The 57,671-nt window shown below is 68.1% G+C and carries 46 protein-coding genes and 7 pseudogenes (1 of these 53 running past the window's edge); 26 read left to right on the plus strand and 27 right to left on the minus strand.

Annotated features, from left to right (window positions below; all coding sequences use genetic code 11):
- Positions 1–510: 510 nt before the first annotated feature.
- On the minus strand, positions 511–1,194 hold the full coding sequence (locus CCZ36_RS00005) for a hypothetical protein (RefSeq protein ID WP_237302532.1): 684 nt from the start codon (positions 1,192–1,194) through the stop codon (positions 511–513).
- A 224-nt stretch (positions 1,195–1,418) separates the two neighbouring features.
- Here CCZ36_RS00005 and CCZ36_RS00010 point away from each other — a divergent pair, with 224 nt between their 5' ends.
- The 7 genes from CCZ36_RS00010 (at position 1,419) to CCZ36_RS00025 (ending at position 5,947) form a co-directional block, all read left to right on the plus strand.
- Positions 1,419–1,622 carry a hypothetical protein gene (locus CCZ36_RS00010; RefSeq protein ID WP_128816802.1) on the plus strand — a complete coding sequence of 68 codons (204 nt, stop codon included), beginning with the start codon at positions 1,419–1,421 and terminating at the stop codon, positions 1,620–1,622.
- 206 nt (positions 1,623–1,828) lie between these two features.
- The gene (locus CCZ36_RS35185) at positions 1,829–2,020 is read left to right on the plus strand and encodes a hypothetical protein (RefSeq protein WP_237302533.1); all 192 of its coding nucleotides are present in this window, start codon (positions 1,829–1,831) and stop codon (positions 2,018–2,020) included.
- The gene (locus tag CCZ36_RS35190) at positions 2,011–3,156 is read left to right on the plus strand and encodes a GNAT family N-acetyltransferase (RefSeq protein WP_237302534.1); all 1,146 of its coding nucleotides are present in this window, start codon (positions 2,011–2,013) and stop codon (positions 3,154–3,156) included. Before CCZ36_RS35185 ends, CCZ36_RS35190 begins: the two co-directional genes overlap by 10 nt.
- 396 nt (positions 3,157–3,552) lie before the next feature.
- A complete protein-coding gene (locus CCZ36_RS35195) occupies positions 3,553–3,858 on the plus strand; it encodes a hypothetical protein (RefSeq protein WP_237302535.1) in 306 nt (101 codons plus the stop codon).
- On the plus strand, positions 3,855–4,112 hold the full coding sequence (locus CCZ36_RS35200) for an ASCH domain-containing protein (protein WP_237302536.1): 258 nt from the start codon (positions 3,855–3,857) through the stop codon (positions 4,110–4,112). Before CCZ36_RS35195 ends, CCZ36_RS35200 begins: the two co-directional genes overlap by 4 nt.
- Positions 4,109–4,453, plus strand: a complete 345-nt coding sequence (locus tag CCZ36_RS35205; protein ID WP_237302537.1) for a hypothetical protein — start codon at positions 4,109–4,111, stop codon at positions 4,451–4,453. The genes CCZ36_RS35200 and CCZ36_RS35205 overlap by 4 nt, the downstream gene beginning before the upstream one ends.
- Positions 4,454–5,290: 837 nt before the next feature.
- Entirely contained in the window at positions 5,291–5,947 is a 657-nt protein-coding gene (locus tag CCZ36_RS00025; RefSeq protein WP_128816803.1) for a hypothetical protein, read from the plus strand.
- An 86-nt stretch (positions 5,948–6,033) separates the two neighbouring features.
- Here the strand turns inward: CCZ36_RS00025 and CCZ36_RS00030 are convergent, their stop codons facing one another.
- The 3 genes from CCZ36_RS00030 to CCZ36_RS00040 form a co-directional block, all read right to left on the minus strand.
- Positions 6,034–6,876 carry a hypothetical protein gene (locus tag CCZ36_RS00030; protein ID WP_128816804.1) on the minus strand — a complete coding sequence of 281 codons (843 nt, stop codon included), beginning with the start codon at positions 6,874–6,876 and terminating at the stop codon, positions 6,034–6,036.
- A gap of 1,081 nt (positions 6,877–7,957) precedes the next feature.
- Positions 7,958–10,585, minus strand: a complete 2,628-nt coding sequence (locus tag CCZ36_RS00035; protein WP_128816805.1) for a PIN domain-containing protein — start codon at positions 10,583–10,585, stop codon at positions 7,958–7,960.
- Complete coding sequence (locus CCZ36_RS00040) at positions 10,582–11,472, minus strand: DUF4365 domain-containing protein (RefSeq protein ID WP_237302812.1); 891 nt, start codon at positions 11,470–11,472, stop codon at positions 10,582–10,584. The genes CCZ36_RS00035 and CCZ36_RS00040 overlap by 4 nt, the downstream gene beginning before the upstream one ends.
- A gap of 490 nt (positions 11,473–11,962) precedes the next feature.
- On the opposite strand from CCZ36_RS00040, the gene CCZ36_RS34610 reads away from it, so the two are divergent.
- From CCZ36_RS34610 to CCZ36_RS34615, 3 genes are all read left to right on the plus strand, one after another.
- Positions 11,963–12,139: a hypothetical protein gene (locus tag CCZ36_RS34610; RefSeq protein WP_164873459.1), complete on the plus strand. Its 177-nt coding sequence runs from the start codon at positions 11,963–11,965 to the stop codon at positions 12,137–12,139.
- A 443-nt stretch (positions 12,140–12,582) separates the two neighbouring features.
- On the plus strand, positions 12,583–13,134 hold the full coding sequence (locus tag CCZ36_RS00045; RefSeq protein ID WP_128816807.1) for a hypothetical protein: 552 nt from the start codon (positions 12,583–12,585) through the stop codon (positions 13,132–13,134).
- Between the two features lie 357 nt (positions 13,135–13,491).
- Complete coding sequence (locus CCZ36_RS34615) at positions 13,492–13,638, plus strand: hypothetical protein (protein ID WP_164873460.1); 147 nt, start codon at positions 13,492–13,494, stop codon at positions 13,636–13,638.
- A gap of 145 nt (positions 13,639–13,783) precedes the next feature.
- On the opposite strand, the gene CCZ36_RS00050 is transcribed toward CCZ36_RS34615, so the two are convergent.
- The 5 genes from CCZ36_RS00050 to CCZ36_RS00070 all read right to left on the minus strand — a co-directional run bounded on the left by CCZ36_RS00050 (position 13,784) and on the right by CCZ36_RS00070 (position 20,929).
- Positions 13,784–14,293 carry a DUF6420 family protein gene (locus tag CCZ36_RS00050; protein ID WP_128816808.1) on the minus strand — a complete coding sequence of 170 codons (510 nt, stop codon included), beginning with the start codon at positions 14,291–14,293 and terminating at the stop codon, positions 13,784–13,786.
- Positions 14,290–15,276, minus strand: a complete 987-nt coding sequence (locus CCZ36_RS00055; RefSeq protein WP_128816809.1) for a hypothetical protein — start codon at positions 15,274–15,276, stop codon at positions 14,290–14,292. The genes CCZ36_RS00050 and CCZ36_RS00055 overlap by 4 nt, the downstream gene beginning before the upstream one ends.
- A 333-nt stretch (positions 15,277–15,609) precedes the next feature.
- Entirely contained in the window at positions 15,610–16,836 is a 1,227-nt protein-coding gene (locus tag CCZ36_RS00060; RefSeq protein WP_164873461.1) for a zinc-ribbon domain-containing protein, read from the minus strand.
- 249 nt (positions 16,837–17,085) lie between these two features.
- The gene (locus tag CCZ36_RS00065; RefSeq protein WP_128816811.1) at positions 17,086–18,954 is read right to left on the minus strand and encodes an ATP-dependent helicase; all 1,869 of its coding nucleotides are present in this window, start codon (positions 18,952–18,954) and stop codon (positions 17,086–17,088) included.
- Positions 18,941–20,929: an ATP-dependent nuclease gene (locus CCZ36_RS00070; RefSeq protein ID WP_164873462.1), complete on the minus strand. Its 1,989-nt coding sequence runs from the start codon at positions 20,927–20,929 to the stop codon at positions 18,941–18,943. Before CCZ36_RS00070 ends, CCZ36_RS00065 begins: the two co-directional genes overlap by 14 nt.
- Positions 20,930–21,419: 490 nt before the next feature.
- On the opposite strand from CCZ36_RS00070, the gene CCZ36_RS00075 reads away from it, so the two are divergent.
- Both CCZ36_RS00075 and CCZ36_RS00080 read left to right on the plus strand, forming a co-directional pair.
- Entirely contained in the window at positions 21,420–23,519 is a 2,100-nt protein-coding gene (locus CCZ36_RS00075; RefSeq protein WP_237302538.1) for a HEAT repeat domain-containing protein, read from the plus strand.
- A gap of 107 nt (positions 23,520–23,626) precedes the next feature.
- Positions 23,627–23,884, plus strand: a complete 258-nt coding sequence (locus tag CCZ36_RS00080; protein ID WP_237302539.1) for a DUF6207 family protein — start codon at positions 23,627–23,629, stop codon at positions 23,882–23,884.
- Positions 23,885–23,923: 39 nt separating this feature from the next.
- On the opposite strand, the gene CCZ36_RS00085 is transcribed toward CCZ36_RS00080, so the two are convergent.
- The 8 genes and pseudogenes from CCZ36_RS00085 to CCZ36_RS00120 form a co-directional block, all read right to left on the minus strand.
- Positions 23,924–24,484, minus strand: a complete 561-nt coding sequence (locus tag CCZ36_RS00085) for a S1 RNA-binding domain-containing protein (protein WP_128816814.1) — start codon at positions 24,482–24,484, stop codon at positions 23,924–23,926.
- Between the two features lie 62 nt (positions 24,485–24,546).
- Positions 24,547–24,672, minus strand: a complete 126-nt coding sequence (locus CCZ36_RS36355; protein WP_256094530.1) for a hypothetical protein — start codon at positions 24,670–24,672, stop codon at positions 24,547–24,549.
- Positions 24,673–25,202: 530 nt separating this feature from the next.
- Positions 25,203–25,706: a lamin tail domain-containing protein gene (locus tag CCZ36_RS00090; RefSeq protein ID WP_128816815.1), complete on the minus strand. Its 504-nt coding sequence runs from the start codon at positions 25,704–25,706 to the stop codon at positions 25,203–25,205.
- 315 nt (positions 25,707–26,021) lie between these two features.
- Positions 26,022–26,546: a hypothetical protein gene (locus CCZ36_RS00095; RefSeq protein WP_237302540.1), complete on the minus strand. Its 525-nt coding sequence runs from the start codon at positions 26,544–26,546 to the stop codon at positions 26,022–26,024.
- A gap of 138 nt (positions 26,547–26,684) precedes the next feature.
- Positions 26,685–26,894, minus strand: a pseudogene (locus tag CCZ36_RS36760) (NF041680 family putative transposase); the annotation flags it as partial.
- Between the two features lie 225 nt (positions 26,895–27,119).
- The gene (locus CCZ36_RS00105) at positions 27,120–27,602 is read right to left on the minus strand and encodes a DUF4231 domain-containing protein (RefSeq protein WP_128816816.1); all 483 of its coding nucleotides are present in this window, start codon (positions 27,600–27,602) and stop codon (positions 27,120–27,122) included.
- A 168-nt stretch (positions 27,603–27,770) separates the two neighbouring features.
- Positions 27,771–28,199 carry a hypothetical protein gene (locus tag CCZ36_RS00110; RefSeq protein WP_128816817.1) on the minus strand — a complete coding sequence of 143 codons (429 nt, stop codon included), beginning with the start codon at positions 28,197–28,199 and terminating at the stop codon, positions 27,771–27,773.
- A 648-nt stretch (positions 28,200–28,847) separates the two neighbouring features.
- The gene (locus CCZ36_RS00120) at positions 28,848–30,074 is read right to left on the minus strand and encodes a hypothetical protein (protein ID WP_128816818.1); all 1,227 of its coding nucleotides are present in this window, start codon (positions 30,072–30,074) and stop codon (positions 28,848–28,850) included.
- Between the two features lie 255 nt (positions 30,075–30,329).
- Between CCZ36_RS00120 and CCZ36_RS35210 the strand changes: the two are divergent.
- Both CCZ36_RS35210 and CCZ36_RS00130 read left to right on the plus strand, forming a co-directional pair.
- Positions 30,330–31,435: pseudogene (locus tag CCZ36_RS35210) on the plus strand (hypothetical protein).
- 417 nt (positions 31,436–31,852) lie between these two features.
- On the plus strand, positions 31,853–32,161 hold the full coding sequence (locus CCZ36_RS00130; RefSeq protein ID WP_206515700.1) for a hypothetical protein: 309 nt from the start codon (positions 31,853–31,855) through the stop codon (positions 32,159–32,161).
- 249 nt (positions 32,162–32,410) lie between these two features.
- On the opposite strand, the gene CCZ36_RS00135 is transcribed toward CCZ36_RS00130, so the two are convergent.
- The gene (locus CCZ36_RS00135; RefSeq protein WP_237302541.1) at positions 32,411–33,088 is read right to left on the minus strand and encodes an MBL fold metallo-hydrolase; all 678 of its coding nucleotides are present in this window, start codon (positions 33,086–33,088) and stop codon (positions 32,411–32,413) included.
- A 531-nt stretch (positions 33,089–33,619) separates the two neighbouring features.
- Positions 33,620–34,265, minus strand: a pseudogene (locus CCZ36_RS36765) (response regulator).
- Positions 34,266–34,572: 307 nt separating this feature from the next.
- On the opposite strand from CCZ36_RS36765, the pseudogene CCZ36_RS00150 reads away from it, so the two are divergent.
- The 4 genes and pseudogenes from CCZ36_RS00150 to CCZ36_RS36770 all read left to right on the plus strand — a co-directional run bounded on the left by CCZ36_RS00150 (position 34,573) and on the right by CCZ36_RS36770 (position 38,842).
- A pseudogene (locus CCZ36_RS00150) lies at positions 34,573–35,535 on the plus strand (ATP-binding cassette domain-containing protein).
- Positions 35,532–36,260: an ABC transporter permease gene (locus CCZ36_RS00155; protein ID WP_237302542.1), complete on the plus strand. Its 729-nt coding sequence runs from the start codon at positions 35,532–35,534 to the stop codon at positions 36,258–36,260. The pseudogene CCZ36_RS00150 and the gene CCZ36_RS00155 overlap by 4 nt, the downstream one beginning before the upstream one ends.
- A gap of 213 nt (positions 36,261–36,473) precedes the next feature.
- Positions 36,474–38,105, plus strand: a complete 1,632-nt coding sequence (locus CCZ36_RS00160) for a sensor histidine kinase (RefSeq protein WP_237302543.1) — start codon at positions 36,474–36,476, stop codon at positions 38,103–38,105.
- Positions 38,106–38,203: 98 nt separating this feature from the next.
- A complete protein-coding gene (locus CCZ36_RS36770) occupies positions 38,204–38,842 on the plus strand; it encodes a GNAT family N-acetyltransferase (RefSeq protein ID WP_443069774.1) in 639 nt (212 codons plus the stop codon).
- Here the strand turns inward: CCZ36_RS36770 and CCZ36_RS00165 are convergent.
- A pseudogene (locus CCZ36_RS00165) lies at positions 38,760–41,863 on the minus strand (Tn3 family transposase). The gene CCZ36_RS36770 and the pseudogene CCZ36_RS00165 overlap by 83 nt on opposite strands.
- Positions 41,864–42,720: 857 nt before the next feature.
- Here CCZ36_RS00165 and CCZ36_RS36775 point away from each other — a divergent pair.
- Both CCZ36_RS36775 and CCZ36_RS00175 read left to right on the plus strand, forming a co-directional pair.
- On the plus strand, positions 42,721–43,104 hold the full coding sequence (locus CCZ36_RS36775; RefSeq protein WP_370738483.1) for an endonuclease domain-containing protein: 384 nt from the start codon (positions 42,721–42,723) through the stop codon (positions 43,102–43,104).
- A pseudogene (locus CCZ36_RS00175) lies at positions 43,080–44,043 on the plus strand (IS481 family transposase). Before CCZ36_RS36775 ends, CCZ36_RS00175 begins: the two are co-directional and overlap by 25 nt.
- A 122-nt stretch (positions 44,044–44,165) precedes the next feature.
- Here the strand turns inward: CCZ36_RS00175 and CCZ36_RS36565 are convergent.
- The 3 genes from CCZ36_RS36565 to CCZ36_RS36575 form a co-directional block, all read right to left on the minus strand.
- The gene (locus CCZ36_RS36565; RefSeq protein ID WP_272482459.1) at positions 44,166–44,471 is read right to left on the minus strand and encodes a hypothetical protein; all 306 of its coding nucleotides are present in this window, start codon (positions 44,469–44,471) and stop codon (positions 44,166–44,168) included.
- A 179-nt stretch (positions 44,472–44,650) separates the two neighbouring features.
- The gene (locus tag CCZ36_RS36570) at positions 44,651–44,827 is read right to left on the minus strand and encodes a hypothetical protein (RefSeq protein ID WP_272482460.1); all 177 of its coding nucleotides are present in this window, start codon (positions 44,825–44,827) and stop codon (positions 44,651–44,653) included.
- Positions 44,827–45,477, minus strand: coding sequence for a hypothetical protein (locus CCZ36_RS36575; RefSeq protein WP_272482462.1), 651 nt, complete (start codon positions 45,475–45,477; stop codon positions 44,827–44,829). Before CCZ36_RS36575 ends, CCZ36_RS36570 begins: the two co-directional genes overlap by 1 nt.
- Before the next feature lie 39 nt (positions 45,478–45,516).
- Here CCZ36_RS36575 and CCZ36_RS00190 point away from each other — a divergent pair, with 39 nt between their 5' ends.
- Positions 45,517–45,864 (plus strand): hypothetical protein, encoded by a 348-nt coding sequence (locus CCZ36_RS00190; protein ID WP_370738484.1) that lies wholly within the window; start codon positions 45,517–45,519, stop codon positions 45,862–45,864.
- Positions 45,865–46,404: 540 nt separating this feature from the next.
- Here the strand turns inward: CCZ36_RS00190 and CCZ36_RS00195 are convergent.
- Complete coding sequence (locus CCZ36_RS00195; RefSeq protein WP_128819373.1) at positions 46,405–47,103, minus strand: GAF and ANTAR domain-containing protein; 699 nt, start codon at positions 47,101–47,103, stop codon at positions 46,405–46,407.
- Between the two features lie 470 nt (positions 47,104–47,573).
- Here CCZ36_RS00195 and CCZ36_RS00200 point away from each other — a divergent pair, with 470 nt between their 5' ends.
- Complete coding sequence (locus tag CCZ36_RS00200; protein ID WP_128816820.1) at positions 47,574–48,023, plus strand: SRPBCC family protein; 450 nt, start codon at positions 47,574–47,576, stop codon at positions 48,021–48,023.
- Positions 48,024–48,253: 230 nt separating this feature from the next.
- Here the strand turns inward: CCZ36_RS00200 and CCZ36_RS00205 are convergent, their stop codons facing one another.
- Positions 48,254–48,613 (minus strand): hypothetical protein, encoded by a 360-nt coding sequence (locus tag CCZ36_RS00205; RefSeq protein ID WP_128816821.1) that lies wholly within the window; start codon positions 48,611–48,613, stop codon positions 48,254–48,256.
- A gap of 566 nt (positions 48,614–49,179) precedes the next feature.
- Here CCZ36_RS00205 and CCZ36_RS00210 point away from each other — a divergent pair.
- From CCZ36_RS00210 to CCZ36_RS35225, 3 genes and pseudogenes are all read left to right on the plus strand, one after another.
- On the plus strand, positions 49,180–49,674 hold the full coding sequence (locus CCZ36_RS00210; protein WP_069735005.1) for an ATP-binding protein: 495 nt from the start codon (positions 49,180–49,182) through the stop codon (positions 49,672–49,674).
- Between the two features lie 283 nt (positions 49,675–49,957).
- Entirely contained in the window at positions 49,958–50,275 is a 318-nt protein-coding gene (locus CCZ36_RS00215) for an STAS domain-containing protein (protein ID WP_128816822.1), read from the plus strand.
- A 137-nt stretch (positions 50,276–50,412) separates the two neighbouring features.
- Positions 50,413–50,654, plus strand: a pseudogene (locus tag CCZ36_RS35225) (ATP-dependent DNA ligase); the annotation flags it as partial.
- A 425-nt stretch (positions 50,655–51,079) separates the two neighbouring features.
- On the opposite strand, the gene CCZ36_RS35230 reads toward CCZ36_RS35225, so the two are convergent.
- Both CCZ36_RS35230 and CCZ36_RS35235 read right to left on the minus strand, forming a co-directional pair.
- On the minus strand, positions 51,080–52,288 hold the full coding sequence (locus tag CCZ36_RS35230) for an aminotransferase class I/II-fold pyridoxal phosphate-dependent enzyme (protein ID WP_237302544.1): 1,209 nt from the start codon (positions 52,286–52,288) through the stop codon (positions 51,080–51,082).
- The gene (locus CCZ36_RS35235) at positions 52,243–54,669 is read right to left on the minus strand and encodes an amino acid adenylation domain-containing protein (RefSeq protein WP_237302545.1); all 2,427 of its coding nucleotides are present in this window, start codon (positions 54,667–54,669) and stop codon (positions 52,243–52,245) included. The genes CCZ36_RS35230 and CCZ36_RS35235 overlap by 46 nt, the downstream gene beginning before the upstream one ends.
- Positions 54,670–55,380: 711 nt before the next feature.
- On the opposite strand from CCZ36_RS35235, the gene CCZ36_RS00230 reads away from it, so the two are divergent.
- A protein-coding gene (locus CCZ36_RS00230; protein WP_128816823.1) for a family 16 glycoside hydrolase crosses the window boundary here: on the plus strand, positions 55,381–57,671 show its 5' portion. The gene runs 712 nt beyond the window's last position; the window shows 2,291 of its 3,003 coding nt (coding positions 1–2,291); the start codon lies at positions 55,381–55,383; its stop codon lies off the right edge, out of view.

Genomic DNA, 57,671 nt, shown 5'->3' on the forward strand with positions numbered 1-57,671 from the left:
CCACCGATAGGCGAAGAGGGCAGCCAAGATCGCGCTCTTGCCGTTGCTTGCTGCCCCGAGCAGGGCCCCACGGGGAATCGGCTGGACTTCTTGCACTGCCCGTTCCGCATCCGTGGGCGGGCAGCGGCGGCTGTCGGCTTCGTCGTTCTGCTGTGGGTATGAGGTGTTGTCGGGCATGCCGGGCCACCTCTGCGGCTGGCTGGCAGCGTGGGCCATACAGCGCCGAGCGGTGGGGGAATGTCGCCGGAGGCGGAGACGACGTGCGGGGCTCCCAGACTGGAGGCGTCGAGCAGCGCGTCGAATTCTTCATCAGTCGCAGCGAGGTGGTCCATAGGTTCGCCTTCCGGACGGTCATCGTGCTCCCCCTTCCCCGAGGTCAACTTCTCGGCCAGGTCGGTGAGGATGCGGGCGCGGAGCCGGCCGATGCGGCCCTCCAGCGCCTTCTCGGTCAGCCGACCTCGGCGGCAGCCTGCTGCTGGGGTGTGGCCCAACGCGCGTAGGGCGAGGCCTCTACGGACCTTGGTGTCGGTGATGTAGGGGAGGATGCGCTTGATTTCGTCGTGGGTGGCTGCGGCGTAGAAGGGTCAGTCGCGCGCTGATCGGGGATGTCCCGGTCTCTGGACGCTCCGTCCGGGTCACTTGGGGGCAGGTCCAGCTCAGCCTGCCCATCTGTACACCGCGGAAACCAGCGGGTATAGACGGTGCGAAAGGAGCGGATGGAGGCACCGACGAAGTAGGTGGCCAGGCTGGCGCCGCGTACGGGTTCCACTTTCCGCGGATGAGGCCGTGCTCAAGGAACAGGTCCAGGCCGGCGACGACGGTCTCGGTGGCGACCTCGGAGCGCGCGTCGGCGTCCCAGTCAGGTGCGGTCATGCGGAGCGGGACGGGCCGGCCGGCTCGCCGGGACTGGGCGAAGATCTCACCGGTCCCCGTCCACTTGTTGATGGTCAGCCACCCGTACTCCATCAGCCGGGTGGTGGTCTTCTCGTAGCGCGGGCCCTGGAAGTTGTCGGCGCGCAGGATGTTGACGATGTGGGCATCGGCGGTACGGCGCGCAACAGAACCGGATTCGTCCGAATGGGTCCCGACGAGCGCGTGCTCCAGGCTCGACAGGCTTGCGGTGCTGAGCTCCTCGAGCTCTTGGTCCTCCGCAAGAGGCCCTGAGGGGCGCCCCAGGCACATCTCATCCGGCACGCTCGCTCCCTTGCACTCTGCCGCCCCTACGGGCCCCGTTTTGGGAGCCTGTCGCAGAGGTCATAGGCACCAGCTGCGCACCTCCCCTCGTCCAAACCACAGAAAAAACAATGTGACTCACATCACAGTCCCGTGAGCGAGGGAAAGGCGCGGCCAGCGGCTAGAGCATTCACGGCTACACGTCCAACAGGGGCGTAACGCCGCGAAGAGAAACGGACTTCACCATGACCCACGACACCCAGCAGCCCGCTGGCCAGCCGCTGCTCGGCCTGCGCAGCGCCATCGTGCTCCTGCTCGGCGTCCTCACCGGCACCGGTGCCGGCGTGCTGGCCTACCTCGCCCAGCGCTCGCTGCCCGGCGCCGCCCTCGCGCGGGCGGGCGCCGGCTTCGGAGCCGGCGTGATGTTCTTCCACGCCATCATCGGCTGACCCCGCACCGCACCGGGGGGTCTTGGGGGTGGCAGCCGCCTGCGCAGGCGGCTGCCACCCTCAAGACCCCCCGTTTTCCGGCCTGTTTGAGCTTCTAGTGAGGGAAGTGCGGCACTTTCGGCTGACAAAGATGACAAAGACGACCACACTCTGTGCCTAACGGATCATCAGACGGGGGCCGGGGATGCTGGTGCAGATCAAGGGCAGTGGGTCCCAACGAAGGGGAGCTACTGGCGGCTGTCATCGACCTGGGCAACCGCAACCGTAGGACCCTGGGGTTCCTGCCGCATGCGGCGTTCCACCAGGCCGCCGAGGGGGGCACTCTTCTGGCCGCCGTCGAGGACACGCGACTCGTCGGCTACGCCCTGTACGGCCTCCAGGTGACCGTGTGCGCCTGACGCATCTGTGCGTCGACGACACCCACCGAGGCCAGGGCATCAACAAACGTCTGGTCGAGGCCATCTCCGAACGGCATGCCGACCGGCTTGGCATCCTGCTCAAGTGCCGCAAGGACTACGGTCTCGAGAAGATGTGGACGCGGCTGGGCTTCCAGGCGCGCACCGAGGTCGATGGCCGCGGCGGAGCGCGCGAACCGCTCGTGGTGTGGTGGCGCAGCCACGGCCACCCCGATCTGTTCACCCATCTGGAATCCCCCGCGCTGGCGACTGCGGCGATGGACTGCAATGTCTTTGCCGACCTGCACAGCAGCTATGAGCGCAACGGGGCGGAGGAGACCAAGGCTCTGTCCGCGCAGTGGCTGGTGGACCTGCTCGAACTGGTTGTCCTGCCCCAGCTTGTCCAGGAGATCCACGCCGTCCGGGACGCCGCTGAGCGCAGAGTTCAGATCAAACGCGCTCTCCCACTACCGCCAGCCCCCGCTCGAGCGTCTCGATCAGGACCGGATGCTCCGGACCCTGACCGAGACGGCCTGGGAAGATCTCGGTCTGGAGCTGCCCCGCACCGTCAACGACGTGGAGACCTTGCCTACGTCATCCAGGCCCACGCGGCGGGCCTACAGCTGCTGATCACGCGTGATGCCGGCTTGTTGGAGCTCAGCCCGGTGGCGGAGAAGGTGTGCGGTGTGCGGATCCTGCGGCCAGCCGACAGTGTGGTGGCCATCGACGAGCTGAAGCGCACACAGGCCTACCAGCCCGGCAGTCTTCTCGGCACCGCACTGACAACCACAGCCGTGCCCTCCGGGCAGGAGCAACAGCAGTTGGTCTTCCTCAACAAGCCCGGTGGGGAGAGGCAAAAGGCGTTCAAGGCCCGGCTGCGTGACTTCGCAGCCCGGCCCGACCAGTGGATCCGGCAGCAGATCGCCGGCAAGGATGGCCAGTTGCTGGCCACCTACTGTCACGAAACTCGCGACGGCGAACTGCGCGTGCCGCTGCTGCGTGTGAACGAGCAGCATCCCCTCGGCGCCACTCGCCCGGCAGCTGCTGTTCCTGCTGCGCCAGCGGTGCCGTGCCGAAAGCCTCGAGGTTCTTCGGCTGACCGACCCCCACCCGCAGCGCGCCGTTCGGGCAGCCGCTGAGGAGGACGCCTTCCGGCCGACCGGCACCGGGCTCGTTGCCCTGGTCCTCGACCAGATCAGCGACAGTGCTGCGCTCGATGACCGGGTGGCTTCGATCAGCGGGCGGCTCGGTATCGAGCTGCCGGCACTGACCGCCTCCCTGCCCGCAGCGGCGGCATCAGCGGTCGAACATGCCTGGTGGCCCGTGAAGATCACCGACGCGCAACTGCCCGTCTTCCTCGTGCCCGTCCGCCCGGCTTGGGCCTACGAGCTGTTCGGCTATCCCGAAGGGCTGCTGTCACGCGACGACAGCTGGGGCTCAGCCGCGAGCATGTGTACTACCGTTCCCCGCGCCCCGGGGGCGAGACCGCCCCCGCCCGCATCCTCTGGTACGCCAGCACCGACAAGAGCGCCAGCGTGTCCGCAGTGATCGGCTGCTCCCGCCTGGACCGGTGCGTAACTGATGACGGAGAACGTCTGTACCGGCAGTTCAAGCACCTCGGGGTCTACAAACGCGAGCACGTCCGCTCCGCCTGCGACGAGCGCGGTCGGGCGATGGCCCTGCGCTTCTCCGACACTGGGCTCTTTCCATCTCCCGTCAGCTACAGGCGACTTGTGGAGCTCGGCGCTCGGAACGGACAGAACATCAACGTACAGTCGGTCCTCAAGATCTCTCCCGACCTGTTCCGTGACCTGTACAAGGAAGGCCACCAACTGCGGTGAACACGCCAGAACGAGCCCTGCTGCTCTCGCTCCACCCGCGGTTCGCCACAGCCATTCTCAACGGCGAAAAGACCGTCGAACTACGGCGCCAGCGCGTCGCCGTCCCACCCGGCACCCCCGTCATCATCTACGCCACGTCACCCACCATGGCGCTGACCGCACCGCCCGCCTCACCGGCGTGGACGCCGCCGCTCCCGCCCAGATCTGGCGCCGCCACCGCAGTAACTGCGGCATCAGTAAAGCCGAATACATGACTTATATGGAGGGCGCCACCCAAGCTTCCGCGCTCCTCCTGGACTCCCCCCAGCCGCTCGCCGACACTGTGCCGCTCGCCCACCTGCGCCACACCGGCGGCTTCCACCCCCCGCAGAGCTACCGTTACCTCACCCTGCACACGCTGCGTACCCTCCTCGACGGGCACAGCGCGGCCACGGAGCTCCTCAGCCACCTGGGCTTGGCGCACACGCCGACCACAGTCCGACCCGCCGCCTTCTCGCCCTCACCGCAGACCGCCAGCCCCCACCACGCCCCCCACAGCGTCCGCCCGCCGCCCTCCTCGCAGCCCCAGCCTCCTGACACCGGCGGTACCCCGTGACCAGGGACGGAGCCGCTGCATTAAGCGGGTCTGCTCTCCACAGCCGTCCCTCGTGGATCCCCGGTTTGCTTCATCCGCTGGGCATCCGTTCCGAAAGTGCCCGCCAGGGACGGCGAACACAACACCTCGGTGGAGTGACCCATCATCCCAGCCTCCTACGTACCACTCCTCTGAACAGAGAGACGGCCTCGTCGCTGATCTGCCGAAGGCACCGCCCGAGACTCAGAGCCGCTGCTGCTGTCCCGAGCCCGCGCCGGGCCGCGGTGCCGCACGCGAGCGCGCGCGGCCACAGGGGCCGGCCCTCGAACCGGTGGTTGTTGGCGGCGGCACGCCCGTCGCTGCCAGCTGCTTGTGCGGCGCGGTCCGCAGGGTGGCTGTGGGGGTTCGAGTAGCGGCCGGTGTCTGCAGCAGCACGCAGCAGCTGGCCGTGCTGCACCCGCCGGGCCCGGCCTGCTACCCGTGCAGCACCCTTGTCCCGACCGGCCCATGCAAATGCTGCGCTGCACCCCGAACACGGCCGTGCTGCTGTCGATCGTTTAGCGGTCGGTGTCGTCGAGGAGGAGGTAGCCGTAGACACCCTCCGAGCTACCACGAGGCCTGCTTCCATGCCCGGCACCGACCGCGATCACCCGCCCTCGCGGACACGAAATTGCAGGGCACCGCCGAGCTGCCCAGGGCTAGGTTGGCGCGGTGCATCCGATCCGGTTTGAGGCTTCTACAACAGACGGCGTCCATCTCTTCCACTACCTCCCGGGCGATGACCTGGCGGTGACTCGGCACTGGCCTGGCCTTTGGCAGGAATGGCCTGAGGAGGGGACGCCGTACACCGAGTGGGCGGTGAACAACAACAACATGGAGGAAGTCGCCGTCTATGTGGGCCTGGTGTGGCAGCTGACGGCGGGCCTGGACCGCTATGCGATCCCGACCTACTACTGCGACGACGCCGAGCGTTTCCTGGAGCAAAATCCGATGCTGGTGAGCTGGGAGTACGAGGTAGACGCCGAAGCGCCGACCGTCACCACACGGGACAAGGGGTTCGTACCTGGCTGTACGGCAAAGCCCCTTCGGGCGGAGCTGGACAACACTGGTCGTGCGGGCTTGTTCCGGTTGTCCACGCCTCGCGACCTGGTATCCGCGCTTCACGCGGTGATCTTCGACGCCTCGTCGGAGATCACGGTCTTCGCGGTCGCCCCCGGGCCAGAGCGTCTCCAGCGTCTGGTGAGCGCGTTGAGCGGCCCAACTGCCCCGACTCTGGCCGATGTCCTTGAGGAAGAAGGGGTGTTCGTGGACCTGACGATCGGTTCGGATTTCGGCTATTACGACTCGATCACGGTGGCGTCGCGCGCCGATCTGCGGCACCGAGTCGATGACCTGGTTGCCGACTCTGCGCGCAGGATCTCGGCATATGAACTGCGCTTGGACGATCTCGCGACTGTTCCGGACTTCCTCCGGGCGATGCCGGAGCTTGCCGGTGTGGTCTTGGACGTTCCCTGAGCTCTCGAGCACTCGATCGAGAACCTCGTTCGATCGGCAAGCCGCTTGATCGGTACGACAACAGCTTCTAACCGACTTGCTCCCTCTCAGGTCACTGTGCACCCCGTCGTGTCCTCAGGGCCGGCGTCGCTCAGCGGGCCGGGGTGGGGGCAGTCCCAGCGCCTGTGGTGATCGAGCGGCGTGCAGCAGCTGTCCCCGAGATCGGTACGGAAGCGCGAAAGGTCTGTTGCCTTTCCCAGTCGAGCCCAGTCCTGGGGTGGCGGAGTGCTCGCAGTGGTGGGAGCTTCCGTTCCGACAGGAGAGTAGAACAGCTCGCCGCTGTGTTCCCATGTGGTCGACTCCAGCGCGACTGGCTCGTCAAGTACCTCTTGCCGCAGCTGCAGGACACCGTCCTTGTGTAGTGCCCGAATGTAGTTGAGGAGCTCGATCGTTCCGACCATGGCCCAAGCAACGAGTGGAACTGCGCCCCGGAACCTCTCGAACAGCCCGAAGGCGTCGCCTTCCTGCCGCCGCTTCATATCGTGGTGCACCACGTCGCCGTAGATCCAGGCCGTAGCCAGCTTGTGGCGATCAAGACTTTGGTCCTCGCCGGTGACCGTGTCGCTGATCATGACCCAGTACCCAGCCTCCTGCGGCGTGGAGGGGTCCACACGCACCTGCCACTCAGTACGCGTGGTCTTCACCCATTGCGTATCGAGTGGCAACTCCCGGCAGAAGTAGCCCACTGCTCCCAACGCCTTCTGGTAGAAGCACGCGTCGCCGTTCAACAGGATCGGCCTGATTCGTGCGGCGGCAGATTCGACTACCTCTTCGGCCGGAAACTCCTGCCGGATCCGCGTCTCGCCATTCTCGAGCTGGATCACGCTGATTTGCATCGTGGTCAGGGCAACCAGCGCATCCCAGTCCGTCGCGAGCGAGTGCTTCTCCACTCGGCGAGCACGTAGGACAAACGCCTCAAGGCACTCCTGGTGCTTCGCCTCAACGGTTCCCCGCTCGCTGCTTCCCACTGGTGCTCCCCCTCACAGCCCGCCGCCATATATCGGCTGGGACCAGCATGACGTGAGCTTCCCGGACCATCCACCCGATTGATCTCGTGGACAGGGATCCGTCGCCGCTGGCTGGTCTACGGGATGCCCGGTTGGGCTCGGCGTGAGAATCAGCGGCGGACCCTCTGCTACGGCCTGGCCTGCTTCTGTTGGCGGTGAGTGCCGTGCCTCCCCGGCCGGTTCGTCCCACCCGGGCGCCGGGTGGTGTCTTGGCGGTCCCCCCGGGGCCCGTAGTGTGCCGGTCGTTCGGTCAGGCGGAGGGATCGTCCGGGTCGGTGAGCCAGGCGACTACGTCGGCGTCAGTCATCCTGATCGCCTGCGTCTCCTCGACCTCGCCGTGCTGGATGACGTGGTAGCGGCCCTGCTGGGGGTGGCGCTGCTTGGGAGCGGGGCCGGCGGTCGGGGCGAGGACCTGCCAGGTGTCGGCCGTGAACCGCGCCAGGATCAGCGTGGCGAACAGTTCACGGGCCGCGCCCTTGGGGACGGTGGCCTGGGGGCCCGTCGAAGATGATGACGTCGCCGAAGCATCTCAGCAGAACCCGTAGCGCAGCCCCGGGAAAGCCAACAACGGGCTCCCCAAGTCCGGCGGAGGAACCTACCCCGCCTGTGCTGCGGGACACGGCCACCGTCCTGGCGGCCGGGGCCTTCTGCGGTCATGTCTCCAGCGGTACGGCTTCATCGACGATAGCGGTCGCCAGAGCAGCCGAGAAGCGGCGTACGGTCAACGCCCGTCGTAGTCCCGCGCGCAGGAGTCCTCGGAATTCCTGGTCGGTGAGGTTGGGAATAGCGGGTACCAGCTGCTCCGTCACCTCGTGCAACCGTTGCAGAGCTCGAACGGCTGTGCCCAGAGCGTCGAACGCGGCGCGTTCCACCTCGCGCGCCGCCTCAGGACCGATGCCGACAGCGAGAAGGGTTTCGATGCTCAGGAGGAGTACAGCGTGGAGTAGGTGGGTTGGTTGAGCCCCTACTGTCGCGCCATCGGCCGCAACGCGGACCCAGCCGCCAAATTCGGCGGGGGCGTGGGTCCACACCTGCTCGGCTGTCGCGGTCCAGAGGGAACGGCCTTCGGCGGTCTCCCACAGGTGGGGACGGCTGAAGAGTGCGGCTGCGGGGCCGCCTTCCAGCCGTCGTCGGCGGCGGTCTCGGCAAGGAGCGCCGAGGTGACGGGCAGATCAACCACCTGAGACGTCAGCAGGGCGCAAAGGTCTTCGTCCAGGCGGTCGGTAGTGAACTCGGGGTAGTCATCGTGCTCGGTGAGGACGTGTAGCAGAGCGAGCGAACCAAACGTGGGGATACCCTCCGCGATCAGCAGGGTCCGTAGGAACGCGTCATCGCACCACAGCGGTGCGCCTGTGTCCATGGCGAGCTGAGCAGCGGAGAGCCACGCGTCATTCAAGTCATCGATCCGGCCGCCTGAGATGTTCAACCTGCGGCGCACCTCAGTGAGGTCGGGTACTTCAACCGGCTGGAGGCCTGGGACGGCAGGAGAAAGAGCGGCGGCGAGGCGCCGGATCTCCTGTCGGTCCTGGTCGGTGTATTCGGCGAGAAAGGGGCGGCCGTCCCGTACGCCGAGCACGCCGGTCGACCGTTCCGTCTCGCGCAGGCTGTAGCAGGTGCTGAAGACGTCGCTACACACGGTAGTGGGGGACGGAGTGGAGGCGAAAGCCGCACTTATCTCGCCAAGGCGTCCGGGCAGGAAGGCGGTCAATGCCAGAGCCGTCACATCGACTACAGCCGTCCGGCCGAGCGCTTCGTACGCGGCCTTCTTCTCGGCGGCGGTGTGCACGGGGTCGGCACTCCCGGCGGGGAAGACGCCGGCTGCGCGCTGGAGAAGGGTCAGGGTGACGGGCTGTTGCGCCATCACGGCGAGCATACCGACGGGCAGCTGGCCAGCACGTACTCCGCGGGCCGTCGCCTCAAGGAGCACTTCGCGACGCCCCAGGGTCTGCTCAAGGTACCGTGCGAGTCCGTGCGCGCCGCCTGTGACAGTCATCAGCGCCGCACTCGGAGGCAGCTCAGCCAGAAGGCTTGCCAGGCGTCCGCTCAGCGGCTCAGGCAGCTCGAGGGCGTGCCGTGTCTCCCCCTCCGGGACGGAGACGGATCCATCGGCTTCGGCTGCGGGCTGCGACGGCTGGCCGGTCGCGGCGAGGACAGCCGCAGTGAGGAGCCCGGAGAGTTCGGGGTCCGTCGGCTGGAAGCGCTCGGCCAGGCCGAGCGCTGTTTCGGCGAGCGCCGGGGTCCAACCCGACCATCGGGTCATCGTGAGCCAGGCCCGCGCGTCCTGTTCGTTGCGGACTTGGGGCGCGAACCGGGTCAGGGTGTCGCACGCGGTCTCGAGGCTGCTGTTCCTCACTTGGGCGCGGATGCTTGCCCATGCGAAGTCCATAGCCGAGGGCGGCAGCACGCGGCCTGCCCCTTCGGTGGCCGTCATGTGGTCAACGCCTACCTCCTCTGCCAGCCCGGCCAGCGCATGCTCCTCCATGTCGCCCCAGTCCCCGCGCTCTCCCGCCCACTGGACGAGGGCGCGCCGCAGGCGGCCACGCGTTCGGTCGGGCAGGAGGGGGCGGGTCAGCAGCGTCAGCGCGGCGATCCGGGCCCGTTCCCGGTCATCGGCTCGTTCCCACAGGTCGACGGCAAAGGCCCGGAGCGAGGTGTCGCCGAAGCGCCGGCCCGCCCGCTCGGCAGCCTCGGCTGCCAGGGAGTATTCGCCCTGCTTCTCGTATTGAAGGACCAGGCCCGCCGCGGCCACGACGCTTCGGGACTCCCAGTGGCGAAGGCGTCGGACGGCAGCTGCGCCGTCGCCGCGCGCAGCGTCGGCCTTCGCCCAGCGGGTCTGATAGAGCGCTTCGGCGAGGGCGCCTTCAGCGTGCAGGCGCTCTAGGTGGGGAACGGGCCACACCCCGAGACCGGCCAGCGCGTACGCGGCCATGGCACGCTGGTCCTCGCTGCTCGCGCCAGCGGCTGCGGCTTCCCAGGCGGCGATGCGCGCCTGACGGCTGCTGGTCGGCGCGGCGTCGCACCTATGAGCCAGTAGCTGCAGCCGGTCGCCCTCACCGGTCACGCTTTCGGCGAGGGTGGCAGCTCGTTCCTCCTGGCCTGTCTGGCTGGCCACCCGGACCGCTTCAACCAGAAGTTCCTGGCTGGAGGTCTCCGGATCCTGCGCGTCCCCTTCAGGCTCAGCCAATGCTGTCCCGATGGCGGCGGTGATGTCGCCAGCCATGACACGGGCATCAAGCAGGACGCGTGCCGCCCGAATACTCGGGCCCCGCCAACGCCGGTACTCGGCACGCGCGGCCGAAGCCAGACGCGTGGCCCGGCCGATGTCGAGGAAGGCCTGCCGGGGAGCCCCGACCGTGTTGCGGTACAGGAGGCACCGTGCGAGTTCGGCCTGAATGTCAGGATCCCCTGGCGTGAGGCGCAGCGCTCTTTCGAGCACGGCCTCGCCTTCGTCGTGACGGCCCGCGGTGACATGGCAGGAGGCCATGAAGCGCAGGACATTGGTGTCAGCGGTGGCGGCCGGGTCTCCGGCGGCCAGGGCCTGCTGCACGACGTCGGGTACATGCTCGGGCATCTGCTGCGGAGAGTCGATCACCGCTCGGACGACAGCCAGGAGGAGGGCGCCGCCTTCTTCCCCAGCCTGGTCGGCCAGCGACTCCGCCCGAGGACTTCCCAGGTAAGCGGCCGCCAGTGCAGCCAGGGTGAGGAGGCTGCCCGGCTGTCGGCGGATACGGCGGCAGCCCGCTCCAACGCGGTCACCAACGACATACCCAGCTCGTGGCTGGCCGCGTAGGACGCGGTGGTCCTCCAGACGTCCTCCAAGCCCAGGGGGTCGGCTTCCGTCAGCCAAGGAGGGGGTGAGGTGAGCAGTACTCGGACGGCGTAGGCGGGATCGGAATCGGCAAGGAGCACGGCCAGCGGCGCCGCGTGGGCTCGCCCGGCGCGGTGGGCCTTGAGGAGCCGGAGACGAGTCTCCGCCGGCAGACGATCGACGGCTTCGGTGACAGGATCGGCGTCCTGTTCAGAGCGTGCCGGAGCGGCCAGCGCGTCGGCGTTGGCCTCATCAAGCTGCTGGGCCGCGGGGATGAAGATCTTGAAGTGCTTGCCCGTGGACATCAAAGTCGTGGGGTTGACGTGCTGCCAGTAGACGCTGTGGGTTCCCGTGTCGACCAGCATGACGACGACCGGCAGCGAGTGGCTCTTCCAGTACTCGACGTGCGCGGCGTCGCAGGGATACCACCAGCCTCCGTCGGCCGCGCCGGCGAACTGGCTGGGCCCAGACTTGATCTGCACGGCCAGCAGGCGGCCCGTCGACTTCCCGGAGGTACCCGGGTTAATGCTCGCGCCGAGCACGACCTCCAACTGCGCGTCGATTCCGACATCGCTGGTCTCCTGCTCGCGAAAGAGCCATCCCAACTCGGACACAACCTGAAGGCTGACCAAGCTGACGCCAACCCGTTCCGTGAGATGCGTGGAGCGCACCGTCGTCAAGTCCCTGCCCCTCCCCCTAGCTGCCCATGGCCGCAGCACTGGATGGGAGCCTACGGGCCCCCACCGACACCACATTCCCCCTAGCCTGGAATTGCCGATTCCGGCTGGTAGGCAGGCAAGGGCTCGCGGGCAGTCCCAGCTGGTACCTGACGGAGCAGGTCGGCCAGCACCTCTTCCCCGCCTTGTAGGCCGTGGAGGCAGTGGGTTTCTGCGAGGACGAGCTGGGGCGGCCGCTGTCGGATGGGGAGCGGATGGAGGTGTTCTGGACGACCGTAAGCACAGCCCCTGGCCCTTCGGCGGTCTCTGACCCGCGCTCGGCGCTCCGCGCCATGATCCGCTCCTTCGAGCGCACCCGCGACGTCCTCGCCGCCCCGGGCCGTCGACTGCTGGTACTGCGCTCGGCGGAGCCGATGCTGGTCCTGGGCGACAACAGCGTGGCCCTGCGCCGCAAGGACGGCGCCTTCGGCCTCACTCCCCGCTGTTGCCCGAGGCGGTCGAGGTCTTCGCTCCGCTGTCACCGACATGCCTGCTCATCTCCACAACCCGCGCGCACTACCCGCCGCAGCAGGGCCTCACCCGCAGGATCGCCGCCAAGGCCAACGCCGGTGCGGCAGCCTGGTGCCAGGACGCCGCCTACCGGCCCCCATCCACGCCCTGACCCTCCCGGCTGCAGCTTCCCGGCGCCCCGCTGGCGATCCGGCAGCCGCGGCTGACAGCGGCACCCACCCCAGCAGCGGCCCAGCCCCGCACCAGCCCATCCCGAAATGCGCCGCAGCGAGCTGCGCAACCTCCTGGACCAGTTCACACACACGCCCGCCGGTCAGCCGCCGGTCCCGGAACAGCGCCGCGTGTAGAAGGCGACCTTCGGGGCTTGAAGAACTCCATGTCCGATCGTGCGCCAAGCCCCCCAGGAGGGGAAACAGGACTCGTCCGGATGGCCAAGATCCACTCTGCGGCTGGTAGAGCCGGGACTCCGAGGCCATGCAGGTGAGCGGCGGTTGCCGAGGCCGGGTCGGGGCGGGACTGGCGGCAGGTGGGCAGGCACCATGCACGGGTGGACTCGGTGACGCTGGTGGCCCTGGTCGGTGTCGGGGGACGGCGGTGACGGCGCTGGGCGGCGTGGCCGGTGGTGTGTGGGTGGCCCGGATCGATGAGCGGGGCGGGCGGGTGCTGGAGCAGGAGAGGGTGCGGCGGTCTGTCTACGGTGCGTGCGCCGAGGCGCTGCTGGTACGGCGTCATGCGGTGACGCGGCTGATGGATGCGCTGAACAAGCCCCGGCTAGATGTGGACTGGGCGCGCGAGCGGCTGGAGCACGCGCAGGCCGCACAGGATGAGCTGGGCGCGGTGGTCGGCGCAGTCGCCGTCGAGGGTCCGGAGAAGGTGGCCGACTGTGCGGTGGCGGCGGCGGACCGGCTCGGGGCCTGGGTGGAGGAGATGAACTGGTGGTTCGAACTGGGCCGACCGCACGATCAGCTGCGTATCGTCGAGGAGCAGCAGGGTCGCGCCCTGGAGAAGGTGGACGAGTTCCTGGAGCAGTGCCGGATGGCGCTGTATCCGGAGCCAAGGTGGCAACCGCCGCATCCCGTCAAGCGGCTGCGGCGGCAGCTTGGGCTGCGTCGTACTCGCAAGCGCATGAGGCTTCCACGGCGTTAGCACGAATGTTCCCCAGGCCTCGATTCACGGGCACGGGGCGGGTGTTCTCGGCTGCCTCGCACGACGAAGGCAGCCGAGAACACCCGGTTCCTCCCTACGGTGGGGCGGAGTGCCCCTACAGTGACGCCATGGGCATGAGCTGGGTCAAGAACGGCATGCGCTACTCCCTGAAGGTGGTCGAGCACCCGGACTGGACGTCGCTGTCCAATTCGAGCACGCCCCGGCGTTACGCGGGCCCTGCTGCACGGACCCGGCAGCAAGATCGTCGGTCACGCTGGTCTGCGCTCCCCGGCCCTGGTTGTCGCAAGCATCGCCGTCGCGTCGGCGACGGTGGGCAGCGGGCTGACGCTCGCGTGCATGAAGCTCAAGGGCCACCTGGAGGACCGCAAGGCCCGGCACGACGAGGCGGCCCCGGATGGCATCGAAGAGACGGCTGCATCCACTGACGCGGTCACGGCCGAGGAGGCGGAAGCCCCCGAGTCCCCGTGGCTGCGCACTGTGTGATCGTCAGGCGAAGCGCCTGGACAGGCTGTTGCAGACCTGCATGACGCTCAGAGCGTCGCCCTCTCCCGCGCTTACGCAGCAGGCGGCCCGCGCACAGCACGCACTGCCTGCTGCCTCTTCGGCCGCCGGTCAGACCCCGTTGGGTCTAATGGGCCTCTTCCTGCCCTTCCGCGTCCGAGCCCTCCGGACGGCGAACGGGCCCGAACCGCCCTTCGGAGTCCTTGACGATACGACCGGCAGGAATGAGATCTCCCAACTCGATCGCGAGCACAGCACGCACGAACGCGACGAGCGAGACGGTGCCGTCACGCAGTTCGAAGTGGCGGAACACCCCGTCCGAGAAGGCGGGACGGTGACGGCAACCGGCCTGGACGCAGTAGCCCTCGACGGCCAGCGCGAGCCGCCGGAACGCGGCGTCCTTCTCCTCGACGCACTGTGCGGGACAACCGAGGTGATCCAGCGTGATCCGCAGATGGGCGGCAGTCTCCTCCGCCTTCCCGATAGTCATCCGCCCACCGCCCGGCGCGAGGTACCGCCCGGCCTTCACCGGGGCGTACGGGTGGATCAGCGGCAGCTTCACCTCCGACCTGTGCAGGACGGGCATCCCGTCGTACTCGACGTACGGGCCGGCGGCGCCGCGGTCCTCGGTGGTCATACGGTCCTCGTCTCCCCCGCCTCGTCGGCGGGCTCGTGGTCCTGGTCCTCGTCGTTCTTGTGGTCGTCGGCGAGCGGGACGCCGCCCAGCCCAAGCCGGGCGGGTCCGGTGGCACCGAGATGGGCGGCGCCACGCTTTAGCCGGTGGTGAGCGGGGATCACGGGCGTGAGGTCGGGCACGTTCCGCAGCAGTGCGGCAGTCATCGCCAGGAGCGTCTCCGCTTCGGCACGGTCGTAGAGGAAGTCCTTGGTGACCGGGTCGTTGTGCATGGCGCCGGACGTCTGGCTGTAGAGGGCGTCCTGGATGCGCCACCAGCGCTCGCTCTGGTTGCACTGGCTTGCGAGCTTCTTCGACCCGGGCCTGTCCCAGTCCACGTTGTGCTGGATCCACTCCAGAGCCCGTCGGATCTCCAGGATCGACGCCCGGACCTCCCCCGTGGTCAGCAGCCGCTGCGCTTCCCGCAGCAGCCGGCCGACCTCGGCGCGCTGCGGGTCGCCGAGCGGAAAGGGCACGGCCATCTCGAAGGCCGCGGACGGCCCGAGCTGTGCGATCTGCTGCTCCCAGGTGCTCTTGGCGAGGGTGATGTATTCCGTTGTCTGGGCGCACCCCGGGTATCCGGCCGCCTGCGGCAGGGTGGCGTTGAGGTCGATCTCGAACCGGACGTCACCAGTGCGGGCTTCCTCGATCGCGTGGACCTGCAGCGACGTCAGCGGGAACACCAGGTTCACCTGGTGACGCGTCACGACGGGGGTGTACGCGAGGTTCGCCGTGACCCGGCCGAGCCGGGACCGCTGCGCCGGTGTGCTGCCGAAACCGAAGAGCTCCGCCTCCAGGGCGAGGATTTTTCCTGCCTCGGCGAACGGCGACACCCCGACGGCAAGCTGAACGCTCAGTTCATGGCCGCCCAACGCGCGGCGCAGCCACGTCTGATCGCTGCCGATCGCCGTGGTGAACCGGATGTCGTCGAAGCGGAGTTCCTGCATGGCTCCCCCTGAAGTTGAACGAACCCCTGATTCTGCCGTTCCGACCGCCGCCACACCGTCGGTTCCGCTCGTTCGCCAGGGCGGTCGTGCTGCTGGTGGTGAGCGAGGCCGACAAGGCCCCGGCGCGGCCGGCCAGTGCCTCATACCGGGCCCGCTATGACGAGGAACGGATCCTGCGGGCCGTGGCTCGCATCGAGACCGACGGATGGAGCGTGTGTCCCTGCGGTGAGGAACACGGACAGTCCCCGGCCGCCGCCAAGGTCCCGGGAGTCATGCGTGGTGACGCCGAGCTCATGAGGAAGGTCAGCGCCAAAGGCGCCGGGTAGCAGCGGCTCAATCGGGCTGCCCCGGTGGGTGAGCGGTGCCCGTGTCTGGTGGGATCGGGCCGAGGGTTCGGCGTGCTGCGTGGCTCAGGGCGAGTAGTCCGCCCATGTCCTGTCTCAGTACGGTCTCCACGTCGCGTACTGAACGGCCGCACAGCAGGTGTTCGCCCAGGGTCCTATCGAAGTTGACGGACACGGTATGGATCTGAAGGAGCGCCTCCATCATCAGCGCTTTCAGGGCGATGCGCTGAGCTTGGCTGCGTACGTGGCTGTCTCCAACCCCGAAGGTAGGGGTGTCATCGGGGAAGAGCTGCAGTTGGGTCGCCTCTGCGGGCTCGGGATCGCCTGAGGGTGTCAGGACTGACTCAGGTGTCACTTCCATGATCTTGCGGTGCACCAACTCGGCGATCACATCGGCCTGCTGATCCGGTGTGCAGATGATGTCGTGGGGGGTGATGGCGGGCAGCGGCTGTTCCCTGATGCGGATCACGATGTGCCCCGAGGCCATGAGGTCGGTCGTCTTCTCCTGGTCCTTCCCGATGCGGTCTTTGTGCCAGTAAGCACCGTCGTACTCCACCGCGACCGGTTGAGCGGCCGGCAGCAGCATGTCGACCCGCCACGACCTCAGTCGGCGGCAGCCCTGCGGCGGCTCGTGCCGTGACACGGAGCCTGGGCTGACCAGGGCAGGCAGGCGCTCGCGCAGGGCGGTGAAGATCTCCTGTTCACGGCGGGAGACTCCCTTCTTTCCGCACCGGGGGCAGCCTGTCCCCGCGACATGCCGGTTGTTGAACGAGGTTCTCCACTGATGGCTTTCGTCCCGCAGACAGCGCCACCACACGCTCTGTGCATCAGTCACCGATGCGGTGAGCGGCAGGTCGAAGGGATTCTCGGGGTGGCTGGAGTCGTACTCATCCAGGAGATCGGGACGTACATAGGCCAGCGACCGGCCTCTTGTGCCTAAGCCGCTCCACCCCGCCTGTGCCAGATCCCGTAACCAGCGTTCCCGAGCTTCCCCGAGCCGCCGTTGCTGGGCCTGGCGCCAGACGGTGTAGTCGCCGTCCACGGGCAACTGATCGCGCCCCTCTTCCAGGAACTCCTCCGCCATGGCCTGCTCCTGGCTCCGGAGCCACGATCTGCCGAGATGGATCTTCTCCGCCACCGTTGCCCTGGCCAGCTCGGTCGACAGGCAGAAGGCCGCCGCAGTGTGGTCGTTCGTGGTTCCCGGTACATCCGTCATGGGTGGTGGTCTACCAGCCGCCACTGACACCGATGCTCGGAGGTGGTGGAGGCTGTTACGCCAACGTACCGCGCCACCTGATCGCTTATCGCATATATCGGGGAATCGGAGTTCGCGTCGGGCGCAGCGTGGGCTCGGGCGTGGTCTGGCCGGGAGGCTTGCGCAGCGCTGAAGCATGTCCCCCGGTGTCATGGTGATCACCGGACTCACGGGCGGAGCGACTGACCGGGACCGGGTGCGCCCGCCTGGTCAGGTCTCTTCCTTGGGGAAGAGGCGCCGTACCATCTCGATCACGAAGGCTGAGGGCCCAAGGGACATCCAGTATCCGTTCTTGGTCTCGTACCCAGGGCCGACGATCATGGTCACGGTCGACTCGGCACGGGTGAGGGCGACGTAGAATGTGCGCCGTTGCTCCTCGAGCTCCGCCTCCGTGGGCTTCCGCCACTGTTTCCCGCTGGGGACATCGCGCGGTATGAGGCCTTGAAGGAGGCCGGGCAGGATCACCGTGTCGAACTCCCGGCCCTTGGCCGCGTGGTAGGTGGCGAGCAAGACCTTTCCGACGACTTCCTCGCCGCGCGCGAGGTCCTGCATCACAAGATCCTTCGACCGGCACAGACCGGCCAGGGCGTCGAGGCTGCTCGTGTTGTCCAGATCAGGGTGTCCTGCGGCTACTTCGTCGAGAGCCAAGCCAGCGCGCAGCTGTTTCAGCCAGGCGAGGGCCGGGGCGTCGGCGGGGTAGAGCTCCGCGGGGTCAAGGCACTGTTGCAGAGCCCTGGGCAGGAAGAGGCGCGAGGAAGGCGGGGCAAGCTGGGCCTCGGTGCGCAGTGTGACGAGGGCGCGGGCCAGGGAGGCAAGGGACGGTGCTTGCGCACGGCGCAGCATGTCAGCGCGGTCGGCACCGGATGCGGCGTGGATCTGGTAGTTGGTGACGGCGCGGGCTGCACAGCGCTGGATGAAACGGGAGAGGCTGCCGGCGGGCAGCTTGTCATCGCCCTCGTGCCGGAAGTCCAGCTCGCGTCGGGTGAGCTCTCGGCGTACGTCGTCGAGCAGGCGACCGCGAGCGGAGTAGAGGATGGCGATCCGCTCGGGGCTGATGCCGTTGTTCTGTGCCTGTTCGACAAGATCGCAGGTCACTCGGGCGTGGTCCTGGAGCCCTCCCTCGACCTGTTCGAGGTTGACGTCGCCGGGTGGTGCGCCTTCGCGGGCGAGGCGGCCCCGGGAGAGTCCGAGGGCGGCTTCAGCTGCGGTGATGATGTCCTGGCCGCTGCGGTAGTTGACCTCGAGTTCGAGGTCGCGGAAGTCCTCTCGACCTGCCAGTTCGGTCAGGTACTTGGCGTCGGCGCCGGTGAAGCCGTAGACGGACTGATCGGTGTCCCCGACGGCGAAGACGGTGATGCCAGCCAGGTCGCGCAGGGCGAGAACGAGCTCGTGAAGAACTCCGCCGAGGTCTTGGTACTCATCGACGACGAGGTGCGGGAAGCGGGCACGCAGGAGGTCGCGGACATGTGCGTGCTCGCGGACGAGGCGCACGGCCCGGATGACCATGGCCTCGAAGTCGATCTCGCCTTGGAGGATGAGCTGTTCCTCGTACAGGCGTGCGGCCTGGACTTCCCGTGGGTCGAAGCCGTCGAGGGCCTCGTTGCAGGCCAGGGCCCGGCGGATCTTGGTGCTCTGGGGCACGCGGTGCTGGGCAAGGACCTCGCCGATGCCGACTCGGTCGAAGCAGCGCTGCAGGAGCGACTCGATGGCTACCTTGCTGAGGACCTGTCCCGCCTCAGGTGCCGGCTGCCCGGTCAGGTGTCCGAAGGCGCGCAGGATCTCGTTCAGGCAGAAGGCATGCACGGTGGAGCAGGTGATCCGCCCCTCGGCGCGCACGCCGCTGCGGTGGACGCGACGGCGGATTTCCTCGGCCGCCGGGTTGGTGTAGGTGATGCAGGCGACGCCGCGGAAGGGGGAGATCTGCGTCTGGAGGACGTAGGCGATCCGGGCGACGAGAGTACGCGTCTTACCACTTCCGGGGCCGGCCCGCAGAACGACGTTGCCGTCGTGGAGAACGGCGGCCCGCTGCCTGGGATGCAGGCTGTCGAGCTCCGCGAGCAGGATGTCACTGACCTGCATCGCTGGCCTGCCCGTTGGCGAACGGCGTCGTGGGGCCGGGGAACAGTGACGTTCCGCGGGCCGCGCGGCTGATGTGTTCCATGGCCAGGAAGATGTAGGAGGCCGTGCCCAGGCGGCGCAGGGCCTGCTCGTCGAGGGGGAGGTTCCAGGGGGTCTGGGTTGCGTCTCGGATGCGTCCTTGCAGGTCGGCCTGTGCGATATGTGCGGCGAGGCGCTGTGCGAAGCGACCCTTGCTGAGGGCGCCGATCCGCTTGAGCATCTTCTTCCGCAGGACGGGGTCGACGGTCGTGTTCTGTTCGTTGGCGACCCCGCGGCTCACGTCGTCTCGCGCGGTGGTGTTGGTGTTCAGCTCCTCGAAGGCCTGGATGATCTCCTCGCCGAACAGGGAGCACAGGTCGGTCTCCAGCGTCTGGGCGCCGATGTAGATGCCGTGGCCCTGGAGTTCTGAGGCGAGGGGATCGCGGGTCGTTCGGTAGTCGGCGGCATCGGTTTCCGGAAGGAGGGCGATCTGCTCCAGGAGTGCCTTGCTGCGGGACGGCTCCGGGTTGAGTTTCGCGCCCCGCTTGAGGCCGGCTTCCCGCACCCCGCGCTTGTCGAGGGTGGCGTCTCCGTCGGTGACGACCACATGGGGAGTGTCTAGGCCCTTCGGGCCGAGGAGCGCCCGGTAGGGCTTGAAGTCGGTGCCGTGGGCGCTGGCCACCACGGTGCCGTAGGCGTCGAGGTCGAACCCGGCAGCTTCGGCCAGGGCGGGGAGGATGTACAGCTCGGCCAGTCCTTCGACCAGCACCACGGCGGAGGCGAAGAGGACCTCGGCACGGCTGACGTCGAGGTAGCGCTCCAGGTCTGCGGCTTCCTTGTCACTGACGGGAATGGCTGCCGTGGTGGCTCCGGTCGTGCCGTTACCCGTGGCGCGCAGCACGATGAAGGAGCGGACCGGGGCGACGGCGGCGATGTGCGGGCTGTGGGTGGTGAGGATGAGCGAAGGCCCGGTGCGCAGCAGGTACCGGAAGAGGTGCCGCTGGAGGGTGACGTGGAGGTGGGCCTCGGGTTCTTCCACGGCGACGAGCGTGGCGATGAACTCTTCGTCGAGTCGCTGCTGGCTGAGGGCTTCGAGGAGCAGGCCGAGGTAGATGACGTTGGCGCTGCCCAGGCTGGTGTCGGAGATGCTCCTGCGGCGGGCGGTATCGAAGAACAGACGTACGGCGCGGATCAGTTCGTCCGGCTTAGAGGAGGCGAAGCCGAGGGTGGGCTGGGGAGCCATGCGCGGCCCGAACATGTCTCCCAGCCGGTCCGTCAGGTGTCCCTCCAGCTTGGCGACGTTGGCGTCCTTGGTGAGCTGGTCGACGGCGGTGGCGATCGCCGAGGCGGTGGCTTCCAAGTTCGCCGGGTCTAGGGGAAGCCGTTCGAGGAGATCCCGCATCGGGCTGCGCCGCCAGTTCTGCAGATCCCCTTCGGCGTCGCGAAGGGCGGGCAGGACGCGCAGGGCCACCTCGCGGCGGATGGCCCGCACGTCGTTGGTCTCGCGGTCACCGGCGAAGACGACGACGTCGTAGTCCTTCGCGGTCAGCGGCCGGCCGGTGGGCTGCACCTGGGAGCCGTCGGCGGTTGCTATCTCGGTTCGCGGGGCAAAGCGGTAGGTCAGCCGGGCTACGTAGGGGTCGAAGTCGACCGTGGCGCTGGACAGGATGCTCTTGGCGTCAGCGTCGTCGTCAAAGCCGCGCAGCTCGACGACGATGGTCACATCGGCTCCGCCGGCGAGGCCTGCGGGGTGCCCTTCCCAGATGTCCTCTTCGCGCAGCATGCGCCGCGCGTCGGAGATGGACGGGTCGAGTACCAGCCGGATCGCTTCCAGCAGGTTCGACTTGCCGACGCCGTTCTCGCCGACGATCACGGCGTGGGCGGGGAAGTCGTCGATGACGAGGTGCCGGAAGTTGCGGAAGTTACGTATCTCGATCCGCGAAATGTGCAGGCCCATGCGACCCCTTTGGCCATCTGGTGCGATGTGGTGATTCATCATTACAGGGCAGTCCCGCCTGGGTGGGCGGTTTCCCGGTGTCCGGTGGCCTTCCATACCGCCTGATAGGTGATCTTCTCCGATCTCCGTCCCGGCCACCGGCCGGGACGGAGATCGGAGCCGCTGAGTCCGGCAGGGCCGGCCGTCAGGCCGCGGGGGTCTCAGTCCATCCGATGCCGGAGGCGATGAGGTTGTAGAGCCGCTCATCCTCTCGGAGGTCGTCCTGGATCGGCGTCCAAAGGATTCTCCGCTCGCCTCCCAGATCGCTCGTGAGGGTGTAAAGGGCATGGCGCGGCCCCAGTTGTCGTTCCATTCCTTGAGGACCTGTTCGAGCTCCGGCAAGGAGAGAAGACCTGACCCTGCTGGCATGTGAGGGTGTTCGCCCCTCCCAGTGTTCCGCCCAGGGCGCGACGTCGGGGTGGTGTCAGTGCCCTTCGGCATAGTGCCCCGCATGATGATCAACGAAATTGACGGCGGCGGCTGGGAGTCCATGGGCCACGCCTATGGTCCGGCGAGCGATGTTCCGGGCTGGCTGAAGGGCATGGCTTCGGCGGACCCCGGTGTACGGGACGAGGCGTTCAGCGGCTTCTACAGTGCGGCGCACCATCAGGGGGATGTCTATCCGTGCACGGCGGCCAGCCTGCCGTTCCTGTTCGAGATGGCCGACAGTCCCGCGACTCCTGACCGGGGCTCGGTTATCGAGTTGCTGCTCAGCATCGGGCAGGAGTGCCTGGATATGGATCCCGAAGGGGTGTACTTCACGCCGGACGGCACCGAGTCCAGAGCCCATGTGGACGCGTTGGCGGTGATAGGTGAGCGTGCCGAGGTGTTCGTCCGCTGGGTGATGGACCCGGATGAGGAGGTACGGCGGCCCGCGATCGAGTGCCTGGGCCTCTTCCTCGCCGACAGTGCACGCGCGTTGGAGGTCCTGCGCAGTCTGCTTCCCGGGAGCGGCATGGTGCAGCGGCTGTTCGTTGTGAGGGCGGTGGCTACGGTGGCGCTGCGGGATGCGGCCGTGCACGGTGCGGCCGTCGGCTGGCTGGACGCTCTGGCCGGTGACACGGCAGAAGTGCCCGAGGTGCGGCTCGCTGCTCTCGTGCAAAGGGTCCGGTGCGCTCCGGGGGAGCTCGGTGACGCTGTGGTGCCGGCGGCGGTCGGTCTGATCCGGGAGATCGCTCCGGAGGAGACCGGCGGGGATGACGATGCGCCCTGCCGGGCCGAGGTGGAGCTGGATGTGGCCGCTGGCGCGACGCCTTCCCCGGGTGTGCCGCCGCAGGTGGCCGCGGCGTTCGAGGATCTGGAGCGGCACGGCCGGGTTCACGCGCCGACGACCTCCCTGCTGGAGGCGTTTCACACGGTGTTGGACGATCGTGTGCTGGAGCGCACCGCTGTGCTCACCGGGCAGTTGTGCAGTGCGGACCCTGGGGTGCGTTACGACGCGATCCGCATGGCGACGGAGCTGATCGGCCAGTGGCGTGGGGATCACTCCGGTCTGGTGGTGCTGATCGCGGGGTGTCTGGACCCCGGGGACCCGTATACCTCGGCTGCGGCGGCGGAGGCTCTTGGGGCGCTCGTGCCGGTGAGCGAGCCGGCCCGGGAGGCCCTCGCCGGCTACGTCGAGGCGGCCCGTGCGGAACACGGGCCGGGCGTGTGGGCGGCCCGGGAGCGGCTGGTACGGCGCGCTCACCAGGAAGCTGTCAGAGCTCTGGCATCTCTGGGGGATCTGCGGGCGCTGGACTGTGTGCTGGAGGCGCTGGACGGGGGCGCCGACGCCTGGCGTGCTGTGCAGGTGGCCGGTCACCTGGGTGAGGCGGCCGGTGACCTGACGCCGAGGCTGTCGAAGCTCCTGGCGGAGGTGGACTTCTCGGATGCGTCGCAGTCGATGAGCGCCAACGCTCTGGTGTCCGCCCTGAGAGAGCTGGGTGACCCCGGGTCTGCACCGGTGCTGGCCAGTGCCGTAGCCGCGGCCATGCGTGAGGAGCAGTGGCATACGGCCGCCTCCGCCCTCAAGGCCCTCGCCTCCTTCGGCCCTAAAGCCGCCTTCGCCCTGGATGTGGTCCGCCCTCTGGCCGACGCGCAGGACGTCACCGTCCGGGCGGCCGCGACGGCGGCACTGTGGGAACTTGAGGGCGACGCGGCCGGCGTCGTGCCGAGGCTGGTTGAGCTTCTTGACACTCACGCGGACGACGAGGCAGCCGCCGTCCTGGGGCGGATCGGGTCGGCTGCCGCGCCGGCCCTGCCGCGTCTGCGGAAGATGCTGACAGCGGGCTACGAGTGGACCCGGGTCTACGCCGCGGCCGCCCTGTGGGATATCGGCGGCGACGCCGAGGCGCCCGCCGTCGTGGAAACGCTCCTGGCAGCGTGGGCGGAGAACGACTCGACGTCCAATCATGTCCTGGCCTGCCTGAGCCGCATGGGGACGGCCGCCCGGCCGGCCCTCCCCCGGGTCCGGGAAGAGCTCACGCTCCTGCGCCGCAGCGGCCGCTTCCGCGACATCCCCAACGACGAAAACCTGCTGGCGGCCTGCCGCTCCGTCACGTCCCGCCTCTGAGCAGCCCCCTGCGGGAAACGTTGGCAGCGCCCCTTCGCCTGCCGACGGGGCCTACTGCCCTGGCATCCGAGCCGCGCACCGCGTCCGCCGGATGGGTGAAGGGTCAGATGGGCGCGAACCGTGCTCACCGGCTGGACGTCAGGGACGGCATGAAGGAGATCAGCGGGCAGCACATCAGCGAGCCCGGCCTGGTGGTGCTGGACATCACTGCGGCGAACGAGGACACGCTTCGGCTGGTGGTAGCCCAGTTGGAGGAGCGCTGGGCGACCTCGGGCCTGGCCCCTGTACGGCGAGTGCCGGGCCGGGCCGGTGTGACGAGCCGGGTGTACGCCGATATCCGCCGCACCGGGGATCAGGATGTGTGAGCGTGGCTGTCCGCGCCCACGTGAACGTGCGGTCTCTGTCTACTGACCGCTCTTTGGCCTGGACAGGAAGATCCGGCGGGTTGGCAGATCGACTTCCCGCACGATGACGGTGATCTTTTCGCCGATCGCGAAGTCTTGTGCCGGACTCGCCGCGGGGCGGCCGTCGATCTCTATGAAGGGAACCAACCCGACCATCCCATCTCCGAGTTCGACGAAGACGCCGATGGGAACCACCTTCTCAACTGTCCCCCGGAACTCCTGGCCCGCCACCGCGCGGGCGGCGAACGCCTGGAGCGGGTCGGGCAGCAGTGCCTTCAAAGACAGTCTGGCCTCAGCGTTGTGGGTGTCAGCGCCCAGGAACTCGCACGAGACGCGCTGCCCTACCTGAACAACATCTGCGGGATCGTTGAAGTGCCGCCAGGAGAGTTCGGGTATACCGATGAACCCGACGCCGGGCAGGGTGGGATGGTCGGGCCCGTCGTCCAGGGCCACGAAGACCCCGAACCGTTCGATCGCCGCGACGGTGCCGGCCAGGATGTCGCCGCGGTGCAGGGTCTTCAGGAACGCCCATAGTTCCGGGCTCTCGGACTGCCAATCCATACAAAATTCTGGCACGCGACGTCACGTGCCAGCAATGTCCGCCGGGGCATCGCGTCGTGAGGCTACTGCTCGGCGCTGGGCCCGTACTGGGCTCCGTCGTCGTAGATCGGGTCGGCCGGAGCCTCCTGCGGAGGCTGGGCGTCTGGGTCCGGCCCGTACGTTGCTCCGTCGTCGTAGATGCCGCTCATGGCCATAGTCCTCGCTGCTGGGTGGTGCGGTCGGTGCAGTCTCACATGCCGTCACCCTGGAGATCTTTGTCAGCAGGCACGAACACTGTGCTGACGCCCGTCGACGAAGTCCACCTCGATACCGTTCCCGTAGTCCCCTCCAACAGCGATCACGGTGTCCGGGTGCCGTCAGCCGGCACCGCCGCGACGGTCGTACGGTTCACCGAGCGACCAGCTGTCGATCCTGGGCCACCAGTGTCAGCATGACCACACCAGGCCGTCCCGCCGCAGCGATCCCCACAGCCTGCAGCCGGGCACCTCCGGCTGGTCAGGCTGCGGCTCACCTGATCCCTCGGGTTCCTCGTCGACCAGGCCGCAGGAGAACAGGAAGGCCTCCAAGAACTCCCGACGCCCCGAGTCCGCTCGGCCTCGGCCAGGTCGGCGAGGACGCTCTGGAGCCGGTCTCACTGGTCCTGAGGCGGCCTCTGCGGAATCGCTTCGCCCGCAGGCATGGGCGCCGACCACTAGACAGCCGTCGGCGCCCGCGTTCGCTATCCGTGGTAGGTGATGTAGCCGTTGCCGTCGCGGTCGTTGGACTTCTTGGTGTACGAGTGGACGTCCGCGCGGGCGCCGGAGGGCTTGTACAGGTAGATGGTGTCCTTGTCGTTGTTCCAGATGAAGTTGCAGTTCTGCCGGTAGACGACGTTCTTGGCGTCGGAATCGGTGCCGTGGTTGCCCCGGAGCTTGATGTAGTCGCCGGGCTGCAGCCTGTGGGTCGCCGGGAAGGTGAACTTGTTGCCGGCGGCGTCCTTGACGACGTAGCCCTTGAGGTTCACGGTCGTGGTCCGCGAGTAGTTCTTGATCGTCAGGTACTCGTGCTTCGTGTTACCGCCCGAGCACCTGTTGGAGTCGGAGCCGGGAGCGTCGTACTGGACACCCCTGATCTTCAGGGCCGAGGAGTACTCGGCAGCCTGGGCCGGGGCGGCGGCCGCGAGGCCGAGAGCGAGGACCGAAGCAGCGGTAGCGGCAGCGGTCAGGGCATGACGGACATGCATGAGGAATCCCCCCTCAATGGTGCGAATAGAGCGTCCAGGGAGACTATCGAGACCTGTGACTCCTTGGTGAAGAAACGGGCAGGAAACCGTGTGCACCGCTTGCCGGACAAACGACGGCACGTGACGCCGCAAGCGGCGATGAGGCTGCGCGGCGCCTGGGGAACAGGGCCCGCGGACGTCACTGCTGTTTTCGGGCAGCACAGGACAGCACTGTCTTCAGACCCGGACTGCAGGCAGGTCGTCGCCGCCCTCTGCTGGAGCTGGTGGCCTACTTGATCCCTGCAGGAGATAGGGACGGGACGCCGACACCAGCTCTCAATCCTCTTGCGAGATACCGAGGTCGTGGCGCATAGCGGTTCTCATAGTCCGGAGCATCTCCCAGACCTCGTACTGGGCCTGGGCCGCGGTCTCCATCGTTTCGCCTGGTTCGGGGGCCCCGCGTTCGAGACGCTTGACCTGACCGTAGACCTTGTTCAGGGCCTGGTTGACGACGCTCGCTCGCCTGAGTACTTCTTCGGGGGCGATCATCTGTGCTTCGGAGTATCGATCGCGGTGCGCGTTCTTCGCTTCCTCGAGTGCGTCGCTGTTGGCCTCCTCCACGCCGCGTTCTCGCATGACGTGCAGGTGGCGGTTGAGTGCGGTGTTGAACTGCCGGGCATCCCGGTTGAGTTCCGCATAGCAGGTGCGTCGCAGCGAACGGGCCTCGCGGGCCTCCTCATGGTCTCGAACGAGTTCTATCTCCAGGCGCTTCGCCCGCTGGGAGCCGCGCTGGGTGAGGAGCGCCCCTCCCAGGGTTCCTGCGACGCCTGCGACAGCGATGATCGCTGAGCTGAGATCCACCGACGTACCCCGTGAAATTCATCGGCCTCGTGCCCGCTGCACATGACCCAGGCCGTCAAGTCTGCCGCTCCTCACTGCGCCGGGATTTTGGTGCCCTTCTTGTGATGGGCGGGGCGGCTGCATTCTCGCCGGTGGCCAGGACTCTGCCACGTCGTGACGGGTGGCTGGGCGGTGGTTCTTCGAACCCGGCGGCCAGGCCCAGGACGAGACGGTTTCGGTGCACTGGTCGGGGAGCCGGTCCCCGTACACAGGTTCCTGCGGACCCGGGCAGACGTGAGCCTGTTCAGCAGGGGCCGGCTTCTCCCACGGCCGCCGGAGACCGGTGGCCAGCGGCCGCGCGAGCCGGAGCGGCGGGAATCACAGCAATCGCCATAAGGCCTGTCCCACAACCCTGGCGGGACCGGCGCGGCGCCAGGCCCGGCCCCCATCAGCCTCAGCGCAAGTCCCCAGCGATCGCCCGTAGGTGCCTGGAGAGCTTGCCGACCTCCGAAAAGACAGGTCGGAAATTTCTGACCTTCACAGGACCCGTCCACCCGTACGTCGAGGTACGTGGGTCGCCGCCACCGTTTCGAACTAACCGTTGGTCGACTGCGCCGGCTCCCGGCGATGCTCCAACCAAGCGCGACTCAGGTCATCCCAAATAATTTGATATCTATCGAAAATTTGACCAAGTTGAGCATAGGTGAGTTCTTCGGGTGCCGTCGATGCCACGAGATACTCGAGGTCATCGGCAAGCCGCTGGAACCGGTACTGCGTTTCCTCCATCAGCACCCATCGCGAGCGCCAGTTGAAGAACGGTTCGACGGCCCCCAGCAACGTCCCCAGGGCCACAAGGGCAAAAGCCAGACTGGCCCACATGTTGAGACTCTGCAGGCCCAGAATGATGGTGGAAGCGGCGGACAGCGCAAGCGTGACCATCTTGGTTACCGAAGCGCTTCGACGGAACCGCTGTTTCTTACCGCGGGCGTAGTCGTTGCCCTGCCGGATCCTGTTCAGCAGGAGGGCAGCTGTCTCCCCCGGGCTGAGGCCGATACCTGGTCCGCTGTCCGGCTGCACTGATCCCCCAAAGATCCGTTGTCAAATCGCAGTTCGCCCTGGCAGAGGTAGCCGTGCGACTGCGCGGTTCCCCAGCATCGCCGTTCGATAGCCACCAGGCCATGGGGACAAGTGGGGCGATCAGGCTTCATTAACAAGCGATCAAAGTTGGGTGGCACAGGACAGGGGTCACTTGAGCGTGACGCACGCCTTCGTGGTCAGGCCCCGAAACTCCACGCAGATGCGAGTGTTGCGCGGGTACTTCGGGCCGGTGTGCCCGTCCCGGCCCCAGGACGCCTCCACAAAGCTGCCCACCCTCGCCGCGCGCTTCCAGGTCCCGCCGGTCTTCCAGGTGCCGCCGGGCTTCTTGACCAACCAGCGGGCCGTACCGGACCGGACACCCTCCCGCGAGGCATAGACCCAGCCCACCCCACGGGCCTGGACGCCACGGCGGTACCAGTGGTGGACCACGACCCCGGGGCGGCAGCCGGAGCCGGACCCCGCGCAGTCACGCACCCGGGTGTCGACGTACGCCCGCACGGCCAGCGGCTCGGCCGACGCGGCGGGAACAGCGGCCACGGGAACCAGCATGGCGGCCAGAGCGGCAGAGAAGATCATCGGTCGGTTCATGATCGCTCAACCGTCTCGGCGACCCCCACCGTCACGGGCAGCGGGGCCGGTTCACTCCGTCGAGGCCCGTGCCGGCGACGACGACCGGCTCCCCTGCCCCTCTTTCATCGCCGCCGGAGTGCTCGGGTGACCGCGGAGGGGACGTCGAGCCTCGGCACAACGACATCGTGCCGCATAGGGGCTCCCTGGGCACGCGGTGGCGCGAGAACGGTAGCGGCCTGAAACGGCTCACAGTGTTGTCAGAGCGTCGGCATACAGTGCGGCGATGTTCATACTCTCCATCGCGCTGACAGTGATCGGCGTCGTGCTGTCCATCCTCGGGGTGTACTGGGGCGCCCTCAAGACCGTCCCTGAAGGCCGACCTGGCAAAGCTTGAGGCGGTTCTCACTGACCCAGACGTACCTGAGGAGGAGAAGTCGGCTCGGCGTACCGCGATCCGGGCTCCTTCAGGGAACTGGGGGAACCTGACGTACTTCGAAGAGAATGCTCAGTTGGCGGCGCTCGAGCTGGTGGTGCACTCGTTGAAGTGGCCGGCGCTGCTCACGGCGGCTGGGGTGCTGGTGGGGTCGGTCGCGAACGTCGTGTCCCTCTGGGCGTAGAGCAGCCCCCGCCCGTTGAGTGGGCGGGGGCCTCAGGTCAGGGCTCCTGTTTCCTGCGGCACGAAAAGTGCTCGGGAAGCCCCTCGGGGCCTGGAAGGCTGGCGGGGTCGCCGCAGAAGCAGCACAGCGGGATCGGTTTCCCCGCCGCGTCCACCGGCACCCTGGCCTCCTCGGCTTCGGCAGGTCGGGACTCGAGGACGATGGACCGGCTGCCGCGTCTCTGCTTCGGCTCGGACCGCACTTCTGACGCCGGGCGGTCCTCGGTACACCTGTCGTGCCGGTCGCCGCGACGTACAGACGGCGCCTGTCGCTTCTTCTCCTCCGGGTCGGGTCCGTTCGCCTCGAGGTAGTTCTGCCACTGCTGTACAGGAAGCCATCCGTAATGGCCGTCTCGTTGGAACGGGACTCGCTCGCCGGCCGCGGCCTCCACAATGAACTGGGTCAGAGTAAGGGAGCCGCGGTTCACGGCGTATGAGCTGGACTGGTGGGCGGGGACGAGAACGCGGTGCCAGTCCCCGCAGTACCCGGTTGCGGTGGGGTTTTTGGAGTCGTAGGGCTTGTTGGGGCACCTATCGAGCGCGCCACTTGGAGTGCAGTGGCCCTCTTCCACGACGAAGTTGCCCTCGCGGATCTCGATGGGGTTTTTCCGTACGCGGATGACGGAGGCGGGAAGGTCGGGGGTGCGGACGTAGGGGACACGTCCGATGCCGCTGTGGTCGAGGTCGGCGAAGTCCCACACGGACTGGATGCCCCCGTTGCGCCGGAACCTCTCGCGGGCGCGCATCCCGCGGGCGGTCTGGGCGCTCAGCTGCGGTTCGTAGCCCAGGACGATTCCGTTGGCGCCGGTGATGCGTACGTCGAGGCGCGCGTGCCCGTCGGAGGTCTGGGCCTCGATGTCGGCGGGGAAGCCGTGGTCCTCGGAGTCCTTCGCGACGCGTTCCTTGCGGGCGAGGTGCTCGTCGGACTCGTGGCTGATGGGCTTGTCTCCGGGCTTGCGGTAGTGGGAGGCGAACCACAGGCCGTCGCGTTCGACGAGGTACATGGGGACGCGCCGGCTGCGAAGGTCCCGGCAGTCGGGGCAGATCAGCCCACGCTTATCGACGGGGACGCGCTTCCGCTGCCCGATGAGCACGTCGAGGAGGCCTTGGCCGTTCGGAACGCCGAGGTCGTCGGCCTGGAGGTCGAGGTTACGGGCGGCCGGTTCGTAGTAGACCGGGTTGCGGTAGAGGTCTTCGTCGTTGTCGATCTGGAGGTCGTCGTCCACTGAGGTGCTCCCCGCGGCCGCTACGAGTAGGACTTGTAACGGTACGGGGAGGGTCTGACAGACGGCGCCCATGGCTTTGTTCACGAGAACCGACAGCAGATGTTCACCACTTCGGGAGGCACCTGGCACGTCGGGGATTCGAACGGTGGCCTTACACACCGTGGCGGTGCACAGTCCCGCGCCTCAGATTGAAAACCGGTTGGATGGTCCGCCACATAGTTGCGACGATGCCCCCTCTTTCTTCGCGGAGGACATTTGTTCGTTTTCGTGTGTGCGGGATGTGGCGCCGAGCTGACGATCCCGCTGTCCCCGGTCGCGCTGCCGGCCCATGCCCATCAGAAGTACGGGAACGGGATCCAGCTCCCGGTGCTCATGGAGTCGGGCACATTCGCCGTGGAACCGGAGCCCTGGGGGCGCCGTGGCGGAGGTGGGAGGAGATTGACCCGGACGAGGCGGCGGCCCGCGGCATCTACGCTCCGCTCTACGCACTGTCCGACAGCGCACCCGGCGCCGTCGTCATCGCCCCGGGGATACCCGCGGCACCGTGCTCGTCCCGCACGAAGCCGGCGGCTACTGCTGCGGCCTCGACTGGGGTGACGGCCCGAACATGGCCTGTGAGGCGTGCGGCCTGCCGGTGGCGAGCCGGATCGACGACTGCTCACTCTGGCAGGCGGTCTGGCTCGCGCCGGACGCCGTGCACCGCCTCCCCGTCGACGACACCGACTCCGACACCGCAATCCTCTCCTGGGAGGAACTGCTGGACGAGGAAGTAGCCACGCCCCCGATGGAGCCGATCAGCAGGTGGAGCTCGCTCCTCGGGTTGGACCACTGGTGGTCCTGGAGCCCACGGTGGGAAGCGGCAGCAGGCCGGGCCCTGGCCCACCTCCTGGTAGCTTCCGACGGCCGACCGGTGACAGTCCCGCCCGGGCTGATCGCGGAAGTGTTCCAACGCGCCCTCGACGCTCTGCTGCCCGCGGACCAGTCAGCGCGACGCGCCGTCCTGGCCGGTCCGGGGCTGTCCGCCCTCGGCCCGGACGCCGACATGATCCTCGTGCCGACCCACCCGCAGACGGGGGAACTCTGGAGCCCGGCCGGACCGAACGCATCTGCACGCCCGGTGCCACTGCCGTTCGGGATATGGATGTGGATGGCCTTCCCCGAACCACACCTCTACCTCCCACCTCGGGAACCATGCCCGACGGCGTACTGCGCGACGACCCGCCCCACCACGCCCCACCACCTGTTCCGAGCCGACCCGGGAACCTTCGCACACCCTGGTCCGATTGCCAGCTGGTCGCAGCCCATGGCTGCGCGAGACCCTCGACAACCTCACGCACCACATGCAAGCCGGTCTCTTCTAGCCGACTGCCAGACGACGCCGGTACTCACGCTCCGGAGGTACGCAATCGAACAGCACCAGGTAGTGGTGCCTCCCGAAGTGGTGAACATCTGCTGTCCGTTCTCGTGGACAAAGCCATGGCGTGCCATGCCCGTTGGGCATCGATCAGGTCGTCGGGGAAGGGGTGCCGGTCCATACCCCTTTTAGAATCTTGTTCGAATTTGAGTGCCAATCCCCAGGCCAGGAGGCAAGCCGCACCGCTGTCCTGTGTCACTGAACCTTGAGCGCGTGCCATCGACTTTGATGGACACGCGTTTGTGTCACCGAAGATTGATCGCGCTGGTCAGAGGCCCGTACCGGGGCTGCCTTTTCCAGGGCCGCCGGTGCGGGCCGAGCGGATAGAGATGATCTGCACGCCGCTGACCTGCACGATGCCCGCATGGAAACTGGATTCCCGTGGGGGTCAGCCCCAAGCGTCGATCTCAGCCTGTGGCGTGCCGACGCCATCGTGCTGTTCGACTGGCTGATGAGCACCGACCTGAACGCCGTACCGATCACGCACCCGGCTCAGAAGCAGGCCCTCGCAGACCTGCTGGCGCGCTTGGAGGAGGTGGGCATTACCGAGTCGACCGAGGAAGAGATTGCCGCGCCCAGGAAGATGTGGCAAGGACATGGGCTGGGAGGGGCACCGATAGATCAATCTTCGGTGACACGCGCTCAAGGTTCGATGACACAGGACATCACTTGAGCGTGACGCCCGCCTTCGTGTCAGGTGTCCCGTCTCGGATGATCTGGCCCTGTCGCAGATGATCTGGTCCGATTCGTCAGGGCTTCTCAGGTGATCTGGTCCGCCGGGACTGCTCGCAGATTATGGTCGCCGAGAGGTGCAGGGCGACTGATCGTCAGGTGACTGATTCGTAGCCAGCCCTGGCGGGACAGCTCATATCCAGCGTCGGGCTCCGTCACGGCTTGCCGCGCAGGTAGTCACCGGCCAAGTTCACGAAGCGCGTCGGTCGAAGCTGCGCCCGTGGCCCGGATGCACGACGGACACGTCCAACTGCGCGAGGCGTTCCATACTGCGCCGGTAGGCAGGCATGTCGGAGTCGGGGAGGTCGTCGATGAGGTAGCCGTCGTACACCGCATCGCCGGAGAACAGCACCCCGGTACGCTCCTCCAGCAGGGCGATGCTTCCCGGCGAGTGGCCCGGTAGGTGAAGGACCGTCAGCGTACGGCTGCCCAGATCGATTCGGTCCCCGTCGTCGAGCTGGCGGCTCAGTGTCACCGCTGGAACCCGATATGTCCGCGGGTCGTACTCGGGATACGGAAGACTCTTGATCAGTAGGTCCGGGACAGGCTCATCCCCAGCGTCAATGCCCAGCTTCTCGTAGAGCTCGGCACCGTACAGACTGGCAGGGACACCCTCGGCCAGGGTTGCGGCTTCGGCAGGGTGGCCGGCCCGCTCACGGAACTCGTGAGCCCCGCCAACGTGGTCCAGGTGCGCGTGGGTGAGAACTACCAGCGGGTCACGTTCGAACATGCGTGGGATCTCCCCACGCAGGGCAACGACGCCAAGCCCGGCATCGACGACGATGTCGCGGTCGGTTCCATGCAGCCACCACAGCTTTGCTGACAGCAGCGCGGCCGACGCGGGGTTCCGAGATCCGAACCAGATCACTGCCCAGCTCCAACTGCTCGTACCAGTCGCTCATGTCGCGCAAGTGTGCCAGCTGCCGCTCTCTCGGGTTCCGCCACGGCGGACCAGACGGATTAGGACTCAGGGCGACATCCACCCGCCACAGGCCAGATCAGTTGAGATTTCGGCTCGCCACTCGTCTCAAACGATCTGGTCGTCGCAGGTCACGACTACGGCCTCGGACCAGATCATCTGAGACGGGACAACTGCCACTCCGACATCCGCATCCGCTCGACCTTGCGGCGGGCAACGGCGACCATTCCGTGGCCGAACTCGTGCGGGGCCGATGTCCACGGTGGTGAAGTGCGGGGTCCGGAACTCTCTACCCTCGCAACCAGTGTCCCGAGCGCATCGAAGCTCAGCTCGCGACTTTGCCCTCGCGGCACCGATCACGCCGGCCACGAGGCGTGGGGCGGCATGACCCGCCGCTGCATCATCTGGCGAAACCGCCACCCGACGACCGGCGCTTGTACGCCGTCGTTGACAGGGCCAACGTTGCTTGATGGGACACGATCACTCTGTACCGGGGTGCCGCCCCTGGTCAGCGGGGGCCCGACGGACCAGGCCTGCCTCGTACGCGGAGATGGCCGCCTCCACCCGGTTGCGTGCGCCCAGCTTCGCAAAGACCGCGCTGACGTGTGCCTTCACCGTGCCTCGACGAGGTGCAGCCGACTCGCGATCTCCGCGTTGGACAGTCCCGTCCCGAGTCCGGCGAGCACCTCGCGCTCCCGTTCGGTGAGCCGCTCCAGTGAGCGGTGAGGGTGCGCCGCCCGTGGGCGCGCAGCCCGGCGATGACCCGGCCGGCGACCCGCGGGACAGGTAGGCCCCGCCGGCTCCCACCGCCCGTACCCCGTTGAGGAGTTCTCTCGGGTCGTCCGCCTTCAGCAGGAAACCGTCGGCGCCCTCTTCCAGGGCACGGTGACGTACTCGTCCTGCCGTCCGAAGTCGTCAGCATGATCACACCGATCGCTGTCGATTCCCGGTGGAGCCTCGCCGCTGCCGTCAGCCCGTCCAGGCCAGGCATCTGGATGTCCAGCAAGACCACGTCCGGCCGGTGCAGGCGGCTGAGCGCGAGGGCCTCGTGCCCGTCGCTTGCCTCGGCGACCACCTCAACGTGCGCGTCCCGGGCGAGGATGGCCAGCACCCCCGCCCGGACCATCGCCTCGTCGTCGGCCACCAGGACCCGGACAGGCCGACTGCCCGGTGTTGTCTTTTCACGCTGCGAGCCTAAGCCCGGCGCACAGCCGTGCGAAGGGCGGGCTCCACAGATTCAGTCCCGAGTCCGGGCACACCCATGACGAAGGGCAGGACGCTGCTGCCGTTCGACCAATGGGCGCCGGCGCCGCGGGCTTCTAGCGTCGCTCTCGTACAGGAAACGCGGTGGCCGCCCAGCGTTGCGCACTATGCGTCGGTCGGTGCGCACCGCCGTCGGCTTCCGCGTTCGACGACCGACACGAAGGAGCTCCGTGATCACCCTTCGAGAACTGACCAAGCGTTACGGCGAGACCATCGCCGTGGACGGTCTGAGCTTGACATCAAGAGTGGGCAAGTGACCGGCTTTCTGGGGCCCAACGGTGCCGGAAAGTCGACCACGATGCGCATGATTCTCGGCCTTGACCATCCGTCCGGGGGTGAGGCGCTCATCGATGGCAAGCAGTACTCCTCGATGCGCCACCCGATCCGCGAGGTCGGGGCGCTTCTGGACGCCAAGGGCTGCACCCGGCCCGTTCCGCACGCAGCCACCTGGTGGCGCAGGCGCGTAGCAACGGCATTCCGCTGCGCCGGGTGGACGAGGTGTTGGAGACGGTCGGCCTGGCGAAGGTGGCGCGGCGCTCCGCTGGGCGTTCTCCCTCGGTATGTACCAGCGGCTGGGCGTGGGCGGAGCACTGCTCGGCGACCCACAGGTACTCATCTTCGACGAGCCGGTCAACGGCCTCGACCCCGACGGTGTCCGCTGGGTGCGTGAACTCGTGCGGTCCCTGGCCGCAGAGGGCCGGACGGTCTTCCTGTCCAGTCATTTGATGAGTGAGATGCAGCTGACCGCCGACCAGCTGGTCATTATCGGACGGGGCAAGCTCCTGGCCGACACGCCGATGGCCGACCTGTTGGCCAGCAGCTCGCTGTCGTCGGTGCGGATGCGCACCCCGGATGTGGCAGACCTGCGCACGCTGATCGACCATCTCCGGAAGGACGGCGACGTGAACGTGGAGTCGCCCGCGGCCGACGAGCTTGTCGTGAAGGGCCGCAGTGTCGAGCAGATGGGCGACTTGGCCTACCGGCTGGGGCTACGGCTGCACGAACTGCGGACCGTCTCCGCTTCGCTGGAACAGGTCTATATGGAACTGACCGCGCAGAGCATGGAGTACGAAACGGGCGCCCCTGCGTTCGGTGGCACGAATACCAAGGAGACGCAGGGAGCGGGAGCATGAGCGCCATGTCGGCTGACGTGAGCGACGGCCGCTGTGGGCGCATGGTCTCCGGCCACACCGGTGGCGGATTCGTCGGCGCGTTCACCTCGGAGTGGACCAAACTCTGGACCATCCGCACGCCTTACGTCTGCCTGCTGGTTGGCCTGATCGTGACTGCGATCTTCACCTTTTACTACGGATCGATCGCTCGGATCAACGACAAGCCGATCCAGCCGGTCGGCAACGCCTCGGCGTCCTCGGTTATCCTCACCCAGTTCGCCCTGGTGATTCTTGCGATGACGATGGTGACGAGCGAGTACTCCACGAGCAGCATGCGCACCTCGCTGCTGTGGGTGCCGGTCAGACTCCGTGTGCAGCTGGCCAAGGCGCTACTGAGCGCCTTGGTGGGCTTCGTCACCGCAGTGGGATGGGCTGTGCTGGGCATCGCCCTGGCCTGGGGGCCCTTCCAGGGGCACGCCAGCTTCGAGCTGTCAAAGGTGGTGTACCAAACCGTTGCCATGGGCGTCTATTCCGCCCTCGTCTGTGTGATGACGGTGGGGGTGTCGTTCGCTCTGCGGACGGCGGCGGGCTCCGTGGCCATGATCTTCTTCGTGATCTCCGCGCTGCCCAGCATGCTGGTCGGACTGGGGGCCCGGTGCTGCTGGCCATCAACAAGTACATGCCGCAAACCGTGGGTGGTTATTTCATGCTGGGTGATGGCAAAGCCCCATTCCCGGATGTCGTGAGCTTGCTGATCCTGATGGTGTGGGCAGTTATCGCCCAGGGGGCCGGTCTCTTGGTGCTGCGACGGCGTGACGCCTGAACAGCGGCGCAACCGGCCGAACGCCCTCACCGTTTACCCCCCCCCCCCCCCCCCCCCCGCGTCGGGCGTCCGGGTTCGTCCCACAGAATCGCCCCTGACAGGTGAGGACATCGAGCGGAAGGACGGCCGACGCGCCATGCTGCACACGCGCATCACCTCAGCCAGGCCCGTGTGCGGCGACGTGGCTCTGTGGGGTGCGCTCGCCGCCGCCACCGGCTTCGGGTTCTGGGACGCGGGTTCGGCGTCGCTGGTTCTGGATCTGTTTCTCCCATTGGCCGTGCTGGCGGTGGCGGTGCCGTGGTCCCGCCGCCGGCCGGGGGCCGCCGTCGTGCTGGTCAACGGGCTGTGCGTGTGGGGCCTGTCCGACTCCGCGACTCCCGGCAACGCCCACGTCCTGTCGCTGGTCGCCGTGAGCTGTCTGCTTGGTGCCCGGGTCGCTGCGGCGTGGCGCCCGCTCCTGGTGCTCGTCGGGTGCGCAGCGGTCGATCTCGCGACGTGCGCGGTGCTGCGAACGCCTCCCGTATGGTGGTTCTACGCGATGACCGTGCTGCCCGCAGCCCTTCTGCTGCCCTGGCTGGCCGGACGGCACTGGCGTGGCCGGCGGGAACTCGTGAGGGAGGGCTGGCGGCTGGCCCGGAGCCTGGAAGAGCGCCAGCATCTGGTCGCGGAGCGGGCGCGGTTGACAGAGCGCGCGGACATCGCGGCCGACATGCACGATTCCCTCGGCCACGCCCTGAGTCTGGTCGCCCTGCGGGCCGGGGCCCTGGAACTCTCGCCCGACCTCACCGACCGCGACCGCGCCGACCTCGTCGAGCTGCGCAGGACGATCGCGGACGCGGTGGAGCAACTGCGGGAGACCGTCGCCGTCCTGCACGACCCGCCCGGCACGGACAAGGATGCGGTGCTGCCCGTCAACGGCACCGTCGAGGATCTCCTCTCACGGGCGGCCGCTTCCGGGGTGCCAGTGCAATGGGAGCGGCGCGGGGCGGTGCCCGAGATGTCCCCCCTTGTCGAACGCGGGATGCACCGGGTGGTGCAGGAGGCCCTTACCAACGCGGTGAAACATGCACCGGACTGTTCGATCAGGGTGCGGATCACCCATGAGCCCGACCGTACCGGCGTGAGCGTCGTGAACGCCGCTCCACCGGGCGGCGGACCGTCGCAGCCGGGTGAGAGCTTGGCAAGCGGCGTCGGCGGCCGGGGGCTGACGGGGCTTCGGGAGCGGGTGACGGTTCTCGGCGGCTCGATGCGGGCCGGGCCCGGCGAAGGCGGGTTCCACGTCACCGCCGTCTTCCCGCATCAGGCCACTGCCATCGCCCGTCGCGGGGACGCCGGCGCCGGAACCGGGATCGGCCGATGGAACGCCGGCCGGGACCCGTGGGCCCGCGTTCACGTCCGAATCCGCTCCCCACCCGGACCCGGGCCCGGAAACAGACACAGCACCGGGCACCGTTGTACCGGAGTCCGCCAAGCGGCTCGCCTCCGTACGGAGCGACGCCCGTCGCCGCTCCGCCGTCGCCCTCGTGGCACCTGTCGTCGCAGCTGTCTTCTTCGTACCATCCGCCTTCTACCTGGCCTGGCAACTCACCACGAGCGTGCTGCCGCCCTCCCGGTTCGAGGAGTTGACCACCGGCCGGCCGCGCGCCGAACTCGCCCCTCTCCTGCCGGCCCGCGCCTATCCCTACCCGTCCGACCAGGCCCGTTCCGCATCCCGACCACCCGGCACACGTTGCGAGTTCTATCGTTCCGGCCGCGACCTGTTGGATGAAGTGGACCTTTACCGGCTCTGCTGGTCCGGCAACACGCTTCTGACGAAGGACATCGTGCCCGCACGCCGCCCCTGACCGCCCCGAACAGAGCGAGAAAATGAAGTACGTCATACGCCGGATCACGGCGGAGGGGTGGCGCGAGCTGCGAGCGATACGACTTGAGTCCCTGCTGAACTCGCCCTACGCCTTCGGTGTCCGTCCCGCCGACGCTGTCGCGCTCTTCGACCGCACGTGGCGGAAGCAGGCAGAAAGGGCCGCAGCCGACGACGCACTGTTCGTGGCCATCGACGAGACCGGCTCCTGGGCCGGAACCGCCGGGGTCGCACCCCTGGACGGCATCCCCGACACCGCACACGTGCACGCCGTCTGTGTTGCCCCGGCGCACCGCGGTCCGGACGGTCCGGCGCGGGCGCTGAGGAAGCGGCAGTCGACTTCGCACGCGAGCACACCGATTACACCTGGCTCACCCTGGGGGTACGCGAGGATAATTGCCGCGCCAGGGCCTTTTACCGACGCATCGGGTTCCACGGCCTCGGGAAAACCATCCCCTACCCGCTGGACTCCACCAAGTTCGTGCGCATTCTGGGCTGCCCCGACTTCCGTGTCTCCTGAGTACCACATCGAGGAGGCGGACGGAGCGGTCCGCATTCACCTCACTCGTCGTCATCGTCGTCGAGGTCGACGGCTTCCGGGTCGCGCAGCGGGCGCAGGCCGTCGACCGGCTGGGAGGCGGTGAAGCTGTAGCGGCCCAGGACGTTCAGATTCTTGTGCTTGAGCGGGGAAAGCCGGGCCACGTCCTCGTCCCGGATCTCGTGCCCCCGGCGCGGAGCTGGGCGACCGCGGCGTCGATGTACCTGGTCGTCCAGAGCACCACGGCGTTCAGAACGAGACCCAGCGGGCCCAGCTGATCTTCCATTCCGTCCCGGTATGCCTGGTGGATGGTGCCCTTCTTGCCGTGGCAGATCTCGCGGGCCAGCTTGTGGCGGGACTCCTGGACGGTGAGCTGCTTGTGCATCTGGCGCCGGTAGGTGTCGTCCATGGGGTCGACGACGGCGAGCAGGTGCAGGGTCTTGGCGATCCGCCCGTACTCGGCGAACGCCTGTCCCAGCGGGGTCGGGTGGCCCTCGCGGCCGAACATCCGCAGCAGGTCGTATGCCCTGACCTGGTTGGTGACCAGGGAGCCGGCTACCCGCAGCATGTCCGGCCAGTGCGTGATCACCTTCTTCACGTTCACCTTGTTGCGGGCGATGGCCTCCAGGGGCCTGTACCCGCCCGCCGCCTCGGCGCCGGGCATCTGGGCCTTCCAGAACCGCTGGTCCTCCAAGTCCTTGAAACGGGGGGAGAACCGGTAACCGAGCATCTTGAAGATGCCAAACACCATGTCGCTGTAGCTCGCGCTGTCGGTGGCGACCATCTCCGGCTTCACCCCACCGTCCAGGTTCAAGAGCGCGTCCAGGATGAACAGGGAGTCACGCGGAGTACCGGGCACCACCATCTGCCCGATGCCGATCACCTGGTCATTGATCGTGTTCAGCCAGGTGATGCCCTTCTTCTTCGCGAAGTACTTCGGCGAGGGCGCGGCGTTGATGGTCCGCGTGGGGACGACGAAGCGCAGGCCGTCGACGGAGGCCAGCAGGCCCTTGCCCCAGAACTGCACGATCGGCACCCGGGCCTGGGCCTCGATCAGGGCAGCATTCGCCGCGGCGATGGTGTCGGCCCGCAGGTAATACTGGTCGACGTGGACCAGCCGGGAGCGGGTCAGCGCCTCGTAGCCCGGGTTGATGACCGGCGTCATGCCGATGCTGCACGCCTCCGAGACCAGCAGCGCGACCATCGACGTCGTCAGGTCCTTCATGCGGGTCCTGCCGTCGCCCAGGTGCACGAAAGCGTCCAGGAACCCGGTCCAGCCGTGCACCTCGAACAACAGGTCCGGCAGGTCGATCTTCGGGAGCATCTTCTCGACCCGCTCGCGCAGCCACTTCAAAGTCTTCGGCTCACCGAGCGCGTGGAGCTTCTCCACGTTCAGCTTCGCCCGCCCGTTGGGTTGCACCTCGATGCTGATCTTCGCGTCCGCGCCGGCCTCCTCCAGCCGCTCAGCCATCTGCCTCCACGTCGCGTCCAGGACTGCCGTCAGCTCCCGCAGGTGTGCTTCGGCGTCCTCGTCCAGGCTCAGGCCCGCCAGGACGTCCTCGCGCACCGCCTCCCACCCCTTGCCCGCCAGCAGGCGGGCGCGTGGGTCGGCCCAGCGGTGCGAGGGGGAGGCGAAGATGTCGCGGCGCCGCAGCGCTTCGAAGAGCTGTTCCAGCACGCACACCACGTACGCTTCGCGGTCCACCGCCCCCTGCGGCAGGTCCGCGTTCGCGTACACCGCCTTGCGCCAGTGCGCCGAAACCAGCTTCTCGTCGACCTCCCGCGGCAGCAGTGGCTTCTCGCCCACCTTCCTCCGTGACAGCGCCGGGAGCCGCTGCACCCCGGTGAGAATCCGCCTGCCGGCGGGCGCGGCGTCCAGCGCCCTCGACTCACCCAGCAACGACAGAAACGGCCTGACGGTGTTGTAGCGCAGCGCCAGCGCGCTCCGCAGCGCGGTTTCTGCCGTGTTCTCGTCCTCCGGCACCAGGCTCACCACCGTGACCGCCGCGCTGGACAGCGCGGCCCGCGGTGCGACCTCCTCCAGCGCCGCCCACAGCGCGGCCACGTCCACATCACAGCCGGTCTGCTCGATAAGCTCCAGCTCCTCGATGACCACCGTCGCCGCCCGCGCCACCAGCCGCGATGCGTTCTCCAACTGCGGCAGAGTCGACAGCCGCTGCTTGTCGTGGACCGCTTCGCCGCGCTGATCAACCGGGTGGCCATCAGGATCTCGAACAGATCCAGGGCGTCGTCGATCGCCTTCGCCTCCAGGTGACGCATCACCGCGGTGAGCATCGCCGTGCGCTTGGGCTCCGAGGTCCGCTCCAGCTTCGCCGCCTTCGTGCCCAGCCCGTACCGGGCCAGCGCGGACAGCCGGTTCGGTGGAATCTTGTCCAACTTCACCCGCCCCAGCTGGAACGCGGCGATGTCCTCGACCCGCTGCAAGCGCCCTTCATCGCCGTGCCCGTGGTCCGCGTCGGCGGCCGGCGCATCCGCTCCAGCTCCGAATACCGCTTGCCCTCCGACGTCTTCAGCGTGGCCACCAGGTCCCCCGGCAAGCGCAGCATCCGCCCGCCGGACCTCCTTGGCGACGTGGCGTGCAGCCGCTCCTCCGCGATCCTGCGGACCTCGGCGACCTCACGGGCCAGCACGTCACACCCCGGCAGCAGCACCCGGTTGCGGCGCAGCCAGCCCACCGAATGATCGAACAGGGCCTTCGGCCCCTCGGCCCGTGCAGGAACGACCGGAACTTCCGGCCCTGACCGTGGTCCTCGTATAGGTGGTAGCCGTACGCCTCACGTATTTCCCACGCGTGCTCGTACCCCGTCATTTGCCGCTCGGTGTACCGCTTGATCTGGGAGGCATCCTCAATCTCCAGCTGAGCGGCCAGGTGCTCCACCACCGGCCACGGCACGGCCAAGGGATCCTCCAGGAACAGCCCGATGTACCTCACCGTGCACATCTGGAGAGCGAAGCCGAGACGATTGTGGTCACCACGCCGCTTCGCGATCAGCTTCCGGTCCTCGTCATCAAGGAAGAAGAACCGCTCCAGCTCAGGTCTCGTCGGCTCATCCGCGAACGATCCGAACGCGGTCGCCTGCTCATCAGTCAGGAATTCCACGGGCATACCGCGGACGTAACCAGCCGCGGCAAGCGAACGTGGACCTTCCGCTGAACACCCCCGACGAGCCGATCGTGTGTGCTAGACGACCAAGATCAAGTGCTTAGCGCTAATGGCTGTTCCGTTGGTCCCCAAGGCCGGACTCCGGCACACCAGCGTCAGCAAGAAGCCTGCCAGCCGTACCCGTCAGCTCGCCTTGATACTGCGCAAACACCTGTGCCAGCGAATCGGCGGTCACTGCCTTCGGCTGAGTCACCGCACCCTGCCCTTCTCGTGCTTAGCTTGCTTCTGCCCACCGGATGGCGCCCACCCCGGGTGCTCGCCCCCACGCTCGGCGCGGATGATCTCAGCCTTGTCCCGTGCTCGGATCCTGTACGCCACGCTGTTCAAGAGCTTCTTCAAACTCGGGACCAACAGCAGGAGCACCAATGCCACGATGCCAGCGACCTCCACGGCTCAACCTCCTCTTCAGTGTGCGGCCGATAAAGGACTCAGGTGCATGAGCGGCGGCCGTTCTTACCGAAGGGCCGCGAGGGCGCCGTTCTGATGACACCGGCCTCAAGATTCTTTTCGGGGCGGGCGCGTACGTCGAACCATGCGCGACAGGGCAAGAAGAACCGACTCGGTCTGGGTGCAGAACGTCGGTTCAGGCGCGTCGACCTCTTCGTCTGTGAGGGGTGGGCGGGACTCGCCTCCCCCAGTGCTGCATGGCGTGACTGTCAGTGCCGAGAGCTAACCTCAGCCCGGTGACGAGCACATGGTTCGAGGATGCCGGTGATCCAGGCGACTGCCGGATATGCGACGCGTCCATCTACCAGGACGAGCGGTACAGCAAGACTTTGTGCCTGGAGTGCGGCCCAGCCGTGGCCCAGGCGCGGCGGTTCCACCTCTCGTTGGCGCGCGTCAATGCGATCCTGCGCATCCAGGACGACTACTGCGCGATATGCGGAGACAGCCCGGGAGACAGCGCGGCCAGCGGCCCGATCTGGTGGCAGATCGATCACGACCACACGTGCTGCACCGGCTGTCCGGACTGTGTTCGCGGACTGCTATGCCTGCCCTGCAACGTGAGACTTGGCCACTACGAGGACCAGTTGCGGCGCGGTCGCCTGGATGGGTTGTCCGGGGACGTTGGTGACACGCGTGCTGGGTTCTTGAAAGAGGTGAGGGCCTCCGGGTTCGGTGTGGATTGCGACATCTGCACCGATCCGAGGAGGCCCTCGTGGTCCACCGTAACGCCCCGCTGACCGAGACCGGGCGTCTTCGCCTGGCCCGCTGTGTCGTCGAGGACGGATGGCCTCTGCGCCGGGCAGCGGAGCGTTTCCAGGTCAGCCACACCACCGCCGCCCGATGGGCCACCCGCTACCGGCAGCTCGCGCGTCGCCGGAATGAGTGACCGCTCCAGCCGGCCCCGCCACCAGCCCCGACGGACACCGGCCGAAATCGAGACGGAAGTCCTCCGCCTCCGGCGCGAACACCGCATAGGCCCGCTCCGGCTGGCCGTCCGGTGCCACATCGCGGCCTCGACCGCTCACCGCATCCTCCAGCGACACGGCCAGCCGCCCCTGGCCGCCCTGGACCGTGCGACCGGCGAGCCCATCCGCCGCTACGAACGCGCCCGACCCGGCGAACTGGTCCACATCGACGTCAAGAAGCTGGGCCGGATTCCCGACGGCGGCGGCCACAAAGTCCTCGGCCGGGCAGCAAGCAGCCCGAACAAGGACCGACGCAACGGCGCCGGATACGCCTACCTCCACACCGCACTCGACGACCACAGCCGCATCGCCTACACCGAAGACCTTCCCGACGAGACCGCCCCGACCTGCGCAGCCTTCCTCGTGCGGGCCACCGCCCACTTCGCGTCCCTGGGCATCCGCATCGAACGGGTCCTGACCGACAACGCCTGGGCCTACAGCAAGAACACCTGGCGCGACACCTGCCGCGACCTGGGCATCAGCCCCCGCTGGACCAGGCCCTGGCGTCCGCAGACCAACGGCAAGGTCGAACGCTTCCACCGCACCCTGCTCGACGAATGGGCCTACCAGCGGACCTACACCTCAGACCACGAACGCATGGAAGCGTTCACCGACTGGCTGCACTGGTACAACTACCACCGACCCCACACCGGCATCGCAGGCCAAACACCCGCCAGCCGCGGCACCAACCTGTCCGGACAACACACCTAGACCGCGTCCAGCTGGTCCAGGTCGTCGTCCATCCACGCGTCCACGGCCCGGTCCCACGCCCCTGCACGCTGACACTGCGGGGGCGAGGTCGCGCCGGTACTTCTGTTCCAGCCCGGCCTGGTTCACCGGGTTGATCTCCATCCGGGTCCCCGGCCGTTGTTGTTCAGCCGGTGTTTGAGGTCGGTGGCGGCGTTGCGGCGGCGCAGGTCCCAGTACGCGGCGTCGAGGCGGGCGAGGTTGGCCTTGTTCGGGGTGCGTTCCTCGGCGAGCCAGGCCATGAGGGTGCGGGGAGATACGTGGACGCTAGCCCGGTCCATGGCCGCGTATCCGGCGTCGGACTTGGTGAGGTAGTTCAGGCGGGCGGCGAGACCGCGGTCGCTGTCGACCGGCGAGCTGATGCCGTGCACCATGCCCTCGATGGCGTGCACCGTTCGCGCCGTCGCGGCCGAAGTCCTTCCAGCGTCCGGCCATCAGTCGCCCACCTTCCCGACCAGGTACTCACCGGTGGTCTTGCCGTCACCCTGCTTGACCTTCAGTTCGGCCACGCCCCGGCCCTAGGTGAACACCTGCCGCGAGTCCCCGATCTCGTGGAGCTCGTCAGTGTGCTTCAGCGCGACGACGTCCAGCCCGGCCTGACGGGTTTGTACGCCCGGCCGCAGTGCAATGCGTACGCCTGGGCGTGGATGTTGTGCATCCAGTCGGGGCGGACCATCTCCCGGTTGTGGACCGACTCCCCCATGGTGCTGACGAACTTGCTGTACATGGATTTGACGTACTCCAGCATCAGCTTGTCCCGGCCGCGATCGCCTCCGACCGCGCGGCCACCAGCAGCTTGCGCAGCGCGTCGAGGAAGTTCTCCGTCGCCCCGGACGTCCAACTTTCGTGAACGGTCGGGGCCTCGGTCAGGGCCCACTTGGGGCCGGACAGGCGGAGCGGGAGGCGCAGGGTGGCGTCGGTGATCCAGAGGGCACCGGGCTCGTCGCGGTCGCCGAGCGGGTTGGGCAGGTGGGGGTGGGCCCACTCGGCGGGGGTGATCAGGTGAACGCCGCAGCGCTTCGGGCCGGCCCCGTCCGACCGGTGGTGTGTTCCAGCTTCCCGATCGGGAGCCAGACCTTGAGCGCGGAGAGGTAGGCGGCGTTGACGTCGAGGGCGGTGACCTTGATGTTTCCGCTCGGGGGCGCGGAGGGAGTAGGCGGGGTTGTTGTAAGCGGGGCGGGCTTCCCAGATCTGATCCGGTTCGCGCTTCGAGGGCTTGTGCAGCACATCCGGCATCGCCGGGTACGCGGTGTATTCGTACCGGGCGGTGGCGCGGGTTTCGTTGAACAGGTGCATCACGTCGGGGATCGCCCGGCCGATCAGCGCCTTCAGCGCGGCGTCCTCGTCCCCGCCGGCGCGCTCGGCCTCCTGCTCGACCGCACCCCGGATCAGGCCCATGAGGTCCGCCTCGGCGCGTTCGGCGCTCTTGGACCTGCGCTGGGGGCGGGTCGGCGCCCTCTGGCCGCCGCACTCGGCGCCGGCATCCTCCTCATCACCACCCCCGCCTCGGCATCCGCCGCGACCGGGCAGTTCCGCTACGACTACGTGACCGTGGAGGGATACGAGGCTTCGGGCTTCCTCAACAGCCCTCCCAGTGGACAGTGCCTCAACCTCCCGGGCGTCGGCCAGGACAACCCTCAGCCCGCCCACTCACCGAAGAACCGCACGAATGCCTGGGCGACGGTCTTCACCGACGCCGACTGCGAAGGCGACTCATTCCCCCTGCGACCCCACACAGGCGGCGCCTCCGAGCGGTTCAAGGTCCGCTCCGTCGTCTTCAACTGACCCGAGAGCACGCCCACCTGCAAGCTCGCCTTGGACCAACGCGGCGCCAGGCGGGAACACCGGGTGGGCAGTCGCTGAGCAGAAGAAGCCGGGCTGCGCCTGGTGCCTGGTGCTGTTTCCGCACGGGGTGAGGTTCACTGCAGAACCGCTCTACCGCGCTCAGTCCGCACAGATGAGTGGAGGGCCTGCGCCGTCCTGGCGCAGACCCTCCACTCATGCCGTCTCCCGATGATCAGCGACGGCTGCCGGAGCGGCCATCACGGGCCCCTGCGTTCATGTCCCGGTGGCGTGCTCCTGCTGTTGGGCTAGAGCAGAGCGTTGGGGAAGGGGGAGCGGTTTCTCCATCTACTGGACCGCTCGTCCGGCTTTGGGTGCCAGTCCCCGGGGCAGGCGTGTACAGCAACAACCCCAGGACGGATGTGTCATCCACGCGTGGCGGGGAAACCCGGTGGGCAGGCCGGGGTGGCGGCGCTCCCCATGGGGCCTTCCCGGCCAAGGCTCCCCCGGTTCGGAACGTGCCGGGGGAGCCGCCCCCGGCGGCTACCTGGCGCGGGGCAGGTCTCCGAGTTCGGTGACCTCGCGAGCGACTTCCCGGAGCTTGACGTTGTGGTCCTGCGAGTGGCCGCGCAGCCTGTTGAAGGCCTCGTTCTCGGGAATGCGGTGTCTGGCCATGAGGATGCCCATGGCCTCGCCGATCACGTGCCGGGTCGCTACCGCTTCGGTGAGCTGGGCGTGGTTGCGGGCGCTGGACAGGGCCACGGCGGCGTGGGAGGCGAGCACCCACCCGGCCGTCTCGCTGGTCTCGGTGAACCGGCCCGGAAACCGCGAGTAGAGGTTCAGGGCGCCGAGGTTCTCGTCGTCGGTGAAGAGCAGGAACCCCATCATGCTGCCGATCCCCAGCTCAGCAGCCTGTGGAGCGAACGCGGGCCACCGCTGCTGAAAAACGGTCATGTCGGAGATCCGGAAGACCCGCTCCCCGTCCCGGCGGCGCGCCGCGTCGAAGCACGGGCACTCCTTCATGCGCTCCTGCAACCGGTGGCTCTCCTCGGCCAGCGGCCCGGTCGCCGCCAGCGTCTGCACCTGCTCGCCCCGCAGGATCAGAATCCCGGCCGCGTCGCAGTCCTCGACCAGCTCCGTCGCCGACCCGACGATCCGATCCAGCGTCCCGGCCACCGACTCCTGCTCCAGCAGATCGTGCGCCATGACCGCTATCCGCTGCGCAAAACGCTGCCAGTCCATACCCATCCCGACCCAGCCTCCTGCAAGATCCGGTCTCCTTGGTCCAACCAGTGGGACACCTGCCCCACGCCCAGCCCCTCACGCCCGTGCTCTCGGCCACAACCGGCCCCCCACCGAACCACGCCGAGCGCCCCACGGGCGGCCGCCGCTACGACCCGCGGAGGACCATCGCCCGCACGTCAGCCCAACGGACCCGTACGACGCCCAGCATGCCGTGACGACCCGTCGGCGCCCCTGCCGCCGGACCGGCGCCCGGGCACGCCCGCGAGGGTGGTCCTGCCGAAAGGGAGCAAAGTCGGAGTGACCCACATCACCACCACCCCGCGCGGGAACGGGCAGGCCACCACGCCTGGTCCATCGTCAGCAAGGTCTGTTCATCGGGGCGAAGCGATGGGCGTCGGTCCCCGGGGGGGTGTGCCGGGCGCGATCGGGGGCACCGCAGGGGGACGTCCCCTACGAAGGAGAGCATCGTGTCGCAGGTTGAAGAGTCCATCGAGGTCGGCGTCCCGGTCAGCGCCGCGTACAACCAGTGGACGCAGTTCGAGAGCTTCCCCCAGTTCATGGAGGGCGTCGAGCGGATCGAGCAGCGTACGCAGACCCTGACCCGCTGGAAGACGAAGATCGCCGGTGTTGAGCGGGAGTTCGATGCGGAAATCACCGAGCAGATCCCCGACGAGCGGGTCGCCTGGACCAGCGTCGGCGGTGAGGCCAAGCAGGCCGGTGTCGTCACCTTCCACCACATCGACCACAGCACCACCAAGGTCATGCTGCAGCTCGACTACGACCCCGAGGGCCTGGCCGAGACGGTCGGTGACAAGCTCGGCTTCGTCAAGCGTCAGGCCGTCGGCGACCTGAAGCGCTTCAAGCAGTTCATGGAGTCCCGGGGCGCCGAGACCGGCGGCTGGCGCGGCACCGTCTGACCAGCACCCTGTCGGCCGCCGCGCCGCGCCGTCGTGTCGAAGATGAGCGATACGGCTGTGCGGCGCGCGGCACACTCGGCGGCCGGGCAGCCGGCCGCCGAGCAGGATGAGCCGGCCGGTCTGCCCCGGCGGCGCTGACCGGCATACGGCTCCAGGAGCTGGAGCATCTGTCACCGGTGAGGGCGTAGCCGGTCCGGACAGGCAGGTCGAGATCGCCCAGGGTGAAGGCGTCAGGGGCACCGACGGTGCACTGGAGGGGTGTTCGGCTGCGGTCCGGGGCCGATGCCCGGACCGAGGTGGAGCCGGGTCATCGCCTCCGGCAGTGCCATGGCTGCGGCCTCTTCGAGGCCCGGGGCGCAGGAGCAGGCGCGCAGGATCGCGGCCGCTCCGGACCGGCCGGTTCCGGCTCGGTGCCACTGCCAGGCCGGCACCTTCCGCCACACCGCAGCCGACGACGGGATCCGCATCCCCTCAGGTGCCGGGCCCGGAGGCTGCTCCCCGTACGGGTTCAGCAGACACCACCAGGCGTAGTGAGCGCTGTCGGCGGTGCCCCGCTGCTCCAGCACGCTCGGCACGAGGGGACTCTCCATTGCCAGCCCCGTCCGGCAGGCGCAGCCGCGGTGCCCACGGAGCGCGGCCGCGGCCGCCCGGCGGCAGGGCCGGAACACGTCCGGCTCGTCGGCACCGAGCACCACCGGCAAATGCGCATGCGCGCCCACTCGGCTCCCGGCCCACGCCTTGCCCCCCATCAGGCGTCCGGCGACCGCGTCGGAACCGTCTCTGATCCGGAGGGTGACCGGGCCGTCAGGGTGCGCGGGACGTACGCCACCAGGTTCCGTCCGTCTCGCGGTGACAGACCGGGTCGCCGGCCTCGGCGCAGCACCCGCAGCGTGCGGGCGAGCCGTAGGGCGCGGGCGGCACCCCAGGGCGGCTGGGCATTGGCTCCCGGCGTACGAGGGCCGCCACCATCTCGGTCCCCCCTTGCCACAGGACAGGCGGCGTGCGTTCCCGCGCGGCATCTCCGCCCGCCCCGTCGCCTGCTCTGCGTTCGGCGCGGTAATGGGGCTTTTTTGGAGACGACGGTGGCTTGAAAGATGCGGGAGCGGGTACTCGGGATGGTGGCTATCCGGATGTGGCCACATGGAACGGGGGACGTATGTCACTGGTGAAGGCTCACGCGGGTGCAGACCGGAGATGGCTGGAGGAGGTCGTCACGGCCACTGTGCGAAACAGCGCTGCGTACGAGATGACCTCGGGTGACATAGGTCGCGCCCGAAGCTTCGTACGGGACTTCCTGTCCACGGGGCAGTCGCAGCACTCATGGACGGTTTCCGCACGGGCGTTTGATATCGCGCAGCTGGTGGTCAGTGAGCTCGCCACGAACGTGTGTAAGTACGCTCCCGGGCCGTGCCTTCTCGACGTCGAATCCGACGGCACCGTCCTCAGCATGACGATGTGGGACTCCGGCGCCGTACTCCCCTCCCCTTCGCCTGCTGATCCGACCCGGGTCGGACAGCACGGGCTGGAGCTCGTTCTCGCGGTCTGCCAGAGCTTCGAACTCCGCCGGGAAGCCGTCGGCAAACGCGTGTCCGTACAGATCACTCTGCAGGACAGCACCGACCAGCCCCATTCGGAGAAGACTGCCCGGTAGACGCCCGGGGCCCGGCCGACTGCCAAGCCGCAGCAGGCCGCCCCGTGGCCCGTGGGTGTGTGAGGAGTGCAGCAGGCCAGAGCCTGCTGCACTCCTCGTCGGTACTCCTTCAGCGCGGTCCCTCCAGCACGGCCGGACTCTCACTGGCACCACCGGCCTGCTCCCCACCCCTGGACGGCTGCCGGGCCGCGCCGTCCGGCACAACGCCCTCCCCGCCCGTGCAGGGGCAGCGGATGTGCCCCTGGCACCTGACGAGATCCCACGGCAGGGAATACTCAGCTCCATGCCGACCCCCGAACGCAGACATAGCAGCGTGCCGCTGGCCGTCATAGCACCCCGCGGCGAATTCGATCTGGACTCCCTCCCACCCCTCCAAGCACGAATCGACACCGTGCTGGCCGATCACGCCGGTGTGATCATCGACGCCAGCGGCATCACCTTCGCCGACTCCATGTTCATCAGGCTCCTCCTCACCACCCACCAGCGCACCGACCTGCGCATAGCCGCCCCCTCCGAAACAATCGAACGCCTGCTCGCCGTCGTCGGCGCGGACGCCTTCCTCCGCGTATACCCCACCGTCGAACAGGCCCAGGAAAGCTGACCCACGCCGATGGCTGCCCCGGCGGGCGTGCCCCTGCGCGCCCCGCCCGGCCTCGAACGCCCCGGCCAAGAACGCAGGCAAGGAGAAGAGCGAGGCCATGGACCTGATGGCCGCCCTCAACGCCTCCGCCTGCGGAGGTGGAGAACCGGTGGTCGTTCGAGGTGAAGCAAGACGGCCAGAGAGCCATGGTCTACCTGCCGGGCGACGGCACCATCCTCCTGCGCGCTCGTTCGGGTACGGACATCACCGCCGCCCACCCCGAACTCCTTCCCCCCTCGCCGACGTCCTCGGCGCACGCAGCGCCGTGCTGGACGGGGAGATCGTCACACTCGACGGACAGGGCCGCAGCGACGTTGGCCCCCGCCACGGCCGCGCGCATGCCGGTCCACTTCAGACGGCCACCGCGTATGTCGCGAACTGCCCGCTTTCCCCTCCGGCACGACCTGCATCAACTCGCTGACCAGCAGCTCCATGTCCTGTCCGCCGACACACCTCGCAGCGTGATCATTTCGATACCCTCAGAAAAGTCACTTCGGTCCGCCCTCGCTTGTCCCGGAAGGGCCTGCCTGCCACGCTCATGGCCGCCGGTTCAGCCCGGCATCCGTTCCTCGGAGGTCCACCACCCGGCGTCGAGGTGTTCTCCTGCGGGCACAGCGGGTACGCCGCCGACAACGCCGGCCGGCTGTTCGGCCTCCCCCCGCATGTCACCGCCCCGACCACGCCCCCACAACCCAGCAGAACAGAACGAGGGAAGCAGAGGCGTGTTGACACAGGTCGGGCCGGGCGGGGCAGCTCCCCCTCCCCTCAGGCACCACTCGTCGAACGCTGCCATTCACTGAGTCGTCCGATCAGCCAGACGAACGGCTGTGTACGGCCGGCGAGCACGCAAGTGCCCCCGATCACGCTCTCCAGCAGGCTCTCCACGTTCCGTGAGCACAGTGCCGCTGTCGCCTCATCGTCCATCAGGCGAAGCGAACAGGCAGGAGTCGCGCCGGTGCTGTCGGGTTCTCGGGTGACCCCGTGTTCACCGATCCGGACCACAAGGTCGTCTTCCTCTCCCGGCCGCACGATCGTGACCGCGAGATGTGGCGCCGGAGTGGGAAGCCCGGCCAGGACGGATTCCAGATAGGCCGTCAACGCGTCGGCCCAGTGCGCCACATCGCACCGTGCGGATCCCTCGCCCTTCTCCCCTCGCAGGCCAACATCACCGTGCGGCGTGTGGGGTGCCGCCGCTTCCGCCTCGGCGTCGATCAGCGCCCGGAGCGTCTCGTCGACGTCCGCCCTGGTGTGGGACGCCGAACAGATGAACCTCAGACGACCTCGCCCCCGTTCGACAATCGGGTAGGTCACGGCAGCCGCGTGAACGCCCCGGCGGAACAGCCCTCGGGCTATCTCACGCAGCTTCTCCCCCTCGAAGAAGGGGGTGATGATCAGCCCGTCCCCCGTGCCGAGCTCGTAACCGGCGTCCGAGAAGCGTTGCCGCATGTAGTGCGCGGTGTCCCACAGCCTGGCCCGCAGCGCGTCACCCGCAGCAACCCTGCGCAGAGCAGCCAGAGCCGCCGCCACATCGGCCGGTGAAATATTCGCCTGGAAGACGTACGACCTCGCCGACGCCCTCAGCAGAGCGACATGCTCCTCCCGGGCCGCGACCACACCACCGATGCTCCCGAGAGCCTTGCTCAAGGTCGTAAGGACGAAATCAACCTGATCCGTGACCCCTTCCGCCGCACACAGCCCGGCACCCCCCGCTCCGTAGAGCCCGAACGAGTGGGCCTCGTCCACGAGGACGAGCGCACCGAACTCCTTGGCGGCCGACACGATCTCCCGCAGCGGCGCCACGCCCTCGCCCATGCTGTACACACTCTCGAACACCACCAGCGTCGTACGGTACGGCGAAGACTCCTCCTTGAGAACCGCCCGCAGATCGGCCACGTCGTTGTGCCGGAAAGTCCGCACCCTCGCACCACTCAGACGAGCCCCGTCCACCAGCGAGGCATGACAGAGCTGGTCCATGACCACAACATCCTCATCACCGACCATCCCAGCAACGGCCCCGAGGCTCGCGGTGAACCTGTCGGGAACAAGCAGGCAGCCGGCTTGCCCACCATGGCGGCGAATTCCCGCTCGAAGTCCGTGTGCAGGCCGGTCTGCCCGGAACCCGCCGCTGAAATCCCCATCCCGGTACCGAACCGGCTCAGCGCCTCGCGCGCCTCCTCGACGACTCCCTCGTCGCGGTTGAGTCCGAGGTAGAGGTTGGTGGTCCAGATGAGTGCCTCGTGCTCCTCGCCCGTCACCGGGTCGGCGACAAGACCCCGCTCGGCGCTTCCCGTACGGACGATCTTTCCGTACGGATCCAGCCCCGACCGCCCCAGCAGACCCCGGAAGTGCTGCACGAGCGCGCCTCGGTCGGTCGCCGACCAGGCCGGCACCCTCGCGGCCAAGGCCGGCGGGTGCCCGGACCGCAGCTGCTCCTGGAACACGCCCAGCCGATCCGCGCCCCCGGCACCCTGGGGCCGCCCGCGCACCTCGCCGCCGGACGCACGGCCCAGCACCGCCAGCAGCCCCTCGACCGCCTCCTCGGGAGTCATCTGCTCCACCAGCGTGGACGACGGCAGGTCAGTGGCCAGCCCCCGCGACAGGCGCACCGTGAGCTCCGCGATATCCAGCGAATCGAGCCCCAGCGCGGCCAGCGGCTCGTCCGGCCGGACCGCTTCGGAACCGGAGGCTCCGAGAAGCAGCGCCGTCTCCTCCATCACCGTCGCAAGCAACACCGAACGCCGCTGCTCATACGACGAGTCCAGCGCACCGGGTCCGGGGCGCGAAACAGCCGTACCGCCGGCACCCGGCTCCCCCGCGGAAACCTCCTCGTCGCCGAGGTGCGCGGGGGCGGGGAGCCGGAGCCGGTCGACCTTGCCGTTGGGCAGTTTCGGCAGCTCGTTCGACAGCATGACGTGGTGCGGGATCATGTACTTCGGCAAGCGGTCGGTCAGCTGGGAGCGCACGGTCGATGCCGTCACCGACTCCTCCCGGGTCACCACGTACGCCGTCAGGAGGCTCTTGCCCTCGCCGACGCTGGCAACAACCGCGGCCTCCTCGACTCCGGGCAGCGAGGCCAGCACGGCCTCGATCTCGTCGAGCTCGATCCGGTGGCCCCGGATCTTGACCTGCCGGTCGGCGCGGCCGAGGAACTCGAGCTCTCCCGTTTCCGTCCATCGGCACAGGTCGCCGGTCCGGTAGATCCGCTGTTCCGGGACCGGGCCGCCCGGCGCGAGCGCCGGGAAGCTCAGCCGGGTGCGCTGGTCGTCATGGAGGTATCCCCTGGCCAGCTGGTCGCCTGCGAGAGCCAGCTCGCCCGCCGTGCCGGCCGGCACCGGCCGCAGGGACTCGTCCAGCACGTACGCCCGCGCGCGCGGGACCGGGCTGCCGATGGTGATCGGCCCAGTGCCCGCTTCTGCGGCGGTGACGAACACGGTGGCCTCGGTAGGGCCGTAGACGTTCACGACGCGCGGCGCGCCGGGGTCAGCGTGTACCCGCTCCACCAGAGAACGGGACAGCACCTCACCGCCCAGCACCACACACAGCAACCCACCGGGCAGCGGACCGGCCGTGAGCAGCGCCTTCATCGCGGACGGCACCATGATGGCCGTGCGCACGCGGTGCGCCGCGGGCAGCTCGCGCAGGGCGAGCACGTTCTCGGACAGGACGACCGTGCCGCCGAGGACGAGCGTCCCCAGAATCTCCATCACCGAGGGGTCGAAGCAGACCGATGCCGCCGCCAGAACGCCCGCCAGTTCCTCGTCCTTCAGGAGCTGGCGCATCGAGGCTGCCATCGCCACCACACTCCGGTGCTCAACCGCCACGCCCTTGGGCTTCCCGGTCGACCCCGAGGTGTAGATGACGTATGCGAGATCACCGGCCGAGCCGGCCGCCGGAGATGCCGCCGGGCGGTCCGGGACCGTGTCAAGACGCACGCGATCCGGTGCCGCCGAGCACAGCACCTCCGTACCGGCGTCGACGACCACCGACGCCGCCCGGGAATGCTCGATCATGTAGCGCACCCGTTCGGCCGGGTAGGCGGGGTCCATGGGCACATAGGCACAGCCCGCCCGCAGCACTCCCAGCAGGGTCGCGACGAGCTCCCACGTCCGGCCGAGGCACACGCCGACGAGCGCTCCCGGCGCCACACCGCGGGCCGCCAGCTCCGCGGCTATCGCCTCCGCCCGGGCCCGCAACTGCTCGTAGTCGATGTCGACGGCCCCGTCCACGACAGCGATCCGACTCCCCTGGCGCGCCGCCTGCGCCTCGAACAGGCCCCAGACGGTCTCGTCCGGACCCCCGTCCGCAACGGGTGCGCCCCCTCTCCCCCAGGCGGCCTCGTGTTCGGCGTGACGCATCTCCTGCTCCCAACAAATAGAGACGGTGATACTCGGTCGAGCATCCGGGGGACGCTGAGAACTCTGAGCTCCTGCCGGGTGAGGCGCAGGCTCGACGAACGAGCCCTCTGGCCCCTCACGCAGTGCGTTCCAGGTCTGCAGCATCGTGCCGGGCAGCTTCACTACGGGGTTCGGCGCCGCGTCATCGCGAGGACGGCCCGGCGCGCAAGACCTCCGAAGCCCTCCCCCTCTTCCCCGTGGTCCGCGGCACACCGGCTGGACCCTACCCGAACACGCGTACCAGCGACCATGCTGCCCGGCTCACGCGGTGCTGGTAAAGCAGCTGCCTCCCAAGCTATTTGATCAGGTGTCACCTGATCAGCACCAGGAGCCCCTCAGGCTCACTTTCCGGACCTTCCGGCCCAGTCCCCCGCGTTCCGCCGGCCCGATCCTCTCCGATACTCCCCGCCGATGTTGATTGCCCATCAATTCCTTGTGAGCAAGGCGCATTTGACTACTTTGCATCAATGCCTGCGAACTTTGAACACTGTGGTGACGAAGTATGGACGCCGCCGATAGAAGCCTCCTACTGTTCTCGGCGCAGACACCGGAGCCCCTCCTTGTCCGGACGCAGCGCTGCCGCACACGTACGAGCCGAACGTTCACCCCGGGCGCCGGGTGGCCCCACCCACCGCCGCGACGTGCCCCTCGCCGCGAGGGCCAGGAGGAAGAATGCATCCACGGCCGCTCCACCGTTGCCGCAGACACCTCACCGGTCTGCTGGTCTCCGCGTTTCTCGTCGGCGCGTTCGCCGCCTCACCGGCAACCGCCGCTCCGGCACCGAGGCCGCAGGACGAGCTCCCGCCTCAGGAACCGGGCGTCACCCTGCGCGTCTTCGATGTGCAGGTGCCCCTCGACAAGTTGTGCGACATCAAGACCGGACAGACTCCGAATGTGGACAAGTTGATGCCCGGCATCGACTGGAGTTCGCCGGACGACTTCGGCGTCGACGATCACTTCGTCTCCGAGGTCATCGCCAACCTGACCGTTCCCGAGGACGGCACGTACGACTTCCGCCTGATCAGCGACGACGGCTCGCGGCTGCGGATCAACGACTCCACCGTCATCGATCACGACGGGCTGCACGGCGCGGAACCCAAGGACGGATCGGTCGAACTGACCACCGGGCACCACGCGTTGCACATTGATCACTTCGACCGCACCGGCGGTCAGCAGGTCACCCTCGAATGGAAGCCGCCCGGTGCCGCTGATTTCGCCGTCGTGCCGGACTCCGTGCTCAGCACCGACGCCGACGTCGTACGGGTGACGGCACCGGGTCGCAAGGAGTGCGAAGGCGTCCTCGACTCCCCCGGTGACGGGCTGCCCCTGGCCGGTACGCACCCGGACTACGCGCTCACCGATCTCCGCCCGGCGGGCTTCGAACCGCAGGTCACCGCGATGGACTGGCTGCCCGACGGCCGGCTCGCCGTGACCACCTGGGGTGGCACCGACAAGACCACCGGCGCGGTCTATCTCCTCGACGATGTCCAGGGCGAGACCGATGCGGGGAAGGTGACCGTCAAGAAGGTCGCCGACGGGCTGAAGGAGCCCATGGGCATCAAGGCCGTCGACGGCAAGCTGTACGTCTCCCAGAAGCACGAGCTCACCGAGCTCACCGACGCCGACGGCGACGATGTGGCCGATGAGCGGCGGACGGTGGCGACGTGGCCGTACGGCGGGAACTTCCATGAGTTCGCCTTCGGACTGCTCTACCGGGACGGGTACTTCTATCTGAACCTGTCCGTGGCGATCGATCTGGGCGGGGCTACCACCGATCCACAGCCGGCGCCGAACCGGGGTTCGACCATCAAGGTGAACAAGGAGACCGGCGAGGTCGACTACATCGCCGGTGGTCTGCGTACGCCCAACGGCATCGGCTGGGGTCCCGAGGGCGACATGTTCGTCCTGGACAACCAGGGCGGCTGGCTGCCGTCGTCGAAGCTGCTCCACATCAAGCAGGACCGCTTCTTCAACCACTACACCAACCCCTCTGGCCCCTTCGACGACAAGCCAGTCACCAAGCCGGTCCTGTGGCTGCCGCAGAACGAGATAGCCAACTCGCCCAGCACACCCCTGCAGTTGACCGAGGGGCGATTCGCGGGACAGATGCTGTTCGGGGACGTCACGTACGGCGGTATCCAGCGCGCGTACCTGGAGAAGGTCGACGGAGAGTACCAGGGGGCGGTGTTCCGCTTCACCCAGGGTCTCGAAGCCGGTGTCAACCGGATCAGCATGGGGCCGGACGGGGCGATCTACGCCGGTGGCCTCGGGGCGGGCGGAAACTGGGGGCAGGAGGGCAAGCTGACCTACGGGCTCCAGAAGCTGTCCCCCAGCGGTGACAAGGCCTTCGACATCCTGGCCATGCGGGCGAAGCCGGGCGGTTTTGAACTGGAGTACACCGAGCCGCTCTCCGAGGAGACCGCGGCGAAGCTCGCCGAGAGTTATCGGGTCGAGCAGTGGACGTACGCCCCGACGCCCGCGTACGGAGGTCCGAAAATCGATGAGGAGACCCTTGAGGTCAGTGAGGCCTCCCTTTCCGAGGATCGCAAGAAGGTGACGCTGACCGTTCCCGGGCTCAAGGCGAACCGGGTCGTCCATATCCGCTCGCCGCGCCCCTTCGCCTCCGCCGACGGTGCTGAGCTGTGGAGCACGGAAGCCTGGTACACCCTCAACTCCCTGCCCGGCGACCAGCCGCCCGCCACCCAGTACGAGGCGGAGGAGGCCACCCTCACCGGCGGCGCGGGCTTCGACACCGAGCACGCGGGGTACTCCGGCGGCGGTTTCGTCGACAACTTCGGCCAGGAAGGGGCAGCGGTCACCTTCGATGTGGAGACCGGCAGGGCAGGAACGCACGACGTGGGTCTGCGCTACTCCAACGGGCCGAACCCGGCGCCGGGGACGAAGACGGTGAGCGTCCACGTCAACGGTGAGAAGGTACGCCAGACCAAACTGCTCTCCACCAC

The sequence above is a fragment of the Streptomyces sp. S063 genome (assembly GCF_002832675.1).
GTDB classification, from domain to species: domain Bacteria; phylum Actinomycetota; class Actinomycetes; order Streptomycetales; family Streptomycetaceae; genus Streptomyces; species Streptomyces sindenensis.

What these genes read in the sequence shown, in the direction of transcription:
- CCZ36_RS36355 (WP_256094530.1), bottom strand. Translation starts at nt 24,672, where the DNA reads ATGAGCGGCATCTACGACGACGGAGCAACGTACGGGCCGGACCCAGAC.
- CCZ36_RS00215 (WP_128816822.1), top strand. Translation starts at nt 49,958, where the DNA reads ATGCCGACCCCCGAACGCAGACATAGCAGCGTGCCGCTGGCCGTCATA.
- CCZ36_RS00075 (WP_237302538.1), top strand. Translation starts at nt 21,420, where the DNA reads ATGATGATCAACGAAATTGACGGCGGCGGCTGGGAGTCCATGGGCCAC.
- CCZ36_RS00060 (WP_164873461.1), bottom strand. Translation starts at nt 16,836, where the DNA reads ATGACGGATGTACCGGGAACCACGAACGACCACACTGCGGCGGCCTTC.
- CCZ36_RS35230 (WP_237302544.1), bottom strand. Translation starts at nt 52,288, where the DNA reads ATGGACCAGCTCTGTCATGCCTCGCTGGTGGACGGGGCTCGTCTGAGT.
- CCZ36_RS34615 (WP_164873460.1), top strand. Translation starts at nt 13,492, where the DNA reads ATGAAGCTCAAGGGCCACCTGGAGGACCGCAAGGCCCGGCACGACGAG.
- CCZ36_RS35235 (WP_237302545.1), bottom strand. Translation starts at nt 54,669, where the DNA reads ATGCGTCACGCCGAACACGAGGCCGCCTGGGGGAGAGGGGGCGCACCC.
- CCZ36_RS00090 (WP_128816815.1), bottom strand. Translation starts at nt 25,706, where the DNA reads ATGCATGTCCGTCATGCCCTGACCGCTGCCGCTACCGCTGCTTCGGTC.
- CCZ36_RS00130 (WP_206515700.1), top strand. Translation starts at nt 31,853, where the DNA reads ATGGAAACTGGATTCCCGTGGGGGTCAGCCCCAAGCGTCGATCTCAGC.
- CCZ36_RS00205 (WP_128816821.1), bottom strand. Translation starts at nt 48,613, where the DNA reads ATGGAGAGTCCCCTCGTGCCGAGCGTGCTGGAGCAGCGGGGCACCGCC.
- CCZ36_RS00160 (WP_237302543.1), top strand. Translation starts at nt 36,474, where the DNA reads ATGCTGCACACGCGCATCACCTCAGCCAGGCCCGTGTGCGGCGACGTG.
- CCZ36_RS35205 (WP_237302537.1), top strand. Translation starts at nt 4,109, where the DNA reads ATGACTTATATGGAGGGCGCCACCCAAGCTTCCGCGCTCCTCCTGGAC.
- CCZ36_RS00050 (WP_128816808.1), bottom strand. Translation starts at nt 14,293, where the DNA reads ATGACCACCGAGGACCGCGGCGCCGCCGGCCCGTACGTCGAGTACGAC.
- CCZ36_RS00210 (WP_069735005.1), top strand. Translation starts at nt 49,180, where the DNA reads ATGTCACTGGTGAAGGCTCACGCGGGTGCAGACCGGAGATGGCTGGAG.
- CCZ36_RS00110 (WP_128816817.1), bottom strand. Translation starts at nt 28,199, where the DNA reads ATGATCTTCTCTGCCGCTCTGGCCGCCATGCTGGTTCCCGTGGCCGCT.
- CCZ36_RS36770 (WP_443069774.1), top strand. Translation starts at nt 38,204, where the DNA reads ATGAAGTACGTCATACGCCGGATCACGGCGGAGGGGTGGCGCGAGCTG.
- CCZ36_RS36570 (WP_272482460.1), bottom strand. Translation starts at nt 44,827, where the DNA reads ATGCTGGAGTACGTCAAATCCATGTACAGCAAGTTCGTCAGCACCATG.
- CCZ36_RS00155 (WP_237302542.1), top strand. Translation starts at nt 35,532, where the DNA reads ATGAGCGCCATGTCGGCTGACGTGAGCGACGGCCGCTGTGGGCGCATG.
- CCZ36_RS36575 (WP_272482462.1), bottom strand. Translation starts at nt 45,477, where the DNA reads ATGGGCCTGATCCGGGGTGCGGTCGAGCAGGAGGCCGAGCGCGCCGGC.
- CCZ36_RS00195 (WP_128819373.1), bottom strand. Translation starts at nt 47,103, where the DNA reads ATGGACTGGCAGCGTTTTGCGCAGCGGATAGCGGTCATGGCGCACGAT.
- CCZ36_RS00010 (WP_128816802.1), top strand. Translation starts at nt 1,419, where the DNA reads ATGACCCACGACACCCAGCAGCCCGCTGGCCAGCCGCTGCTCGGCCTG.
- CCZ36_RS00065 (WP_128816811.1), bottom strand. Translation starts at nt 18,954, where the DNA reads ATGCAGGTCAGTGACATCCTGCTCGCGGAGCTCGACAGCCTGCATCCC.
- CCZ36_RS00070 (WP_164873462.1), bottom strand. Translation starts at nt 20,929, where the DNA reads ATGGGCCTGCACATTTCGCGGATCGAGATACGTAACTTCCGCAACTTC.
- CCZ36_RS00080 (WP_237302539.1), top strand. Translation starts at nt 23,627, where the DNA reads ATGGGCGCGAACCGTGCTCACCGGCTGGACGTCAGGGACGGCATGAAG.
- CCZ36_RS00055 (WP_128816809.1), bottom strand. Translation starts at nt 15,276, where the DNA reads ATGCAGGAACTCCGCTTCGACGACATCCGGTTCACCACGGCGATCGGC.
- CCZ36_RS00085 (WP_128816814.1), bottom strand. Translation starts at nt 24,484, where the DNA reads ATGGATTGGCAGTCCGAGAGCCCGGAACTATGGGCGTTCCTGAAGACC.